Below are 57,671 nucleotides of genomic sequence, written 5' to 3'. Positions count from 1 at the left end.
AAAGGAATAAAAGCAGGAAAAAGTTTTAAAACCGGCATTTTATGGAACGGTATATGCTGTGTATTTTGTGCAGCATTTTTTACAAATGTATGTTGCCTATCTATAAATTAATAAGACAGTAGTATTTGTACTGTTAAAGTAAAATTATTGCACTTTTTTTATAGCTTTGCCTTTGTAAGTTTTTTATAGTCAGTTATTTGCTTAGATGTTGTGAATTTGTTGGTATAATTTAGACTAATTACTATTTAACTTAAAAATGCACCTGGGCAGATTGATTTTAGAAAATGATAATTAAATTTGCATAGCCTTTTTAAACAGGTTAATTGAATTGTAAAGCCGCACCTTATGAAATACATGCTTATATTATGGTTATTAGCTTTTACCCCGCTAATTCAGGACGGTTACGATTTTGAATATAAAACATCATCGGTAGAAATTTACCTTAAGGGATGGGCAAAGAAAAATTCATCTGAAGAAGGTGGCTATGTTTACTACAAGTATGCTGCATTAAAGGATAAAGACAGAAATGTAGAAGTTTTTGATATTCCGTCTGAGCAAAAAGATAAGTTTATGGCTCTTTTTAAAACCCAGTATAAAGAATGGAATACTGCTTATTGCGCCTATAAAAAGAGCAAACATGCCAATGATAAAATTGCATTGATAAAGGTTATTATAAAACACGAAGAAGCCTTTAGAAAACTATTAACCGATGCACAAAAAAAGAAATACCTTACTTATAACCCCGATAGAGGGTTAGACCATAACCTTGCTTTTAAAAGGCATTTTATGAATGATGCACAGCTTGCCTATTATAAAAGGCAGATAGTGATGTAAGCAATGCTTCAATAATAACTAAAAAGCGGTAGCGAATTCCAGGATTCGCTACCGCTTTTTAGTTCATCAATTTCTGTAAAAAATTAGTCGTCTATCCTTAAAAATTTACCACTGTTATCAAACTCCAGCTCTAAATCGTTGGTAAACTCCAGTTTATAGCCCCAGTGTTTTTTCTCAATTTTTTCTACCAGCAGGCCTTTGTAATGGGCAGCATTGTAATCGGCTATGGCTTTGGGTAGTACTGTTGCCGGCATAGTGCTTCGGTTAGCATCTACTTCTTTCCAGTTACCTTTTTCGTCAAATTCCACTTCGGCACCGCCTGTAAATTTAAGCTCGTATTCGGTTTCGGTAAAATCTTTATCTTTTATAATGTATGATGTTGCCTGGTTAGGAAAGTTAGCCTTTACAAAACTTTGTGCAGCAGCAGGCAGTTCGGCTAAAGTAATAGTGGTTTTTTGTGCAGTACAGGCAAAACTTAGTATAGAAGCTACGCCCAGTAAGAGTGTTTTTTGTAATCCGAATTTAGTTGTCATGATTTCTTTGTTTTTAAATTATAGTACAAGTTTATTACCACAATCTGGAAACAAATGGGAATATAAAAAACTTTTTATTTTTTTGTGGGGAAGGTAATAGTAAACGCATGGTTGCCGTTAAAGCTATAGTTTACAGCCAGTTTGTAGCTGTTGGCAATAGACCATACAATAGAAAGCCCCAACCCGGTAGACTGCTCGTTGGTAGAACTTCTGTAAAAACGGTCAAAAACCTTTCTTTCGTCCAATGGGGCATTGGCACCCGTATTTTGTACCGAAAGGCTATTTTGGTTAATAACAATATTTACCACACCACCGGCATGGTTGTGCACCAGTGCATTTTTAAGCAGGTTGGTAACCAGCGTAAGGGCAAGCCCTTTATTCATATTAAAGCTCAAATCGCCCTGCGCTACAACATTAATTTTAATCTCGCGAAATTCTGCCAGGTCTTCAAAATCTTCGGCAAGCTGTGTAATCAGGGTATTAAAGTTTACAGCATCTTCATCGGCATACTGCCTGTTCTCTATTTTAGACAGCAGCAGTAACGATTTATTAAGGCGTACTAAACGGTTTAGCGTATCACTAACCTTGCCAATTTCCATCATCTGCTCGTCGGGCAGGTTATTGTTTTCTGCAAAAAGTTCCAGTTTATTAAGGCTTATGGCAAGCGGGGTTTGCAGCTCGTGCGATGCATTTTCTATAAACTGTTTCTGGCTGGAGTAAATAGCCTCGCTTCGCTTAAGCAAATCTTCCAGTTCGTTGCCCAGCACTTTAAATTCAGACACGGGTGAATCCGGCGCTGTAAAATTTCTTCCCGTACCCAGTTTGTAGCTTTTAAGGTTGCCCAGCAATTCGTAAAACGATTTCCAGACCTTGCGCAAAATATAGCGGTTAAGCAGCGCAATGCTAATAACCAGCATTATATAAAGTGCCACAAGGGCGGTAAGCAGGTCTTCCAGCAGTTCATCTTCCTCTACCATGCTGGCGCGAATGGTAAGCTTGTAAGGGTTGCCCTGCGGGTCGTTAAAAACCGTTTCTAACAGGCGTATGGGCTCATCATCATCGTCATACTCCATAAACTCGAAGGTACTGGTAAACTTATCCGAAAAATCGTAAGTGCCCTTTGGCAACGGCTGTATCTTAAACTGGTTGATGCCAAACTCGGGTGTATTAAACAATTCCGGATGGGCATAAGCCTCGCGCTCAATAAGTATCTTGGAGTTTTTTAGGCCATCGTCTATATTGTCGTACACCTCATCTAAAATAACGGCATAAAACAAGCCTGCCCATACCGCAATAATAACCAGCAGGGCTACAATAAGGTAGCGCAGGGTATAATATTGTAGCGAAACGCTTTTTTTAGATGGTTGTATGCTGCTCATTTTTAAGATGTAGTTAATTTATAGCCCATGCCATACACTGCCTGTATATCGGCTTCGGCACCGGCATCTTTCATTTTTTTGCGAAGGTTTTTTATCTGAGAATACACAAAATCGAGGTTATCGGCCTGGTCGATGTAATCGCCCCAGACCGATTCGGCCAACGCGGTTTTGTTAACCAGCCTGTTAGGGTTTATCATAAAATAATACAACAGGTCAAATTCTTTGCGGTTAAGTGTCAGGTCGGTGCCATTAACAGTTACCGATCGCAGTTCCGGCGAAAGCTTTATATTTTCGAGGGTAACAAAGGTATCGCCATCATGGCTCTTGCGCCGTATGGCCGATTTAATACGGGCATGCAGTTCGGCCAGGTGAAAAGGTTTGGCCAGGTAATCATCAGCACCCAGGTCCAGTCCTTCCACTTTATCATCTACACTGTCTTTAGCCGAAATAATAATCACAGCCTCCTTTTTTTGCAGCTGCTTTAGCTCGCGTACCAGGTTAAGGCCGCTGCCGTTGGGCAGCATTATATCTATCAGGATACAATCGTAATCATAACTGCCAATTTTTTCCAGGCCGGTTATGTAGTCGTGTGCAGTTTCTACAATGTATTTTTCTTTTTCTAACGACTCCCTTATAACCTCCCTAAGGCCCTGCTCATCTTCTACGATAAGAATTTTCATGCTTCTGTTTTTATGCGTATACCAAATATACCAATTAACGCAGCAAGGAACGATTACATTCTGGAAAGATTTGGGAATTTCCGTCGTTTTTTTCGACACGAATTACATCAATTTTAACGAATTTAATTTGTGAAAATTGGTGTAATTCGTGGCAAAATCAATTTTTTTTAACCCGTTTTAAAATCAACGAATTCAATGGGTTTATGCCTAATCCGGTAACATTGTTGCGTGTAAAACGGGCGGCCTTATCATAAAATAACGGAATAACCGGCGCCTCCTGCATAACCAGCTCATCCATTTTTTTGTATAGTTCCTGGCGTTTTTTATCATCGGTCTCTAAAAAAGCCTGCTCGTAAAAGAGGTCGAATTCGGCATTCTTAAAATGCGTATAATTAGGCCCGCCCGGCGAAAAATTCTTGCTGTAAAAAAGCGAAAGGTAGTTTTCGGCATCGGGATAATCGGCAATCCAGGTAGCTTTAAAAAACGACGATTTACCGGTAGAAATAGACTGCGTAAGCGTGGTAGGCGGGTTAACATCTACCTCTACATTCAGCCCGATTTTTTGCCACTCGCGTTGCAGGTATTCGGCAATATCAAGGTACGATGCCGTAGTGCTCATTTGTATTTTTGGGTTGTTGTTGCCCGTTTGCTTTTTATATTCGGCCACCAGTTCGCGGGCTTTGGCAGGGTTAAAAGTATAACCTGTAGCGCCAGATCCTGCAAGCCCGTTGGGTATCATTCCGTTTACGGCACCCGTACCCATGTTGTTTCTCAAAAACAGTATCATCTTATTACGGTCAAAACCATAATTAAGTGCCTGGCGTATGCGTTTGTCTTTAACCGGGGCATCGGCACCATCCAGGCGAAAGCCCATATACTCGGTATTTAAATAAGGCCCGGTAATCATTTTTACGCTGTTGCGATACTTAGGTGCCAATTCGCCTTTTGGCGTAAGAATTTCATCTTTATACGATGGGTCAAGACCCGAAACAAAATCCAGCTTGCCCTGTACAAACTGCAAAAAGCCGCTTTGCTTATCGGGCAAAAAGGTAATGGCAACAGCTTCAAGGTAGGGTAGTTGCACGCCTTTATCGTCACGCTCATAGTACAATGGATTTTTACGCAGCACCAGCTTTACATTCTCTTCCCAGATTTTAAACTGAAAAGGGCCAGTGCCAATGGGCGCCGACCTAAAGTCGTACCCCGGTTTATCAAATGCCTCATGCGGCACTACCGATGCGTATTTCATGGTAAGCAATCCTAAAAAGGCAGGAAAGGTTTTATTGAGCTGTATCTGGAAAACCGTATCGTTAACGGCTTTAAAGCTTTCTACATTTTGCAGTATCCAACGGCCGGGCGCGGCAACCTTCTCGTCTAAAAGTCGGTTAAGGCTATAGGTAAAGTCGGCAGCGGTAACCGTGCGGGTACTATCGGCACCAAAAAGGCTGCTTTTATGAAAACGCACATCCTTCCTCAGTACAAACGTATAGGTTTTACCATCAGCAGAGAGTGTCCACGATTTAGCAATATCAGGCTTAATATTAAGGCTATCGTCTAACTGTACCAAGCCGTTATACAGTTGGTTACATACCCATATCGAAGGTCGGATCTTGGCAAATGCAGGGTCTAATGAGTTTACCGCAGCATTTTCGTTATAACGAAAAACAAGGTTGTCGTTAGTTTCAATGTTATTTTTTCCGCATGCTGCAAATAATAACAAAAAGGCTATAAAAGATAAATATTTAAAAATTTGACGCATGTACTAACTATAATATAACGTTTGGTGGTTTTTGGCTACTTTAAAAATGAATATTATTTATAATTAATCTGTATTAGCTGCATTAAATGGCTTGTTTTCGGCTTTTTAGCTTTTAAAGTAATGTAGTATTAACAAATTATATATAAATTTTTCATAATTTAACCGCCCGCTTTTATAAGCATGTTTATGGGGCGGCAACAAGCCATAAAGATATTGTATTTGGCGTAAATGTAATGTAGCAATGAAAAATTTAATGGAGAACGAACAGAAAGGGCTTTACAACCCCGACCATGAGCACGATGCCTGCGGTATAGGTTTTGTAGCCAGTATAAACGGACGAAAAATGCATCAGCACATTGCCGATGCCCTAACTATATTAGAGAATTTAGAGCACCGGGGCGCATGTGGCTGCGAAGACAACACGGGCGACGGAGCGGGTATATCGTTCCAGGTGCCGCACGGCTTTTTTGTAAGCGAATGCGTTAAGCTGGGCATCAAACTGCCCGAAGCCGGGCAGTATGGGGTAGGTATGGTTTTCTTTCCTAAAGACGAACATCTTATAGAAGATTGCAAAGACCTGTTTGCCGCTGCCGCAGAACAGCTGGGCCTTGAGGTTATGGGCTACCGACAGGTACCTGTAAACCGCGATGGCATTGGAGATACTGCCTTGAGCGTAGAACCCCACATTGAGCAGGTTTTTATACGCAGGCCGCTTAACCTTAAAACGGATATTGAGTTTGAACGCAAGCTTTTTGTGCTTCGCAACTATGCATCGCACACTATAAACAGTACCATCCGTAAAACAGAGACGGGCTTTTATATTGCATCGCTGTCGGCGGCTACCATAATATATAAGGGGCAGCTAACCAGCAGCCAGGTGCGCCACTATTTCCCGGATCTTCAAAACAAGATACTTACAAGCGCTTATGCTTTGGTGCATTCGCGCTTTGCAACCAATACCTTCCCCTCATGGGCACTGGCACAGCCGTTTAGGTACATTGCCCACAATGGCGAAATAAACACGCTGCAGGGCAACCTTAACTGGCTGCGCACAAACGAAAAGAATTTTGCATCGCCACACTTTACTAAAGAGGATTTTAACATGCTCCTGCCATTGGTGCCGGGCAAACAGTCTGACTCTGCCAGTTTAGATAATATGGTTGAGATGCTGATGCTTAGCGGCCGATCGTTACCCCACGTATTAATGATGCTGATTCCCGAGGCATGGGATGAGAATGAGGCGTTAGACCCGCTACAAAAGGCATTTTACGAATACCACTCCTGCCTAATGGAGCCGTGGGATGGACCCGCTGCCGTTTGCTTTAGCGATGGTAAAATGATTGGTGCTACGTTAGACCGTAATGGCCTGAGGCCTATCCGTTACAGTATAACAGCCGATGGGCGCATTATTATGGCATCCGAAACCGGTGTGCTTGGCCTGCACGCATCAGAAGTAGTTAAGAAAGGAAGGCTTCGTCCCGGTAAAATGCTGGTGGTAGATTTAGAAAAAGGCGAGATCTTGTTTAACGATCCGCTTAAAAAGAACATCTGCCTGCAACAGCCGTATGATGAGTGGCTGGAGAAATACAAAATTACCATGGGCAAAATTGCCGAGCCGCGTGTAACCTTTACGCCGCTGGCACACCCGCAGGTTTTTAGGTACCAAAAGGCTTTTGGTTACACTACAGAGGCTATAGAAGATATTGTTATGCCTATGGCACTTACCGGTAAAGAACCCGTTGGCTCCATGGGTACAGATACCCCTTTGGCCGTGCTAAGCAAAGAGCCGCAGCATTTAACAAGCTATTTTAAGCAATTGTTTGCCCAGGTTACCAATCCGCCAATCGACCCGATACGCGAAAAACTGGTAATGTCGCTGGCAAGTTTTGCAGGCACAAGCGGCAATATTTTAGAAGAAGACCCAATGGCGGCGCATACCATAGTATTGCGCCATCCCATATTAGATAATTATTATTTAGAGAAGATACGCAGTATCGATACCGGAACCTTTCAGAGTAAAACCATACAATGCTATTTTAGGGCCGATGGCAGTGCCGATGCGCTTAAAAAAGCGCTGGACCGTATCTGCCGTTATGCTGTAGATGCTGTGGAAGACGGTTACCGAATGATCATCTTGCAGGACAGGGCTATAGATTCCCGCCATGCACCTATACCGTCGTTACTGTCGGCTGCGGCAGTGCACCACCACCTTATCCGTAAAGGTTTAAGGGGCGAGGTGGGCATTATTGTAGAGGCCGGCGATGTTTGGGAGGTGCAGCATGCGGCCTGCCTTATTGCGTATGGGGCTACGGCCATCAATCCGTACATGGCGTTTGCTACCATCCGCGACCGCGTTGCCGAAGGCTTGTGCGATACTACCGTACCGTTTGAAGACCTTCGCGAAAATTATATTGCAGCCATGAACGGCGGCCTGTTAAAGGTATTCTCTAAAATGGGAATCTCAACATTCCAGTCGTACCAGGGTGCGCAAATTTTTGAGATTTTAGGACTGAGTTCAGAAGTAGTCAGCCAGTATTTTACAGGATCGACATCAAACATAGAAGGCCTTGGGCTTGATGATATTGCCGAAGAGGCGCTTATTAAGCACCGCTTTGCCTTTAGCAACAAGCAAATTCCGGCCGACAGGCTACCTGTGGGAGGCGAGCTGCAATGGAAACGTAAAGGAGAGTTTCACCTTTTCAATCCACAAACCATTCACTTGTTGCAGTTGTCTACACGTACCGATGATTATTCGCTATTCAAAAAATACTCAAAACTTGTTAACGAGCAGGGCGAAAAAGCCTGTACGCTCCGCAGCCTTCTAACCTTCGATAAAAAGCAGAAATCCATCTCTATTGATGAGGTAGAGCCTGCCGAGAACATATACAGGCGTTTTTCTACGGGGGCTATGAGTTTTGGCTCTATTTCGTGGGAGGCGCACACTACGCTTGCGCTTGCCATGAACAAACTGGGTGCTAAAAGCAACACCGGCGAGGGTGGCGAAGACGAAGCCCGCTACGAAATTGCCGAAGACGGCAGCAGCATGCGTAGTGCCATTAAGCAGGTGGCCAGCGGCCGTTTTGGCGTAACCAGCCGTTACCTTACCGAGGCTACAGAGCTTCAGATAAAAATGGCGCAGGGTGCCAAACCGGGAGAGGGCGGGCAGCTGCCCGGCGAAAAAGTAGACGAGTGGATTGGCCGTACACGCCACGCCACGCCGGGGGTGGGGTTAATTTCGCCACCGCCGCACCACGATATTTATTCTATCGAAGATTTGGCACAGCTTATATTCGACCTTAAAAATGCCAATCGCGAAGCCCGCATCAGCGTTAAGCTGGTAAGCAAGGCCGGGGTGGGTACTATAGCATCGGGGGTTACAAAGGCTAAGGCCGATGTAGTTTTGGTGTCGGGTTTTGATGGGGGCACGGGGGCATCGCCGCTTAGCTCTATTAAGCATGCCGGGCTTCCGTGGGAGTTAGGCTTGGCCGAAACGCACCAGACCCTTATGAAAAATAAACTGCGCAGCCGTGTGGTTGTACAGGCCGATGGGCAAATGAAAACCGGCCGCGATATTGCTATTGCCGCCCTTTTAGGTGCCGAAGAATGGGGCGTTGCCACCGCAGCACTTGTTGTAGAGGGCTGCGTGCTAATGCGCAAATGCCACTTAAATACCTGCCCAGTAGGTGTTGCCACGCAGGATAAAGAACTGCGCAGCCGCTTTACCGGCGAGGTAGACCATGTGGTTAACCTCTTTAAATTTATTACCGAGGAGCTTCGCGAAATTATGGCCGAACTGGGCTTTAGGACTATCGACGAAATGATAGGGCAAAGCGATAACCTGAAACAAAGGGAAGATATCGAATTCTGGAAACATAAAAATATCGACCTGTCGCGTATTCTGTACAAAGAGCCTAACCCGGATAATATTAGCCTGTACTGTACCGAAAAGCAGGATCATGGCCTTGAAGATATATTGGACTGGCAACTGTTGGAAGCAGCACAGCCCGCCCTTAAAAATGGCGAAAGGGTAGCGGCTTCCTTTAAAATAAAAAATACCCGCAGGGCAGTGGGTACTTTGCTTAGTAACGAAATTTCTAAACAATTTAAGAGCGAAGGCCTGCCCCACGACACGCTTAACTTTCAGTTTTACGGGGCAGCGGGCCAGAGTTTCGGTGCCTTTGCTGCCAAAGGCTTAACCATGCGCGTAGAAGGCGATGCCAACGATTATTTTGGCAAGGGCCTTAGCGGTGCCAAGCTGATTATTTGCCCCCCGCCCAATGCAGGCTTTACACCCGAGGCTAACAGCGTTGTGGGCAACGTGGTGCTGTACGGTGCTACCAGTGGCGAGGCTTATATTTATGGCCGTGCCGGCGAGCGTTTTGCGGTGCGCAACAGTGGCGCTAAGGTGGTGGTAGAGGGTATTGGCGACCACGGTTGCGAGTACATGACCGGCGGAAGGGTAGTGGTACTGGGCAAAATTGGGCGCAACTTTGGCGCGGGTATGAGTGGTGGTATTGCCTATGTTTACGATGTGTACAAGGATTTTGCCGACCGCTGCAACCCAGAGATGATTGACCTGGAGCAATGCAATGAAGCCGACCGCGATGAGCTGTTTGCCATGCTGCAAAAACATCTGGAATATACGGGCAGTGCCACGGCCAATTTTATTTTAAAAGATTTTGATAACCAACTGGGCAGCTTTGTAAAAGTTTTCCCTAAAGACTATAAAAAGGCGCTGCTTAAGCAGGAAGAAGCCGGTAAAGTGGTTAAATAATTATAAGAGCGAGCATGATGAAGCAGGATAAAATAACAGGATTTAAGCAATACGAACGCGAGCTGCCGGCGGTTGAGCCTGTAGCCAAAAGGATAAAACATTATAGCGAGTTTACGCATGCCTACCCACCGGAGAAACTGCATCAGCAGTCAGCGCGATGTATGGATTGCGGTGTGCCGTTTTGCCATAGCGGCTGCCCGTTAGGCAATGTTATACCAGAATTTAACGACGCTGTTTTTAACGAGCAGTGGGCAGAGGCGTACGAAATTTTAGCATCTACCAATAACTTTCCGGAATTTACCGGCAGGATATGCCCGGCCCCGTGCGAGTCGGCTTGTGTGTTGAATATCAACCGCCCCGCTGTAGCCATAGAGGCTATCGAGAAACATATTATAGAGATCGCTTTTCAGCAGGGATTGGTTAAGCCGTTTTTGCCCGAAGACCGTACCGGTAAAAAGGTAGCCGTTGTGGGCAGTGGGCCTGCGGGCATGGCTGCCGCCGAGCAGTTAAATGCTGCCGGGCACTGGGTTACTATTTACGAAAAAGACGATGCCGCAGGTGGTTTACTGCGCTACGGCATACCCGATTTTAAACTGGAAAAAAGCGTTATAGACAGGCGTGTTGCCCTTATGGAGCAATCGGGTATTGTGTTTAAATACCATGCCCATGTGGGTATTAATGTGTTTTTAAGCGATATTTTGCACGAGTACGATGCTGTGGTTATGGCTGGTGGTGCTATGGTGCCACGCGACCTTGCGTTGCCGGGGCGTGAGCTTAAGGGTATTCATTACGCAATGGATTTTTTAAAGCAGCAAAACAAGCGTGTGGCTAAAAAAGACCCGTTGGCTTTTGCCGAAATAGAAAGCAATATTATTGAGCAGGAAGTTACCGCCAAAGGAAAAGATGTTGTTATTGTGGGTAGTGGCGATACCGGATCGGATTGTATGGGTACGAGCATTCGCCAGGGGGCTAAATCAGTCACACAGCTGGCATTAATGTTTCAGCCGGGAACTAACAGGCCGATGCATACGCCGTGGCCGCAGTATCCGTCCATTCACCGTACATCGTCGTCTCAGGAAGAGGGTGCCGAGCGCCTTTTTGCCACCGTTACCAAAGAGTTTATTGGCGATGGTAACGGCAACCTGGCCGCACTCAGGGTAGCCGACCTGCAATGGGAGTTTGCCCCCAACGGTAAGGCTATAGGCTCGACCGAAAGGGAGGGTTCTGAGCGTATTATTCCGTGCGACCTGGCGCTTATTGCTATTGGTTTTTCTAAACCGGAGCAATTGCTGTTAGACCGTTATGATATTGATAAGGATACCCGCGGCAACATTTTGGCCGATGAGGTTACCTATAAAACTTCGTACCCAAAAATATTTGCCTGTGGCGATATGCGCAGGGGCCAGAGCCTCGTGGTTTGGGCTATTAGCGAAGGCCGCGAATGTGCCCGTAACGTTGATGCGTTTTTGAGCAAGCAAACATCGGTACTGGAAAACAGGGATGCGAGTTTAGAGACGGAAGCTTTTGGTGCTTTTTAATATAGCAATGGATTAATTATTTAATGTAGCAATTTCAATGCAATGATAAATTAATTTATTAATGTAGCAATTGTTGGAACGCGGATAAAGCGGATTTACGAGCGCGGATTTTTATTTGCACATACATCAACCTGCAAGGTTTCTAAAACCTTGTAGGTTTTATTTTTAATAGCCATATTATTATATACCTACAAGGTTTTGAAAACCTTGCAGGAAACTAAAAATCAATCTCTACACAAATACCAATATGGTCGCTTAGTTTTTTGCCTTCGTTAAATACAGAAGTCAGGATTTTTGCAGAGCCTAAGTAATCAATACTTAAAATTATATGATCAACATTATCAGCTATAGGAGCCGTAATGTTGGTCATTTTTTTTTTATCAAAATAATCAATTAAAGTATTCCGTGCTGCATGGCTGGGGTAGGTATAACCCGAAAATGTAGTATTTAAGTCGCCGATAATACAGGTGGGGCAATCGTATAGTAACGTTTTAAAATCTGACATTTGACCCAATATATCCTGTTTAAAACGTTCTCCTATACCGCCAAATACTCCGGTTATGGTTGCATAAATCCTTAACGGGCCTAATGTTGTTGCTACGTCTGCACAAACACTGGTATAATCATCATACGTTTTGTGGGTTTGAATAATAGGATATTTAGAAAACAAGGTAACCCTGTTTTCTCCCTCTTTATATTTAATACCATCGTGAAACGAGGACAGGGCAAAGGTCTGTACAGAATTGTAACTATTTCCCGGATTAATTTGTGCTGAGGTTTCAGTCAAAACAATAATATCGGCATCATAACTATCAATAATAGCAAGCACTGCCTCTTTAAAGGCAGGGCGTTTAAGGCGTTCTATATTCCAGTTAAGTATCTTCATAAAATAAGAAATCCCCGAATTATAAGTTCGGGGATTTAGTTATGTAATCAGCCGGATATTACTCGTTAGTAATAATCCATTCGCCGGTTAATAAAAGGGCTTCGGCTTTTTTAAATTTCATGGTTTCGGTTTTGCCGCTCATTACATGCTTAAGCGTAACATTATCGTTACGGTTAATTTTTGGTGCATCTCTTGTAATGGTCTCGGTTACCTGTGGGCGTGACTGACTTTGTTGCGATACCTCACGGGCTTTGGCAGCCATTTCATCGGTATTCATAACTTCGTCTTTAATCTCAATGTATTCTTCCTGCTGACGGATTGGCTGTCTTGCCTCCTGTATGTTGTTAGAGTTTTGAGAAGGAAGATCGGCCTTGAAAAGGAACGATATTACATCTTTATTAATGCTGTCTATTGTTTTCTTAAACAGGTTAAAGGCTTCGAACTTATAAATAAGCAGCGGGTCTTTTTGCTCGTGAACGGCTAACTGAACCGATTGCTTAAGCTCGTCCATTTTGCGAAGGTGCTTTTTCCAGGCCTCATCGATAATAGAAAGCGTAATGTTTTTCTCGAAATCAGTTATTAACGATTTACCTTCGGTTTCATACGCCTTATCAAGGTTGGTTACCACATTAAGGGTTTTAATGCCATCGGTAAACGGAACCACGATGCGCTCGTACTGGCCGTTGTTGTTTTCGTAAACATTTTTAATTACCACAAAAGCTTCGGTAGCGTTGCGCTCGTTACGCTCTGTATAAGCATCAAGTACCGCTTTGTAAACTTTACCTGTAAGCTCCCTGTCGGTTAGCCTTGTAAAATCAGACTCGCTAATTGGAGAGCTGATAGAGAAGATGCGTATAAGGTCGAACTCAAAGTTTTTAAAGTCGTTTGTAGGCTTGTTAACTTCGATAATAAGCTCGGCAGTATCGTACATCATGTTGGCTAAGTCTACTTTAAGGCGCTCGCCATGCAAAGCATGCTTACGGCGTTTGTAAACCACCTCGCGTTGCGAGTTCATAATATCGTCGTACTCAAGCAAACGCTTACGAACACCAAAGTTGTTCTCTTCTACTTTTTTCTGTGCACGCTCTATAGATTTTGTCATCATAGAGTGCTGTATAACTTCGCCTTCTTTAAGGCCCATACGGTCCATTATTTTGGCAACCCTTTCAGAGCCAAATAAACGCATTAGGTTATCTTCAAGAGAAACGTAGAACTGAGAGCTTCCCGGATCTCCCTGACGACCGGCACGGCCTCGCAGCTGCCTGTCTACACGCCTTGAATCATGGCGCTCTGTACCAATAATTGCCAAACCACCTGCGGCCTTAACCTCTGGGGTAAGCTTAATATCGGTACCACGGCCTGCCATGTTGGTAGCAATGGTTACCACACCCGGCTTACCGGCTTCGGCAACAATATCGGCCTCTTTTTTGTGCAATTTAGCATTTAGTACATTGTGTGCAACATTACGCATTTTAAGCATACGGCTTAAAAGCTCTGATATCTCTACCGATGTTGTACCAATAAGTACCGGCCTTCCGGCTGCCGAAAGTTCGCTAACGTCTTCTATAACGGCATTGAACTTTTCGCGCATTGTTTTGTATATAAGGTCGTGCTGGTCTTTACGGGCCATACCTCTGTTTGTAGGTATCTCTACCACATCCAGTTTGTATATTTCCCAGAACTCGCCCGCCTCTGTAACCGCAGTACCCGTCATACCGGCAAGTTTGCTGTACATCCTGAAATAGTTTTGCAGGGTAATGGTAGCAAACGTTTGGGTAGCAGCCTCAATTTTTACATTTTCTTTAGCCTCAATAGCCTGGTGTAGTCCGTCTGAGTAACGACGGCCATCCATAATACGGCCTGTTTGCTCATCTACTATCATGATTTTGTTTTCCATGATAACATACTCCACATCTTTTTCAAAAAGCGTGTAGGCTTTTAAAAGCTGTGTAAGTGTGTGGATGCGCTCGCTTTTAATAGAAAAGTCTTTAAACAGTTCTTCTTTAGCTTCGGTCTCAACTTCTTTATCCAGTTTTTTCTTTTCGATGTTGGCAATCTCGGTACCAATATCCGGAAGAACGAAAAAGTCGTTATCGGTATCCTGAGAAAGGAATTTGATACCGTTATCTGTAAGTTCTACCTGGTTGTTTTTTTCTTCGATTACAAAGTAAAGGGCTTCGTCAACCTTGTGCATGTCGCGGTTGTTATCGGCCATATAGGTGTTTTCGGTTTTTTGAAGCAATTGCTTGTTACCGTCTTCACTCAATACTTTAATAAGCGCTTTATTTTTAGGAAGTCCGCGGTGTACCCTTAGTAAAAGAAAACCGGCTTCTTTAGTTTTGCCCTCTTTAAGCAGTTTTTTAGCCTCGGCTAAAACACCGTTAAGCAATGTACGCTGCAGGTTAACAAGGTGGTCTACCTTTGGCTTAAGCTCGTTAAACTCGTGGCGGTCGCCCTGCGGAACCGGACCCGAGATAATTAGAGGCGTACGGGCATCATCTACTAATACTGAATCGACCTCATCTACAATTGCGTAGTTGTGCTTGCGCTGAACTAAGTCGTTTGGCGAATGTGCCATGTTATCCCTAAGGTAGTCAAAACCAAATTCGTTATTGGTACCGTAAGTAATATCTGCTGCGTAAGCTTTACGGCGCGCATCAGAGTTTGGCTGGTGGTTATCGATACAGTCTACTGTAATACCGTGAAATTCGAACAATGGCGCTTTCCAGGTACTATCCCTTTTTGCAAGGTAGTCATTCACGGTTACAAGGTGTACACCGTTGCCTGTAAGTGCGTTTAGGTAAAGCGGCAGGGTAGCCACAAGGGTTTTACCTTCACCGGTTTGCATTTCAGATATTTTACCCTGGTGCAAAACAATACCGCCAATAAGCTGTACGTCGTAGTGTATCATGTCCCAGGTCATTTCTTTACCTGCGGCATTCCATGTGTTGGCCCATGTAGAGGTGTTGCCGTTAATACTAATGTATGGCTTGGTAGCCGATAGCTCCATATCTTTTTCTGTAGCGGTAACCGTTATAGACGTGTTTTCTTTAAAACGGCGTGCGGTTTCTTTAACCACAGCAAAAGCTTCCGGAAGTATTTGCAATAATGCTTTTTCAGAAAGGTCGTAAGCTTCTTTTTCAAGAGCATCTATAGAAGCATAGATATCCTCACGTGCATCAATATCGGCTGTTTTTTCTACCTCTTCAAGGTAAGAAGCAATTTTAGCGTCTTTTTCGGCACGGGCTTTACGAATGGTATCTTTAAAATAGATAGTCTTTGCCCTTAGGTCATCATGCGATAGCTGTGTTAAGGCCCCCTCGAACGACTTTATTTTGTCTACGAGTGGCTGTATGGCCTTTACGTCTTTTTGCGACTTATCGCCCACAAAGGCTTTAAGTATGCTGTTTATTAAACTCATTATATTTGTAATTACGTATATTTAAACTATATAGGTGCAAATTTAACCAAAAAAAAAGCCTCCTGAAAGAAGACTTTTCAATTGATTCTATTTTTGCTTAGTATTCATCCTCGTTCCAAAGATAATCTTCGTCTGTTGGATAATCTGGCCAAATTTCTTCCATAGACTCGTAGATCTCTCCCTCGTCTTCAATGGATTGCAGGTTTTCTACGACCTCAAGCGGAGCCCCAGTCCTGATGGCGTAATCAATTAGCTCATCTTTGGTAGCCGGCCACGGTGCATCACTTAAATAAGATGCTAATTCTAATGTCCAATACATCTTCTAAACGATTAAAGTTTATGCAAAAATAAATTTTCTACTGAAATTGTCAAGTAAAAAGTTGTTTATTTTCAATAAAAAAATTAAGAACGTGTTTTTTTGAGTTTTCAGTCGCAGTCGCAGTTATCAGTTTAGAAGCTGTAAACGCATTAGTTGCAACTCATTTACTACTGCCAACTGAGACTGGATACTGTAAACTAATACTTTTTCGGTATCCATTTTACTTCATCGGCATGCAGATCATGTGACAACTTTCGTGCCAACACAAAAAGATAGTCAGAAAGGCGGTTTAGGTAGGTTAAAACCAGCTCATCGGTAGGTTCTAACTCGTGTAAATGTACCGAAAGGCGCTCTGCACGGCGGCAAACACAGCGCGCTATATGACAGTATGACACCGTTGTGTGCCCGCCGGGCAGTACAAAATGTGTCATAGGTTCCAGCTCGCTTTCCATAGTGTCTATCTCGTTTTCAAGAAGTTCGACATCGGCATCGGTAATTTTTGGTATGTTTAGGCGCTCTTTGCCGTTTTTAAGTATAGTCTTTTCGGGGTCTGTTGCCAATATGGCACCTAAAGTAAAGAGCCTGTCCTGCACGCGCTCCAGTATTTTCTTATAATTGGGGTTGATATCCTGGTCGCGAATAAGCCCAATATGCGAATTTAGCTCGTCTACCGTGCCGTAGCTCTCTATACGTATGTGGTGTTTGGGCACGCGGGTGCCACCAAAAAGGGCAGTAGTGCCTTTATCGCCGGTTTTAGTGTATACTTTCATGTTGGATTTCAGATTTTAGATTTCAGAATTCAGATTGAGCTGCCGATGAGGGTAATCTGAAATTTGAATGTTACTATGTTTTGATATTCAGATTTTAGACTTTAGAATAGGAGTGAAGCTCAATCTGAATTCTGAAATCTAAAATCTGAAATCTAATATTATTTATGCGGATTAGGATTTACATTGTCGCTTTCTATAATGCCATCTCTAAGGCGGATAACGCGGTGGGCGTAGGCGGCAATGTCTTCTTCGTGGGTTACTAAAATAACGGTGTTGCCATTGGCGTGTATGTCGTTAAACAGGGCCATGATCTCTACCGATGTTTTACTGTCCAGGTTACCTGTAGGCTCATCGGCAAGGATGATGGACGGGCGGTTAACCAGTGCGCGTGCCACAGCAACCCTTTGGCGCTGGCCACCCGAAAGCTGGTTGGGCTTGTGGTCCATACGGTCGGCCAGGCTTACCTGTTTTAAAACTTCGGTAGCGCGGGCCTCTCGCTCGGGTTTTTTGTAGCCGGCATATACCATAGGCAGGGCAACATTGTCTAAAGCCGTGGTTCTTGGCAGCAGGTTAAAAGTCTGGAAAACAAAGCCAATTTCTTTATTACGAATTTCGGCCAACTCATCGTCGCTCATTTTACTAACGTCTTTACCGTTTAGTATATAATGGCCCGATGTTGGGGTGTCCAGGCAGCCCAGTAAATTCATAAGTGTACTCTTGCCGGAACCCGAAGGCCCCATAAGCGCCACATACTCGCCTTTATTAATAGTAAGGTTTATGCCCTTAAGTACCTTTACAATCTCGCTGCCCAGCGGAAAATCGCGGGTTATGCCTTTTATATCTATTATAGCCTGTGCCATGCCTGTTTTATTTTGAGGCTTAAAAGTAAACAATTTTTTTAAGTGGTGATAAGTTCAGGGTTTAGTGTTTGGGTTTTCGGGTTAAACTTACTCATAACTCTTAACTCAAAACTCAAAACCCGTAACTCTTAAACATAGCTTAGCCACCATTTTTTATTGTTGCTCTTGTAGTTATTATACCATCGGCTGGGGTAGTAGCAAATAACCAGTACCAGCAGCCATAGCAGGTATATAATGCCCAGCGAGTAGCCAAAATTTTCTCGTGGCCTAAAGCCAAAAGCCATTTGTAACTTAAAGTTATCGGCAAATTCGTAGCCTTCGGCATAAAATACCACTACGCATAAAAGGTGAATTACATATACATGCAGCAGATAGTAGAAAAAGGGTACACGGCCAAAAACATTCATTATGCCGGTAAATTTATTCTGAATGTTTTCTAACGCTGCGAGTGCCAGTAGGGCCGGGCCAAGCGTCATGCAGGCATACATTAATGATGGCGGATATTTGGTAACGTTTAAAAACGAGAGTACTGTGTAAACCGGAATCGCCTGCGCCGACCACGGTTGTAAGTCGCCATAATTATTAATAAATCGTAATACTATAAAGAGTGCAATTAAGGATAATCCGAATGTGACTAAAGCTTTTTTACGTTGCTGTGCAGTATAAACTGCTGTGTTGTACCACTTGCCAATGGCAAAGCCGAGGAGCATAATTCCCGTCCACGGTAAAACGGCATAAGCGCTTATAAAGTTAAACGGCCCTACAGTGTAGGGGGCAAAGTTGGTTACTATAAGCAGGTTGGCGGCAGCATCTAAATCAGGGTCGGCAATGGTGGCGTGGTCCATAAGGTTATGGAAGAGCGTAATAATAATGCCCAATGCAGCCAGCACCCGGTAATTGAAGAATATAAGGCCGGATAAAATTACCATACTGCACCCAATGGCCCAGATTACCTGTAAAAAGAACAGCCTGAAAAAATAATCAAAACTCCACCCAAAGCCCACAAGGGTAAGTTCGGCAATAATAAGCCAGAGGCCACGGGTAAATAAAAACCACGCCAGCTCTTTTTTAGTCTTCCTGATGCTTTGCAGGTAAATGGATGCACCCGACAGAAACACAAACGTAGGTGCACAAAAATGGGTTATCCACCGGGTAAAAAATAAAAAGGGTGTGGTGGTAGCCATGCTGGTAGGGTCCTCGGTCATGGCATCTATGTGTAAAAAGTCGCGGGTATGGTCTAAAGCCATCAGCGCCATAATAATGCCCCTAAGCACGTCTATACTTTGTATGCGTTTGGTAATGGTATTCATAAGTGTTTGGTTTGCAGTGGTAAATATAATTCAAACAATGTAATTTATGATATCAATTGTTAAAATTATCCTATCAAACTTTACACTTGTCTGTAGGGTAAAATTACAAAAATGACAAAAAGTCATTAAAAGCGACATTTTGTCATTAAAAAATACTTTGGAATGTAAATTGACTATAACCTATCAAATCGAAAATAATATTTCAAACTAAAACATAATAAAAATGAACTTAGTAAAACGTCATTACAGCAACACAGATCAATTATTTAAAGACTTATTAGGTGGTACACAATACATACAAAAAACAGTACCGGCCGTAAATATTAAAGAAACCGAGCAGTTTTTTGCCTTAGAGCTTGTGGCTCCCGGATTTAAAAAAGAAGATTTTAATATAGAGGTAGATGATAAACTGCTTACTATATCATCTGAAGTTAAAAAAGAAACTACCGAAGCCGAGGCCGAAGTTAAGTTTACTAAAAGGGAATTTGTAAAGGCTTCATTTAAAAGGTCGTTTACATTGCCCGATACCATTAACGAGCAGGAAATTAATGCTGCTTACCAGGATGGTATCTTAAAAGTTACGCTGCCTAAAAAAGAGGTATCGCAACAAAATACAAAAAGGTTAATAGAGATTTCATAATTATTGGTTTGGTTGGTTAAAGGGCGTTCCTGCTGCGGCAGGGGCGCTTTTTTTTATTTTATAAACCTTGCAGGAAAATACACTATTAAATAAAAAAAGAAATACATTATTGCCTTATTTTACTGCATAATATTTAGCAAATTGGCACTTTTTTTTATTTTAAAGCATATCCTTTCCAATTGCGGTATGGTTAAAATTAGCAAATTACTATCTTTGCCAAATGCAGTTATCTATAATTATCCTTAACTACAACGTCCGCTACTTTTTAGAGCTCTGTGTACTTAGTGTACAACAGGCTATTAAAGGTATTGATGCAGAGATAATTGTGGTGGATAATAATTCGCCCGACAATAGTTGCGCGATGATGAAAGAGCGCTTTCCGGAAATTACGCTGATAGAAAATAACGAGAATTCCGGCTTCCCGAAAGGTAATAATATTGGTGTTGCTACCGCAAAAGGCAAATATATTTGCATATTAAACCCCGATACGGTGGTTGCCGAAGATACTTTTTCTAAAATTTTGGCTTTTGCCGAAAGCCAGAAAGATTTTGGTATTGCCGGCGCCAAACTGGTAGACGGCCGCGGCCATTTTTTACCCGAAAGCAAACGCGGGGTGCCAACGCCCTGGGTGGCCTTTACTAAAATTGGCAGCCTGTACAAACTTTTGCCCAAGCAGCAAATTTTTAACCGTTATTATGCACAGCACCTTCAGGAAAACCAAACCGGCAAGGTAGATATACTGGTGGGCTGCTTTATGGTAATGCGCCGCGAACTGTATTTAGAAGTTGGTGGTTTTGATGAAGACTGTTTTATGTACAGCGATGATATAGACCTGTCGTACACCATACTTAAAAAAGGGCTGCGCAATTACTATTTTGCCGATACGGCCATAATTCACTACAAAGGCGAAAGCACTGTAAAAGACGGAACCTACATGAAGCGTTTTAGGGAGGCTATGCAGTTTTTCTATCAAAAACACTTTAGGAGGTCGCCACAGTTTGATTTGCTAATGCGCGTGGGCACGCTGTTTTTTGCCATGGCAAAGAAAAACAAGAAGTCGCACCAGTACATTCCGCAGCATTATATATTAATATCCGAAGACGAATTTTTAAGGCAGTCGCTACAGGGGCAGCTTAATAAAAATGTAATACTTACCGACCTGGTTGCCCAGGAAGCCTTATTTTTACGTAACAATAAAACCGAAATTATTTTTGATAATGATTTTGTGAGCTTTTCGCAGATGATTGCCTTTATGGAAAAATACAGAGACCTGAATTTTACCTATAAGATAAAACCTGCCGGATCTGCCTTTATTATTGGCAGTAACAGCAGCAGCGACAGGGGCGATGTGCTTTTATTGCAGGGAATTGACGTAAAAAGCGTCAAAAATTATTGACAAAAAAGTATTAAGTCGATTTTTTTATTAATTTCGCAAGTATAAATACCAAATTTACCTTTAGGTTATTGATATGGCAAAATTTGAACTGAAATTACCCAAAATGGGCGAAAGCGTTGCAGAGGCAACCATTACCAACTGGCTAAAAAAGGTGGGCGACCACATTGCGGCCGATGAGGCTGTACTGGAAATTGCTACAGATAAGGTAGACTCAGAGGTGCCATCGGAGGTATCGGGTATCTTGTCTGAAATACTTTTTAAAGAGAATGATGTGGTTTTGGTAGGGCAAACCATTGCCTATATAGAAACCGAAGGCGGCGTGGTGGTAGATGCACCAAGCGAGGCTACTACGGCTGCAAACGTTGATATTACTGCCGTAGAAAAAACTTTTGAAGCAGCTAAACAACTGGTAGCAACACCCGAAGATTTTTCGGCTTCAGAAAAATTTTATTCGCCACTGGTAAAAAACATAGCTAAAGAAGAAGGTATCTCTTTTGCCGAACTGGAAGCCCTAACCGGCACCGGTAAAGACGGCAGGGTTACTAAAACAGATATATTGGAGTACGTTTCTAAAAAACAAGATCCAAATTTCAAAACACAAACAGCTGCTCAACCAACAACCAACAGCCAACAACCGGCAACTAATAGCCAACAACCAGCAACTGCTCAAAAAGCTGCACCGGTATCGGTTAACGGCCAGGACGAGGTGGTAGAGATGGATCGTATGCGTAAGCTAATCTCCGGCTACATGGTGCAGAGTGTGCAAACATCGGCACACGTACAGTCGTTTATAGAGGTAGATGTGACTAATATTGTAAAATGGAGGGATAAGGTTAAAACGGCTTTCGAAAAACGCGAAGGCGAAAAACTAACCTATACCCCGATATTTATGGAAGCGGTAGCCAAAGCGCTTAAAGACTTTCCGGGTATGAACATCTCTGTAGATGGCGATTACATTATTAAAAAGAAAAATATAAACCTGGGTATGGCTGCGGCCCTGCCTAATGGCAACCTTATTGTTCCGGTTATTAAAAATGCCGATCAGCTAAACCTTGTAGGTATGGCAAAAGCGGTTAACGACCTTGGTAACCGCGCAAAAGCAGGTAAGCTTAAACCGGATGATACACAAGGTGGTACCTATACCGTAACCAACGTGGGTACGTTTGGCAGTGTGTTTGGTACGCCAATTATAAACCAGCCGCAGGTGGGCATCCTTGCATTAGGGGCCATACGTAAAGTGCCTGCTGTTATAGAAACCCCTGAGGGCGATTTTATAGGCATCCGCCAGAAAATGTTCCTTTCGCACAGTTACGACCACAGGGTGGTAGATGGTGCTCTGGGAGGATCGTTCGTAAAACGCGTTGCCGAATACCTGGAGGCTTTTGATGCCAACAGAGATTACTAAAAATCAGCAAAATAAATATACCTGAAGTCCCGCCATTGGCGGGACTTTTTTTGTACTATTGCAGCATAAACTCCCTCATTTTATGAAATGTACAATTACCACGTTGCTTACAGCAGTAATATTGATGTTTTCTTTAATAGCCACTGCTCAGGACGGTAGTGTAGATGCAACTTTTAATCCTACAGATTCAGGCTCTTTTAACGGTGTTTCAACGGGTATAGGTGCAATGGCGTTACAACCCGATGGTAAACTTATTGTCACTGCGGGAAGCGAGGTTTACCTTGGGGCTTTTAATGTAATAATTAAACGCATTAATGCAGATGAATCTGTTGATTTAAGCTTTAATTCTGGGGTTGGTGTTAATGGCTCAATAGCCAGCCTGGTACTATTGCCTGAAGGGAAAATATTAATTGCAGGAAGCTTTACAACCTATAATAATATACCCTGCGGAAGGATAGCCCGTTTAAATTCTGACGGAAGCCTTGATACTACATTTAATCAGGGCGGTTTAGGTGCTAACGAATTTATAAATGCTACTGCTGTTTCTCCAGATGGTAAAATTATTATAGCCGGATATTTTACACAATATAATGGCCTTCCGTATATTACTATTGCGCGATTAAATAGCGATGGTACGGCTGATACCACTTTTAATCCGGGTACGGCAGCAGGATCAGGCAATCCTTTGTTGGATGTTGCCGTTCAGGCCGATGGCAAGATCGTGACGGTAGGAAATTTTATTTCTTTTGGTGGGTTTACTACAAAAGGTTTGGTAAGGCTAAACCAGGATGGTAGTGTTGATACTGGCTTTGTGCATAATTATCCTGGCACAGGTTTGTATAAAGTGGTTGTACAAAATGATGGAAAGATAGTAGTTGTAGGTTTTTCCGGAACAGAAAGTGAACCGGCAGACCAAATTTACCGTTACCATGCCAATGGTAATCAGGATACTTCTTTTGTACTTACTAATAATTTAAGCATTAACTCGATTACTGAATTAAAACTTCAGCCGGATAATAAAATACTATTGTCAGTTAACAATAATTCAAATGAAAGTAACACGGTTATCAGGCTAAATGAAAACGGCAGTTCAGATACTTCTTATGCTATATCCTATATAAATGGTGACGTTTTTTGTATTGAACTTACGCCACAAGGCAGCATTTTTCTTGCTGGCTCATTTAATGCATATAACGGTATAGCCGATAATAATTTGATGCTGCTTAACCCTGATGGTAGTAAGGATAATAGTTTTGATACAGGTGCATCGGCACTTACCGGCGCTGATGGGCTTGTTTATCGTGTTGTTAAACAAAATGACGATAAACTTATAATTGTAGGCGATTTTTATACGTATAACGGCGTGTCAAGGCGCGGTATAGTAAGATTGCTTGAAGATGGGGCTATAGATACCGGATTTAATCCCGGTAGCGGTGTTAATGGCAGGATAGAGCAAATAAAATTAACCCAGGATGGTAAAATTGTAATTGCGGGTAATTTTACTTCATATAATAATGTACCGGTTAATAATATGGCGCGTATAAATGCCGACGGTAGCCTTGATGTAAGTTTTACAGCAGCAGTGTTCGAAAATATCTATTATCCTCAATATTCAATTTCGGCACTTAATGTACTGCCTGATGGAAGTATTTTAGTTGGCGGCCCTTTTTTATCGTATGGAGGTGTGCCCTGTGGTAAAATGGTAAAACTTACTAACACTGGTGCGTTAGATGGTACTTTTAATTCTGATTTTTTTACAGGTTCTTCAGATAAATTAATTAGTGAAATAGTAGTTCTTCCTAATGAGAACAGAATTCTGGTAGCGGGTAGTAATTCGTCCGTAGCACTTCAAAACACGATAGTTAAAATTGATTACAATGGCATTGTAGATGCATCGTTTACGCCAATAACCAGTCAGTGGGTAAGAGATATTCAAAAAGTAAGCCTTCAGGCAGATGGTAAAATTTTAGTTTTTGGCTTGTATTTAAACGAGTCTGAAACCTTTAATACCCGTTTTATGAGGTTTAATGCCAATGGTACACCAGACATAGTTATATACAGCGAAAGTATTTTTGAATCGCCGTTTTTAGATTGTATTCTTGCCCAGCCCGATGGTAAAATACTTGTTAGCGGTGGGTTTGGCCCTGATTTTGCTCCACTGCCCGGCATAAGAATTATACGTTTAAATAATGATGGGAGTCCGGATGAAACGTTCGACACCGGTACTTCAACCTATTCTTACATAGGTGATATGGTGCTACAAGGGGATAAAGTGGTAATTGTGGGAAGCTTTGTGAATTTTGATGGTGTTGGCCGTAACAGGATAGCCCGTTTGTTTAGTAGCGGTGCGTTAAGCATTAATGCGCAACTGGCTGCCCCTAAAAACAACCTTGCAGTTTACACTCAGGACAATGTTTTAAACATTCAATCGTCTCAAAAAGTAATTGCATCGATTAGTGTGTTCGATTTGCAGGGCAGGCTGGTAGCAAGTCAAAATAATGTAAAGAGTAGTTTTACAGGTATTAAAAACATTAGTGCAGCGGCTAAAATACTAATAGTAAAAGTGCAGTACGCGGATAATACATCTCAAACTAAAAAAATCTATTACTAATAATTAGATAAGTATATGTAGAAAGTCCCGCCATTGGCGGGACTTTTTTGTGATATGAAAGTATGCTGTTAATTCTGTTTCTTCCCAACAACCTCTTCCTCATATTGTACACTTGCCCTTTTAAGCCGCTTTTGTATAAAGCTTTTAAGGTTGCGGGGTGCTAATACCTTTACGCATTCGCCAAAGCCTAAAATTTCTTTTTCCAGCTCAAAGTTAAGTACTACATCTATACGTATGGTAATGCCATTTTCGTTTTCGCTGAGCAGTTGCTGCGAGTGGTGCAGGGGCTTTGTAAGCACGTAGGGCGCGTTGGTTTTATCAAACTGGAGCACTACTTTTTGTGCCCTGTCTTTTTGCGATTTGGTAATGCCAATAAGGTCGTTAAAATACCGGTCGAAATCTACGCCGTTGTATTCTACAAAAAGCTCTTTAGTAAGTACATGAAATTCTACCATGCGGTCTAACGCCAGCGTTATTAAATACGGACTCTTTTTGCACTGCGCCACTAAGAACCAACGGTTGCGGTGCTCTTTAAGCAGGTAGGGGTAGTAAATTTCTTTACTTGGCTTTAATGCCCTGAACGACTGGTACTCTATAAGCAGCGGTGTTTTGCTAAGTATGGCCTGGTACAGCGGGTTAATGTGCTCTATGCCCTTAAGGTTCTTGTTATCTTCAAACTGAATGTAGTTTTTACTCTTATGCGCTGTTTTGTTTACGTTGTTTTCCAACTTGGCAATAAGGTCGCTCATCTCATCAAAGTAATTAAAACCGTTAAGCTGCTTAAGTACGCTTACAATTTCGCGCATCTTATCCATATCGGCTGTATTAACCGGCGATTTTGTAATGCTGTAGGCAGGGTCTTCGTAACTGTAAAATTTACGGTCGGTTACCATAATGGGGGCATTGTAGCCCAGGCGGTCGCTGCGCATAATTTGCAGGTCGGCCTGTATGGTGCGGCGGCTTACCCCGGTAGTAATACCCTCGTATTCGTAAAGCGCATCGGCTACTTTTTCTATAAGGTCTTCCAGGCTCCATTTTCTAAATCGGTTTTTAAGGCAGTCGTCTATGGTTTTATAGCGTAGCAGGGCAAGCTTATTTGTAGCCATTAGTGTAATAATTTGTGTTTAGGTGCTTTTGGTGCGCATCAAAAATAGCAAAATTTGCTTTTACTGCGCACTGTAGCTGCGCACTTACATTATTTAAAATTTTAAATGATGAATTTTAAATTTTAAATTATTGTAAATCAATGCAAAGTGAAATATTTTGAATTTTATTTTTACTGCGCAATTGTGTTGCGTAGTAGTGCGGCCATCTTTGCAATGTCAGGATGAGACAACAATTACTCTCCTGTAAAACAAGTACTAATAATAAACATTTGTAGTATGAAATTCAATTTTTTAAGCAAACTAAACAATGCAACGGTAAATTACCAGGGGGCTAAAGCTTATAAAATAACTCCCGAAACAGAATTGTATACCGCAGTGGTTACAACGGGTTTAAATGATTCATTTTACGAATTGGGAGACAACAGGCTGGAGCGTATTAAAAAGCTTATAAGCCAGTGCGACCCGGAGTTTGTTGCCAGGCTTGCCGTGTATGCCCGTACACAAATGCACCTTCGCTCTGTGCCAATGGTATTGGCGGTAGAGCTGGCCAAAGCGGCATCGGGCACATCGGCGGTAAGCAAAACGGTTAGTAATGTTGTACAGCGCGCCGACGAAATATGCGAACTTTTGGCCTACTACCAACTGGCTAATGCCAGAACGGGTACCAAAAAGCTAAACAGGCTATCTAAGCAGGTACAAAAAGGCTTAGCGGTATCATTCAATAAGTTTGATGAGTACCAGTTTGCCAAATACAACAGGAGTACCGATGTTAAGCTTAGGGATGCGCTGTTTTTGGTACACCCAAGGGCTAAAGACGATAATCAGCAGGCAGTGTTTAATAAAATAGCTGCCGATGCCCTTGCCACGCCGTACACCTGGGAGACGGAGCTGTCTGCCCTGGGCCAGCAAAGGTTTGAAAGCCCTGCGGCAAAAGCAGCTGCCTTTAAAACTAAATGGGAAGAATTAATAGCCAGTAAAAAAATGGGCTACATGGCGCTAATGCGCAACCTCCGCAATATACTGGATGCCGGGGTATCTGTAGCCCACCTGCAAATGGTTTGCAACTATCTGGCCAGCCCAACGGCGGTGGCAACATCTAAGCAACTGCCTTTTAGATTTCTTTCGGCTTACCGCGAGCTTAAAGGCCATAATTCGAACTTTACGTCGATGGTGCTGGATGCGCTGGAAGATGCCGTTATGCACAGCGCAAAAAACATACGGGGTTTTGGTTACAATACATCTGTAGTAATAGCGTGCGATGTTTCGGGCTCTATGCAGCAGCCGGTTTCTAAAAAAAGTACCGTTCAGTTGTACGATATTGGCCTTATGCTGGGCATGCTTATGCAAAGCCGATGCAAAAATGTGGTTAGCGGTATGTTTGGCAACACATGGAAAATAATAAATATGCCTAAGCGCAATGTACTGGCTAACGTTATGGAATACTATAAACGGGAGGGCGAAGTGGGTTATGCCACCAACGGCTATCTTGTTATAGACGACCTTATACGCCGAAAACTAATTGTAGATAAAGTAATGCTGTTTACCGATTTGCAACTGTATAACAGCAATATGAGCGGTTATAGCTTTGAGGTGTACTGGAAACGTTACAAAGCCATAGCACCCAATGCCAAACTGTATTTGTTTGACCTTGCCGGCCACGGTGCAACACCATTAGATATACGCCAGAACGATGTGTATTTAATAGCCGGCTGGAGCGATAAGATATTCGATATACTCGACTCTGTAGGTAATGCAGGTTCGGCAGTAGAGAAGATAAAAGCTTTAGAGTTGCAGTGATCAGTTTACAGTATTCAGTTTACAGTTTACAGTGGTCAGTTTAGAGTGATCAGTTAACAGTTTCAGTATTCAGTCCGTACGGCACTGCCTACTGCGACTGAATACTGAAAAATATAACAATGGGTTTGCTCCCGTGGCCGCTTGGATGTTGCGGGAGCCATCGCCTAAGGGCTGCAGGTTTGCAGTATTCAGTTAACAGTGATCAGTTTACGGTATTCAGTTTATAGTCTCAGTATTCAGTCCGTATGGCACTGCCTACTGCGACTGAATACTGAAAACTTAAAGAAAGCATGTAAGATTCCTCCTGCGTCGGAATGGAAAACTGTAAGCGTATCGCTGTCAATTTATAACTAAAAAAGGATGCCGTAGGTGTGGGTTACTTCGTTATCACAATAGGGGAGGAATAGCGCAGTCGTAAACCCGGCAAGGCTATCCGGTTCGATTCCGGCGCCAACACGCCCCACTATGTCCCATGCCGCATTTTGCTCCTTTAATATAATTTGCTCCCCTCTCTTTTGGAGAGGGATTGGGGGTAAGGACTCCCAAAATAAAAAAACAAAAAAATAAGATGCCGTTTGTTAAGCGTTACTTCGTCCGGATGAATATTACGGGCTAACCCCCGGATATGCAGGTTCGAATCCTGCAAGTACCCAAGCGCTTACGCCTATTGCTCTTATAACAAGAGTGCCGTTTGTGGTGTGTTACTTCGTCTCCCAATGAAAATTATTGCACACTACGCCCATTGCCTCTTTTTAAAAATTAATTAACTATCAAAAAAATATAAAACTGTAACTTGTTACATAATACATAAATACAATGGAAAAGCCAATAACAGGAACCGACCTTTTAGCCTTAGGATATACCGAGAGTACTATACTGGGCATTGCCCTTAAAATAGCCAATTCGGCATACAGTGCACAGGCCAAAGATGTGGTGCTGCCACTTTTTAAGAAGGTGAAAGACTACCCTGAGAATTTTTTAGACGATGAAGTGCTGGAGCCCCTGGCAACGGCCATGATAGAGGAGGCCAATGCGCCGAAAGATGAGATCATCCCACTGATAGAAAATGCGCAGCCGTATTCAATTTTCGGCGAAAGCCATATAGAACCGGGCGCTAAAGCCCAGATGGATATAGCCATGAAACTGCCCGTAACCGTAGCAGGGGCGCTAATGCCCGATGCCCACCAGGGCTACGGCCTGCCAATTGGCGGGGTGCTGGCTACCAAAAATGCCATTATACCGTATGGTGTAGGGGTAGATATTGGCTGCCGTATGGCGCTGTCGGTATACGATATTCCGGAGCATCATTTTTATGAGAATGAGGCCAAGTATAAGAGAGAGCTTATTGCCCATACCAAATTTGGCGCGGGGCATGGCTACCACGGTCAGCATAAGGCCGATCATGGCGTGCTGGACAGCCCTGATTTTAACCTGAATCGTTTTGTAAAGAACCTGCACGATAAGGCATGGTCGCAACTGGGTACATCGGGCGGGGGTAACCACTTTGTAGAATTCGGTATTATCGAATTCGAACAGGCCGATGAGGTGCTTGGTATCCAAAAAGGGCGTTACCTGGCATTGCTAACCCACTCCGGCTCACGTGGTTTTGGGGCCACCATTGCAGGGCATTACACCCGCCTGGCAAAAGACCTTTGCAAGCTGCCTAAAGAGGCCGCCAACCTTGCCTATCTGGATTTAAACAGCCAGGAAGGGCAGGAGTACTGGATAGCCATGAACCTTGCCGGCGATTATGCTTCGGCGTGCCACCAGGTAATTCACGATAAAATGGCAAAAGCAATTGGCGCACAGGTGCTTGCTAAGGTAGAGAACCATCATAACTTTGCCTGGAAAGAAATTTTAAACGGCGAAGAGGTTATTGTGCACCGTAAAGGTGCCACCCCTGCCGGTAAAGGCGTTATGGGCATAATTCCCGGTAGTATGACGGCCCCCGGGTTCTTAGTAAGGGGCAGGGGAGAGGCCTCGGCTATTAACAGCGCGTCGCACGGGGCAGGCAGGCAAATGAGCCGTACACAGGCCATTAAAAGCATTACCAAAGCCGATATGAGGCAGGTGCTTAAAGATCACGGTGTGAGCCTTATTGGTGCCGGCCGCGACGAAGCGCCTATGGCCTACAAAGATATTGATATGGTTATGGCGGCCCAAACCGGACTGGTTGATGTGGTTGCTAAATTTACTCCTAAAATTGTGCGTATGGCCGATGATGGCAGCAGGGAAGATTAGAAAACTACAAATTTTGTAGAGCCGGAACCTTTAACATTTTTTAGATAAAATAGTGATACTATTCAGAAAATGGAGTTTGAGATAAAGTAAAAAAAGTACTACATTTTTAGATATTTAAAGCACCAGTTTTTTGGTGCTTTTTTGCTTTTAATATTTCACTTTTTGTATAATCGGTATTTCTAAAAAGGCTTAATATTTCACTTTCGGACTTTAGAATCGCGTTTTGATGATTTGTTATAAGTCTGTACTTTAGTGGTTTATATTTTGTGCCTTACTTTATATTTCTTTTATCCTAAAAAAAGAGCCAGATTTTCTAAAAAACAAAATAGTGGTGTGAAATATCAAAATTTATATAGCCTCCAATTTTTACTGAAAGACCTGCTTCAGTACTTTGGTTTAAAACTTGTGGTAACTTTGCAGTGCTGATATTTCTTTTAGAGTACCTTTAATTGGCATACTATATTATTAGCGTTGCCTGATGCAATATTTTGTTACTTTTAGCACTATAAACTTTCTATTATGAAAAAGATTTACTTTTCTTTTATCGCGTTTTTAATTTTAACAGCAGCAAGTGCGCAAACCGCTGCTCAAAAAGCCCTTGTGGGCACGTGGAACATTACATCTATAGGGATGGAGGGCAATACTATTGATCTTAGCACCTACAAGGTAACGTTTACTGATGAGACATTAAAACAGGCAAAAAAAGAAAACATTAATATAAAAGAAGCCGAAGCCAATTTTAAAGCACTGGGGCTAAGCTACAAAAATATAAGCCTTAGCCTTAATGCCGATAGCACCATGCAAATGAAAATACAAAACACTATTGTAAACGACGATACGTATAAGATTGTCGATAAGGATGGCAAGCATTATATTTTTGGCGGCAATGGTGCCGAAACAGAATATATCCTTCAGGATAATGTGCTAACACTAATGCTTAACAAAGGCGGCGATATAATACATATGTATTTTAAAAAAGAATAAATCAAAAAATCACGGCTTACGCTTATTGCCGCGCAGGCATATTACCAGATTGTGGCCCAAAGCGGACTGGTTGATGTGGTTGCTAAATTTATTCCTAAAATTGTGCGTATGGCAGTAGGGAGGATAGATCTCTTTATAATAATAATTATTTATTTTATATATTTTGGTTGGAATATCAAAAAGGCATCCTTTTTTTGGTGATTTAATTACTTGAGGTCGTAATTGTTATTTCCTGTCAGATTTACCAAACGTGAACATATTTTTATACTAAATTAGGAGTGCGAGAAAGAGAAAGGTTCGAATCTTTGGCTTTATCACATAAAAAAAACGATTTAATCACTGATTAAATCTAATAATATATGAATATTATTGAATTCAAATATATTTGCTTTATACTTATTTAATTTCAAAACATCTAAAGTACTATCTTAGCTTTTAAAGTTAGACTATTAGTATGGAATTCAAAACTCGAACACTCAATCAGATTGCAAAAATGATTTGTGGAGATATCAAGGATAATTTAAAATCGTATTTTATTTATCGTAGTAGCTTTTACTTAACAGAATTTTTTGCGGATGCTGAAACAGAATTCACTCATGATGGATCAACGAGACCTAAATGGGTCTCTGAAACATTATCAGAAATACTTAAGGAGCCTGGAAACATTGACGATATGCCATCCGATACCTTTTGTCGCGTAATTCAAAACCTCATGGATCAGTCAGATGCATTTAATGAAAGTAAGGATAGAACAAATGCATTATTAGAATTAAATACCGCTTTATCCAGGGAAAATTTTGAAGCTTTTTATGCTGAAGATAACAAATGCTATCTAAAATATATTCCAACTCAAAAAGTATTGAAAGCGTCTACAAATCCTCACAGACCTTTTTCTGTAATTGAAGCGCAAAAGCGAGAAATACTTATTGGATATTTAGATAAATGTTCAGAGGATGATTTAATTGAAGAGATTTTAATCCCTCTGTTTAGGCAATTGGGATTTCACAAGATTTCGGTAGCTGGGCATAAAGATAAATCTTTAGAATATGGAAAAGATATTTGGATGAAATTGATTCTCCCAACTCAACATTGGCTATATTTCGGTATACAGGTAAAGAAAGGAAAGCTTGATGCTGCAGGGATGACAAAAGGGAGTAATTCTAACATTAGTGAGATTCATAATCAAGTTTTAATGATGTTGGGGCATGAAATCTTCGATCCAGAAATAGGAAAAAAAGTATTAGTTGATCATGCCTTTATAGTTGCTGGTGGTGAAATAACAAAGGCCGCTAAAAACTGGTTGGGCGGTAAATTAGATACATCAAAGCGTAGTCAAATATTGTTTATGGATAGAGATGATATACTAAATCAATTTATAGTGAATAATCTGCCACTTCCAGATTCGGCTGTTCTGAAAAGAACTTTTGGTAATTTTAAAGATTTATCATTTTAATTTATTCATGAGACTCATATACTATTTCGCATTCTTCAACCTGTTTTTTTTCGACACGCTTTGCGCGCAAACGGCTGTAAATGCTGATTATGTGCCGGCCGAATGGGCAGAGGTTAATTTTGATTCGCTTGCTATTGTTAACCGTATGGCGTACGCCGATACAACCAACTTTATGCACGAAAAGATATACCCCTGTGCGCGGTGTTTTCTTCGCCCCGAAGTTGCCGAAGCGTTGCTGGAAGCTAACCAAATTGCTAAATATAAAGGGGTTACGCTTGTTGTTTATGATTGCTACCGCCCGTACAGCTATCAGTACAAAATGTATCAAATTGTTAATAATCCCACCTATGTAGCCAAGCCCGGCAAGGGCTCTAACCATAACCGTGGTGCCGCTATAGACCTTTCTCTTATGGACCAGAACGGGCAGCTGCTGGATATGGGGGGCGCCTTTGATGATTTCTCGGCCATCTCCAATTATAATGCCGAAGGGCTTAGTAAAGAGGCGCGTAGAAACCGCAGGCTGCTGCGCCGTATAATGACACGGGCCGGCTTTAAACCGTACGATGGCGAGTGGTGGCATTTTGATTACAGGCAAAAGCGGTTTGAAACATCCGACTTTAAATGGGATTGTAACCTGTAAATAATCTGCATATTGCAAATTTGAGCGTCAATTAACCGTGCTTAAATAGCCGTTTTTAACCAATGTGGCTTATATTTGTAATAACAGAAACACGATTATGGAACTTAAACTGCACAGGCCTATTTGCTTTTTCGACCTCGAAACCACGGGTACAGACATCTGTAAAGACCGTATTGTAGAGATTTCTATCTTAAAAGTTTTTCCTAACGGCAATAAAGAAAGCAAGACATGGCTTGTAAACCCGGAACGGCCTATACCGCCGCAAACCACGGTTTTTCATGGCATTACAGACGATAAAGTAGCTAACGAACCTACGTTTAAGCAACTGTCTCATCAAATATACAACCTTATTAAAGACGCCGACCTGGGGGGGTATAACTCCGACAGGTTTGATATTCCGCTATTGGCCGAAGAGCTGTTGCGTGCCGGCCTGGACTTTGATATGAAAAACCGCGTATCGGTAGATGTGCAGACTATTTTTCATAAAAAAGAAGAGCGCACCCTTAGCGCTGCCTACAAGTTTTACTGTGGCCAGGTGCTGGAAAATGCCCATACCGCCGCTGCCGATACCAATGCCACGTACGAGATACTTAAGTCGCAATTAGATCGTTACGAAGATTTAGAGAACGATATGAAATCGCTTTCTGAATTCACTACCCGTAAAAAAGCAATAGATTTTGCCGGCTTTATTGCACTCGATGAAAATGGCGAAGAAATATTTACGTTTGGCAAACACAAAGGTGTTAAGGTAGAAAAGGTACTGGAGCAGGAGCCGGGCTACTATGGCTGGATACAAAATGCTGATTTTCCGCTTTATACTAAAAAAGTGCTAACAGCCATTAAACTCAGGAAATTAAATAATAAATTGGTATAATATTCCAATAGCTACGTATGAAGATTATTTGCATAGGCAGAAATTATGTTGACCATATAGCAGAACTGCAAAACGAAAGGCCCGATGAGCCGGTTATTTTCCTAAAGCCCGATACGGCCCTTTTGCAAAAGCAGTTTCCGTTTGTAATTCCGGAGTTTAGTACCGATGTGCACCACGAAATAGAAATTGTGGTTAAAATAAACAAGGTAGGCAAGTACATAGATGCCAAGTTTGCCCATAAATATTATGATGAGGTTACCGTAGGCATCGATTTTACAGCCCGCGACCTGCAGGCAAAGCTTAAAGAAAAAGGCCTGCCGTGGGAAAAAGCCAAAGCATTTGATGGGTCGGCCATAGTGGGCGATTTCATTCCAAAAACAGAATTTGCATCGTTAGACAATCTAAATTTTGAGCTTACTAATGATGGGGTTGCTGTGCAAACGGGCAACACAGAGCAAATGATCTGGAAGATAGACGAACTTATAGCATCTATATCGCAATATTTTACGCTTAAAACCGGCGATGTTATTTTTACAGGTACGCCCAAGGGTGTTGCAAAGGTTAGCCCCGGCAATGTGCTGGAGGGCTTTTTAGAAGGTAAGAAACTATTTAAAGTACAGGTAAAATAATGGCGCTACACTACAATTTATCTAAAGTATATGCAATATCTGAGAACGATGTGGACTTTGCCCGCCAAATAGTGGTGCTTTTTACAGAGGAGGTTCCGCCCGAGATAAAAAACATTCGCGAAGGCCTTAAAGCTAAAGACCATAACATGGTATACCATGCTGCGCATAAAATAAAGCCAACGCTTGATTTGCTGGGCATGGACCTGGCTTATGATGATGTTATTGCTGTAGAAACCTGGAGCAGGGCAGAAGGCAAAAAGAAAGAAATTAAAGATGTGGTTAAAAGCCTCAGAAATCTTGTTAAGCTAACGCTTAAAGAACTTAAAAAAGACTATCAATTATAGCAATATGAAAGCAGCCATTGTTACCGTAGGCGACGAAATACTTATTGGGCAGATAACCGATACCAACTCCGGGTATATTGCCAAAGCGCTGGATAAAATTGGCATTGGCGTTTTCGAAATGCTATCTGTAAGCGATGACAGGCTGCATATACTAAACACATTGGCCTTTTTGCAAAACAGGGTAGATGTGGTTATTATTACCGGCGGCCTGGGCCCAACTAAAGACGATATTACTAAAACAAGCCTTTGCGAATATTTTGACGATCATTTAGTGGTTAATGATGAGGTGCTGGCGCATGTTATAGAAATTATAGAAAAAGCATTGCAGCGGCCGGCATCGCAATTAAATAAAGACCAGGCACTTGTGCCTTCTAAGGCTAAGGTGTTGCACAATGCTGTGGGCACTGCCCCCGGCATGTGGATGAAACGTGCTGATACGGTGTTTATATCGCTGCCGGGCGTGCCGTATGAAATGAAATATATTATTGATAACCAGGTAGTGCCAAAACTGGTTGCCGAGTTTGAGAGGCCGTATATTATTCATAAAACTATAATCACGTACGGGCAGGGCGAGAGCCTGGTTGCCGAGCGTATAGAAGACTGGGAAAACAATTTGCCCGACTTTATTAAGCTGGCCTATTTGCCAAGCCCGGGTAAAGTTAGGCTGCGTTTAAGTGCCCGCGGCACCGATGAAGCACTTTTAAGGGCAGGAATTGAAGCCGAAACCGAAAAATTAAAAAATATTATTGCCGATATTATAGTGGGTTATGATGAAGGCGAAACCATGGAGGTGATGCTTGGACGGCTACTTGCCAAAAAAGGAAAAACCATTGCTGCAGCAGAGAGCTGCACCGGCGGAAAAATTGCCCAGATGATAACCAGCGTGCCGGGCTCTTCGGCGTATTTTAAGGGCAGTGCGGTAACGTATGCTACCAGTGCCAAGATAAATATTTTAAAGGTAAACCCGCAGCTTATAGACGTTTACAGCGTGGTAAGTGCCAAGGTTGCCGAGAGTATGGCTAAAAATGCCAAAGAACTTTTTGGTACAGATTATGCCGTTGCCACCACCGGAAATGCCGGCCCGTACAAAGGAGATTCGGCGGTAGAAGTGGGTACGGTTTACATTGGATTTGCCACTCCAAACGGAGTTTATAGTGCCAAATTTGAGTTTGGCCAACCCCGCGAAAAGGTAATTGACAGGGCATCAGGCAAGGCGCTGGAAATAATTTATCAGGAAATTTTAAAAAACTAACAGATTGTGTTTGCATGATACTTTTATTTTTTGTTTCTTTGCACCCTGATTTTGAATAACGATATAAAAGCGAGAAATAATGTCAAGAGTTTGTGCCCTTACCGGTAAAAAAGCGATGGTTGGAAATAATGTTTCCCACGCAATGAACAAAACTAAACGTAAGTTTAGTGTAAACTTAGTGAAGAAGCGTTTTTATCTTCCTGAAGAAGACAGGTGGATCACTCTTAGGGTAGCGGCTTCTACTATCAAGACAATTAACAAAAATGGTATAGCAGCTGTTTTAAAACAGGCTAAAGCTAACGGATTTATTAAATAATCCTTACCAAATAAATATATAGCACAATGGCAAAAAAAGGCAATAGAATCCAGGTAATTTTAGAGTGTACTGAGCATAAAGCTTCTGGCGTAGCCGGAACTTCAAGGTACATTACTACTAAGAACAAAAAAAACACTCCTGATAGGTTAGAGATTAAGAAATTTAATCCTGTACTTAAGAGAGTGACTGTACATAAAGAAATTAAATAATAAAGAGTCATGGCAAAGAAAACCGTAGCATCGTTACAAACGTCTTCAAAGAGGTTAACTAAAGCAATCAAAATGGTAAAATCGCCTAAAACAGGTGCCTATACTTTTATTGAAAGCGTTATGACTCCAGAAGAAGTGGATACTTTTCTTAAAAAGAAATAATTATCCCCACAATATATAAAAAAGCTACTTTCAGATAAAGAAAGTAGCTTTTTTATTTTCTACATTTACCATCGGGAAAAAACAAAGACTATTTAATACCTATGAATTTCTTTAAAAAAATATTTTCTTCCGAAAAGAAAGAAACCCTTGATAAAGGACTTGAGAAAACTAAGACCTCTTTTTTTTCTAAACTATCTAAAGCCGTTGCCGGAAAGTCTAAAGTAGACGACGAGGTTCTTGATAACCTTGAAGAAATACTTGTAGCATCAGACGTTGGCGTAAACACTACCCTTAAAATTATTGAGCGTATAGAGGCACGCGTGGCGCAGGACAAGTACCTGGGCACCGACGAGCTTAACCAGATTTTGCGCGACGAAATTGCAGGCCTGTTATCTGAAACCCACTCGGGCGAGGCTACAGAGTTTGATGTTCCGGCCAATAAAAAACCATACGTTTTAATGGTGGTGGGTGTTAATGGTGTGGGCAAAACCACTACTATTGGCAAACTGGCGTACCAGTTTAAAAAAGCGGGTTACAACGTAGTGCTTGGCGCGGCAGATACCTTTAGGGCTGCAGCTATAGACCAACTACAAATTTGGGCCGACAGGGTAGGTGTGCCTATTGTAAGGCAGCAAATGGGCAGCGACCCGGCATCTGTAGCGTTCGATACGCTGCAAAGCGCCGTAAGCCAAAATGCCGATGTGGTTATTATAGATACCGCAGGCCGACTGCACAACAAAGTAAATTTAATGAACGAGCTTACTAAAGTTAAGCGCGTTATGCAAAAAGTTATAGAAGATGCCCCGCACGATGTATTACTTGTGCTGGACGGCTCTACCGGCCAAAATGCTTTTGAGCAGGCCAAACAATTTACCGCCGCTACAGAGGTTAGCTGCCTTGCTGTTACAAAATTAGATGGTACTGCAAAGGGCGGCGTGGTAATAGGCATATCAGACCAGTTCCAGATTCCGGTTAAATACATAGGTGTAGGCGAAGGCATAGAAGACCTTCAGGTATTTAACAAGTACGAATTTGTAGACTCTTTTTTTAAGTAAATTCTTTCTATTACAAGCCATGTAACTTAATTTCCCCAACCATATTCATGAAAAAAATTACCTTACTATTTTGTTTATTATTAGCTTCTGTAGGTTTTGCACAGCAAAGCGGTTATTATGTAACCACAGGAGGCCAGCGTGTAGATGGGCAGTTTATGGAAACTGACTTTTTAAACGCCAATACATTAAAATTTAAATCGGGTTCAGCCGGCGATTTTACGCTTCTGGATACCAAAGATGTTAAGGAATATGGTGTTGGCACCGATTATAAATCGGTTAAATACACCGTACAGATAGATGTAACCGATGCTGCACAAGGCCAGTTGAGTGCCAATAAAGATGCTACATGGCAAAAACAAACCCTGTTTTTAAATGTTTTGGTAGAAGGAGATGCCACTTTATATTCGTACACTACAGATAAAGGCACTAAATTCTTTTACAAAATAGAGTCGAAACAATTAGAGCCGCAACAACTTTTGTACAGGCAATATACTTCGGGATCTTTAACCAGTGCAGAAAATAATAAATTCAGGCAGCAGCTGTATACAGACCTTAACTGCAACGACTCTAATAAAATGGATAAGTTTATTGACTTAGACTATCGTAAAGCCGAGCTTGTTACTTTGTTTGAAGAGTACAATACTTGTAAAAATTCTCAAAACGTTGTTTATAAAAACAATACAGGTAAAAAAACGCATGTTTTATACAGTGTTTTTGCAGGTCTTTATAACGGTAAATTTAATATAGAGGGTATTAACCCGGAAGTAGCCGATGATAAATATCTTTCGTTTGCAGCTGGTGCAGAGATAGCAATGATGTTTCCATCAGATAAGTTTGCATTATTTTTTAGGGCAGAGTATGAGAGCATGAAATCTGAACTTGTAAATGTGTATACAACTCCTTATGGCAGCACTATAACCCAAAATAATTTTAAACTAAAAGGCGGCTTGTTCAACTTATATTTTGGTCCGCGTTATTATTTTAATTTAAACGATAAGAACAGGCTTTTTATTGATGGTGCCGTAGTTGCTGCATTCCCTACAGGAGATTTAACGCAAAGCACAACAATTAATTACGATTCTGGTACTACTATAGATAATGTAACGGTAAATAAACTGGATATTGGTAATGCTGTTTATTTTAATTTTGCCGTTGGTTACACATTTATCAATAAATTTACTGCCGAAGTGCGTTTAGATACTAACAGAGACTTTTTAGGCCACGTATCTGGAGGTAGTAATAAAGTAATATCATCAAGGATTGGGCTTAATTTAAGATACACTCTAAACTAATAAGCAATGGAAAAAAAGGGTAAAGCATTATTTGCTATACTGATGATTGTTTTTTGTGGAGTGCAAATTGTTATACTTGTAGCAAATTACATAAACAGTAGTGCAAGTATAGGTGCAAACCCTTTAATACCTCAATCGCTTTTAGATTATGTAAGAAACTTTACCATTTTTATGGCCGGTGTTTATCTGGTAATAATCACGTTAAATATTTTTTATATAGTTAAAAAACAATATTTTATCCCGGTTTGCAGTATATCTGTAGCCGGGATTTTTTTACTTCGTTTTTTTATTGAAGATATAAGCCAGTTGTTTATACCTAATTAATTACGGCCGATATCTTCTCCCACAAATCTTCATCAAAGCCTGATAGTGCCCAGTTTTCTTCGTCGGCGGCTTCGCCCATGCGTATTACAACCATATTTTTAGAGGGTATAACATAAATTTTCTGGTCGTTTTTGCCCAGCGCCATAAATATATCTGCCGGGGCAGTAGGTATAAGGCTACCTGCAAATTGTATCTGGGTTTGAGGCATGTGGTAACTTTCTTTACCGTTTAGCCACCACAAATACCCATACGATTTATTTATATTTTGCGATGTTGTTGCCATATCGTTAAAATAGACCTCATTTACTATTTGTAAACCGTTCCAATTACCATTATTAAGTGCCAACAGGCCAAAGCGCGCCATGCTCCGGGTAGTGCTCCAGTATACGCTAAGGTCGTCTCCCGTGCCGGTATTTGTCCACGCTCCGGTCATCCCAATTTTATTTTTAAGGCTGCTGTTAAAATAGCCCTCCCACGTTTGCCCGGTAGCCTGCGCAATAACATCCTGCATTTTTACATATACATTATGGTAAGCCCATCGGGTGCCGGCGTCGGCTACATATTGCAGGTTGGTGGCAGAAACATCATCGCCTAAAGCATCATTAAGTCCGCTAGTCATTGTAAGCAGGTGCCGACAGGTAATAAGGTTTTCTTTAGCCAGGGGAGCGCTCGTCCAACCCGTGCCAAGATAATCAGACACTTTATCGTTGATATTTAAAAAGCCATCTTGCTGGGCAATTCCTGTAACTGTGGCGGTAAGGGTTTTACCTGCGCTTGCCCAATACCACGGCGTGTTTGCAGCATGGCCGTTAAAGTATTCTTCTACCACAATGCGGCCGTTAACCAGTATAATAAACGATTTGGAATGCTTTAGTTCTAAATAACTAAGCAATGGAGCTACGGCAGCAGTGTTCCATCCTAAAGAATCAATGCTCTTTGTTTGCCAGGTATTAGAGCCATTATCCGGAAAATATATGGCCTCTTCGACAGGTGGGGTGGTGCTGGCCGGCGCATCGTTATCAGACGAACAGGCACTTAGCACGAGCATTAAAACTACGGGCAGCCAGATATTTTTCATGGTCGAAAATTTTATAGGTTAAAGTTAGTAAAATGTTTTAGCGGCGTTGTAAATTTGCCCCGTTTTTAATGCCTAAATTTGCCCTCTGATTAAAGTATACATGAAAAATTTTGTCCTTTTATTGTTCGCATCGTTTATAATGATGTCGTGCAACACCAAGATTAGTACAGCCGACCTGGCCAAAATAAATGGCTATTGGGAGATAGAAAAAGTTGAAATGCCCGATGGTACCGAAAAAGACTATAAGGTTAACCCAACGGTTGATTTTTTTGAAGTGAAGGGCACCAAAGGCTTTCGGAAGAAGGTAATGCCGCAGTTTGACGGTACGTATAGGGTTAACGACCTTTCTGAAGATTTTACAATTACCGATAAAGACGGCAAGACTTTTGTAAATTATACCACTACATACGCCAAATGGCAGGAAGAGCTTGTAAAGCTGGATGATGATGTATTGGTGGTTAAAAACCAGCACGGCATAGAGTATCACTACAAAAGACCAATACCTTTTACAATAAAATAATGGCAAAGCGATTAAACGATAATAACTCTTTAAGCGATGTGCTTAAGCACATTATGCAGACTAACAACCTGCAAAAGGGCATGGATAAGATTGATGTGCGCGATGCCTGGGCAAACCTTATGGGCAACGGCGTAAATAACTACACGCGTGAGATTATGCTTAAAAACAGTACGTTGTATGTAGAGCTTACATCGGCCGTATTGCGGGAAGAACTAAGCTACGGCAAAGATAAAATAATCAAGATGCTTAACGAAGAGCTTGGCCGCGAAGTAGTTACCAACCTTGTGTTACGATAAACAAAAATGCCGCTGTTAAGCGGCATTTTTTATATAATCTTTTTTGGAGATTCTTAGAACTGCTCTCTGCCAGAAAAATGGAAAGCACCTTCTATAGCTGCATTCTCATCACTGTCAGATCCATGAACGGCGTTTTCGCCCATTGATGTAGCATATTTTTTACGGATAGTGCCTTCGGCAGCATCAGCAGGGTTTGTAGCGCCAATTAGTTTCCTAAAGTCTTCTACAGCGTTATCTTTTTCTAAGATAGCGGCAACGATAGGTCCGCGTGACATAAATTCTACAAGTTCGCCATAAAAAGGCCTTTCGCTGTGTACAGCATAAAATGCTTTAGCGTCAGCTACAGTAAGTTGCGTTAATTTTAAAGATACGATCCTGAAACCAGCATCGGTAATCATTGCTAAAATTCCACCGATATGCCCTTTTTCAACTGCATCCGGCTTAATCATGGTAAATGTCCTGTTTGTTGCCATTGTAATTTTAAATTTTTTGCAAAAGTAATGGTTTTTAATCAATTATTGCGAATTCTATAATAGAAGCTATCAATTTCATACCTAAAAATAATAATTATTTTTTAAGGTAGCATTTAATATTTTTAAAGCACAATAACGTTAAATTCCTGATTTAAAGGCTTTAACTGGTTAAATAGCTCCTGTAGAAGCCTGCCATCAAAATCCAGGTAGAACTCAGAAAAGTTAGCCTTGCGCTCCTGCAGGCTCAACCCGGGGAATAACTCATTTTGCAGCAGTGCTATACGCTCTAACTGGCTGTCGTGGTTGCGTTTTTCGGCGCGAAGCAGCTTCTTTTCAAGGTTCTCCAGACCTTTTAACTGCTTGGTTTGTTGTGCTTTAACTGCTCCGGTAAACGATGCATCGGTCTTAGTGGCAATGGCCTCCAGGGTTTCGAACTGCCGCTTTAAAAACTCCTTCTGCTCTGTAAAATCAAGCTTGAATTCAGAGAATTCCTGAACCTTTTTGTTGAGCAAATTTTGCTGCTTAGAAAACACATCTGCCCAGCTAAGTTGCAGTTTATCAAGCTTTTCGGCTTGTTTTTGGGTAGCCAATAGTACCGAGTTGCGCAACAGCAATATAGGGAAAGTTACGTTAGCCGACCCAAAGAACGACCGGAGTTCCAGCCAGTAAGCCAGCTCGCCACCGCCGCCAATGTAGCAAAGGTTTGGCAGTATAACTTCCTGGTACAGCGGCCTCATAATTACGTTAGGGCTAAACCGCTCCGGATGGGCCTCTAAAAGGCTTAATATTTCACTTTTGGAGTACGACATTGCCGTATTGTTGACTTTATAAACGCCGTCTTCAAAAATAATGCGCTCCCTTATCGAATCTTCAATATAAAACAGGTTTATTTCGCGCGGGTTAACCTGAATGTTGTACTCTTTTAAAAGTTCGGTAGCCTCGGCCACTTTTTGATGCGATGTCTGGTTGATCAGCTCTTCTTTAACATACGGCACAAAAAGTTGCTTAAGGCTGGCATCGTCGCCATCAACAATTACCAATCCCTGCTTACCGAAAATCTTGTTGGCCAAAAATCGGGTAGCATCGGCAAGGTTGTCGTGCTTAAGGTAGGCCGCTTCAAATAGGTCGGTCAGCCATTTGGCGTTGTTACCCTGACCAAGCTCCTTGCTAAAAGCACTTAGCACGGCATCGAGGCCCTCGTTGCTAAGCCTGCCCACAGGGCCAGTGCTTTCGCGGGGCCATTTTATTTTCTTGTTTTTAAAGTTAAAATAGTTAATCTCTTCAAAATCGTGGTCTTCGGTAGCCATCCAGTAAATGGGCACAAAGTTATAATCGGGGTAGGCGGCCTTAAGTTCTTTGGTAAGGTTTATTACCGATACTATTTTATACAAAAAGTATAGCGGACCCGTAAACAAATTTAACTGGTGGCCCGTAGTAATGGTAAAGGTGTTGGGCTGCTTAAGCAGGCCTATATTTTGTTGGGTAATTATGTACGGCTCAAGGCTTTTGTACTGCTGCTCAAGGGCGTTGGCAAGCACGGTGCGCGAGCCTAATGGGTAGTTTTGCTGCTTTTCCTCCAGTTGAAGCTTAAAATTCTCCAGTGTAGGAAACCTGTGGTACAGCGGTTTCAGCGTATCTTTTTGGTTAAGGTAATCTGTTATAAGTGGGGTAAAATATCCTGAACCCTGGTACGTGATACAGTCTGATGGCATTGTAATTTATTTTGCGTAAAATTACGGAAAAAACACATTAGAACTATTTTACAGCCGCATATTATGACAACTTAGGCTTAGCACGTATTAGATCGAGCATTTATCAGAACATAGCATTTATAAGGTATGAAGCGAATGCTTTGGTAATCTATTCGACTGGACTTCCATTTTTGTAGATTATAGTGTTTATAGTTTTGTTAGTTTTCAGATCTATTATCGTAGTTTTCCCGTTGCGCAACCCCTTTTTTATCTTTCTTTTTTCTATTGTGGAATTTTTTTCATCGGTATATACAAAAGTTCCGTCGAAGTAATCATTATCCTTCAAACTGTAATATGTTTCATCAGATTTAACTCCTGAGAAAAACATTGATTCAATTCTAATTTTCTCATCATAATGATAAAACTTCCAAAGACCAATTTGCTTTTCTTTATTAAATTCTCCAGTAGTTAATAATTTGTTTTCAGAATCAAATAAATTATACTGTCCATCTTTAAAACCTTTATCTGAATTTGCATAAATAAAAAAATATAAATCGAAGATATTAAAATTAAAATCAACATCTTTTGTGAACTTGTATTCTTGTGTGCTATAAAAATTATTGTCTAATTTAGAAGTTACTTTTACTCTAAGTGAGTTTAGTTTTATATCATATAGATCAAAAGTTTTATTTTCTTTTCCAATTTCATCAAATAAAATCAATTTTAACAAACTGTTATCTGAGTAAATTTTCTTTTTGATTAGAATTTTATCTTTGTACTCAAAGCATTCTCCGTCCAATTTACCATTCAAATATTGATTAACTCTTACTTTATTCCCTTGTTTATCAATATCATGCCATTCTCCTACTTTTAGATTATTCAAGTAATTGCCAGCACTTGCATATTCACTATTATATTCATCTCGCTCACTCCAAAAACCTTGTTTTAAATCTTTGCGATAGAGCCCATTAACAATCACATTATTTATTGAATCTCTAATTTCATAATTTCCATCTAATTGATTTTTAATGTAGGATGCTCTTTCTGAAATTTTGTGATAAATAGGTTTAGTGCAATTTTGATCCTGTTTGTCTGAACATTCAATATTTCGATTTTCAATGTAAGAAAGTCTTAATGATTCACCTTCTAATTCTCCCTTTGAATAATTTTCAATTAAATATAATTCTTTTGAATAATTTAGTTCAACGAAATTTTCATCTAAATATTTTTGATAATAATATTTCCATGTACCAGCTTCTAAATTATTTTCATAATTTCCTTCCTTAATTAATTCTTGATTCATTCCGTAAAATTTCCAGTAGCCTATTCTTTTTCCACTTAAGTAATTTCCTTCTAATTGAATTTTTAAATTTTTAATATCTGTATCAATAACACCTCCTACCAATAGAGCCTTTGTATCTCTATAAACTTTATATTCGCCATCTAATAAGCCATTTTTATATCTACCAATTATTAAACTATCGCTTTTTACTTCTTGAAAAGGACCTTCTGGAATTCCATTAACGAATTGACTTATGTCTAATATTTTTTCTCTGTCTTTTTCTATAAAACATAATTTCCATATTCCATTTTTTTTATCATCTAAATATTCTCCATAGTTTTTTAAATTTAGATTACCGTTTTCATCATAATAGTATGCTATATGTGTACCATTTTTTTTATCAGACTTAAAATTAGTTGTATACGATATCTTGTCATCTTCATAAAAGTTTAGCGTTCCGTTTTTTTGGTTATTTAATACTATATAATCCGCGGTTTTATTACCATCTTCATCAAATTCTATAAATTTACCATTAGCTATACCATTGGAATAATTACTAAGTAATTTTAATTTTCCATTATTGTAGTATGACTTAACTTGACCATTCAATTTTCCATTTACTAAGGTATATTCAGCTTTAATATTATTATCGTCATAATATTCTGTTTTGCGACCATTTTTAGAATCAAAAATTCCTGCTTTTTTTATGAGTGTAATATTATATGCTGTAACACTGCCGTCAGACCAATCATCATTTTTTCTCTTTTCATTTTTGATTTTTAAAATATATCCAGCATTTGCATAAGTGGATATTATCTCATTGTTTTCTATCTCACTGTCAATTAATTTAAAACCTGCGCTATTAATTGAATTTTGAATTAAGGTGTATGATTCTTTATTAAAGATGGAATAAGATATTTTGTTAGGAAAATCTTCATAGGTGTGCAGGTAAAACCAACCTTGAGCTTTGTCATTGCTATAATCCTTGTTAAATGACCAAGTAATCGTATTATATTTATATGTATCTCCCTTTTCTGAATCATAGTAAGTCCAACCCTTAGATAACAAAGCTTGATTTACATCCTCCCAATTCTTTCTATTACATAGATTAGTAATATCATTGAGGCTTAGTTTCTGCCCTGATACATCAGAGATTATAAAAATTAAAAAAAGAAGAGTAATTATTCTTTGCATAAATTCTAAAGTTTTAATCTTTTAAAAATGTTAAAATTATATAAAAAAAATCACTATTTTAATTAATCTATTTTAAAAAATAAAATAATTATTGCTTGTTTTTGTATGCTAATTTTTGAAAAATTCATCGACAGAAACTATTATTTCTTCAACTGCATTTTAGACCAGTTAGTAATTTCGTGGTCTATACCATAATCATATTTGCCCATTGTTGTACTGTATTGCTCAATGTTTACAGCATTGTTTGTTCTAACCGCATATATAAAAGGGTTAATTTCGTTAAGTTTAACCATGCCCAGGCTCGTTATTAGCCAGTGACCGGTATCGGTACGCTCCGACCCAAAATTTATAAGCCGTATAAAATAGTTTTGCAGCTTTTCTATACCGCCCTTGGTTGTATATTTTTCGGCTATGCATATCGTAGCCAAAAATCCGGGCTTGCCCACTATGTGAGCATACCTGCCCTGTAGCTGTATTTTGGTAGTTGTAGCATCTATAGGCTCCAGCGTATAGGTGCACACATCAAAATGTACACTGCCCCGTTGCGATATAAAATATAGGTCGGCAGTAGTAATATCTATATCGGCAAGGGTAAAGGTAATATCATATTGTAAATCGTCTGATGCCTGCGCAAACACAGCACCCCGGCACAGCAGCAACAGTACAAATAAGAACTTTTTCATGGCGGTATGTTTTAGTAAATATACTCCAAATTACCAACTCTATGTAAATACCAAAAATATCGCGTATTTTTGCAGGCTAAATATCCCAACGTTTTGAGCACCCCGGTACTAATTATTACCCCGCCTTTTACACAGCTAAACACGCCGTACCCGGCATCGGCCTACATAAAAGGATTTTTAAATACCAAAGGCATTGCATCGGTACAGGCCGATATGGGTATAGAGGTAATACTTAAACTGTTCTCTAAAACAGGGCTAACGGATTTATTTAGCCGAATAGAACAGCAACAAGCAATTGGCAATGTGCAACAAGCAATTGGCAATGAGCAATATGCAATGGGTAATGGGCAACAGGCAATAGGCAACAAGCAATTGGCAAATCTGACAACCGGCAACCAACAACCGGCAACTAATTCGCGACCGGCAACTAACTCCCAACAACCAACAACCGACAACCAACAACTGTCAGCTAACGCCCAGCGCATCATCGCCCTAAAAAACGACTATCTAAAAACCATAGATGCCGTAATGTTGTTTTTGCAGGGCAAGAACCCAACGCTGAGCCATGTAATTTGCCGCGAAGATTTTTTGCCCGAAGCATCGCGTTTTGCACAACTCGAAGAGCTGGACTGGGCCTTTGGTACCATGGGGTTGCAGGACCGCGCCAAGCATCTGGCCACGCTGTACCTCGAAGATATATCAGATTTGATAGTAGAGTGCATCGACCCGCATTTTGGCTTTAGCCGATATGCCGAACGCCTGGGCAGGAGTGCCAACTCGTTCGACGAGCTGTACAACAGCCTGCAACAGCCCTTTACGTATATCGACGAAATTTTGGTGGACATACTGCACGAGCGCATACAGGCGGTTAACCCGCAGCTGGTGTGCTTTTCGGTACCGTTTCCGGGCAATTTGTATGCCGCTTTTAGGAGCGCGCAGTACATAAAGCAGCACTTTCCGGGGGTTAAGATAGCCATGGGAGGCGGTTTCCCGAATACCGAACTGCGATCGCTTGCCGATGCCCGTGTAATGGAATTTTTTGATTTTATTACCCTTGATGATGGCGAAGCACCCGTAGAATGCCTTGTAGAGCACGTTCAGGGCCGTAGGGATATTAGCCAGCTTAAGCGCACGTTTGCCCTTGTAGACGGCGCGGTTAAGTACATAGACAATTCCGGCTGCCGCGATTACAAGCAAAGCGAAACGGGTACGCCCGATTATTCAGACTTGCTTTTAGACAGTTATATATCGGTTATCGAAATTGTGAACCCCATGCACCGCATGTGGAGCGATGGCCGCTGGAACAAGCTCACGATGGCGCACGGCTGCTATTGGGGCAAGTGCACGTTTTGCGATATATCTTTAGATTACATTAAAATATACGAACCCGTTGCTGCCAAACTATTGGTAGACAGGATGGAAGAGCTTATTGTACAAACGGGCCAGAATGGCTTTCATTTTGTAGATGAGGCTGCTCCGCCTGCGCTAATGCGCGAAGTAGCCTTAGAGATACTGCGCCGCAACCTTGCCGTAACGTGGTGGACCAACATTCGCTTCGAAAAAAGCTTTAGCGCCGACTTGTGCCGTGTGCTTAAGGCATCGGGCTGTATAGCGGTTTCGGGTGGGTTAGAGGTAGCTTCGGACAGGTTGCTGGAGCTGATACAAAAGGGCGTAACCGTTGCCCAGGTGGCGCGTGTTACCAACAACTTTACACAGGCCGGCATTATGGTGCATGCCTATTTAATGTATGGTTTCCCAACGCAAACGGCGCAGGAAACTATAGATTCGCTCGAAATGGTACGCCAGATGTTCGAGGCCGGTATATTGCAGAGTGGCTTTTGGCACCAGTTTGCCATGACGGCGCACAGCCCCGTAGGCATGTACCCCGAGCAGTTTGGCGTGCTAAAAGAAACCGAAGCCATTGGCAGCTTTGCCAATAACGATATTGTTCATATCGATAAAAACGGGGCCATACACGATAAGTTTAGCTTTGGGCTCAAAAAGTCGCTGTTTAATTATATGCACGGTATATGTTTTGACTTTCAGTTGCAGGACTGGTTCGAATTCAAGGTGCCACGCACCAAGGTGCCGCACGATTATATTCAGAATGTTTTGCTGGAAGAAGATACCTTTACAACCAAACCCACCGCAAAAGTGGTGTGGACGGGCGGTAAGCCATCGGTATCGTATTTTACGAAAAACAAAAAGGGACGTACGTTCGAAACAGCTGCATTAACCTTTCATGATAAAAAAGAAAGTTTTACCATACAGGTAGATAAACAGCAAGGGGAGTGGCTGGCTGCTTTTTTAGAAAAAGCGGCAGTTGCCAACAAAGGCATTACCACATTTTTGCAGGCCAAACAAAGTTATGAAGAAGCCGGCCAGGAAGATTTCGAACTGCTTTGGTACAGCAAGCCCGTTAACACACTTCGCGAATTTGGGTTGCTGGTGTTATGATTGCGATTTCTTTCTTTTTTCCTGGATAGCCAGGTACTTTTTTAACTGCTCTGCGGAAAGTAACGGCTTTATACCCGAGTCTATTTTCTCGTTAATTATATTAGCCTTGTCTTTCTTTTCGGCCATAGTCATATTCTGGTCGGCATCAAGGGTATTGATAGCATATTTTTGCTCTTCAAGCACCTCTCTAACAGCCGCTACCTGAAAATCGTCCAGGCTTAACTCTTTGGTATAGTAGTCTACCGTAACGTCTACAAAATCTTTTGGTTTACCTTTTTTATTTTTTGGGCGCTTATACTGCGATGCACCCACACTGCGGTCCATCATTTGGGCGGTAACCGTTGTTGTGCCAAAAATAAAAATAAATAAAAAGGCTATATAAACTACTTTAGATTTCATTGCTGCAAAAATTTACTATATCAAACGTAATAAAAAAAAGCTAAAGATTAATAACCTTTAGCCTTATATTTTAATTTTCAGATACTACTGCCGGTATGCCATAAAGGTCAAACTCGGTAGCATCGGTAATGGTAATGTTTACAAACTCGCCGGTTTTAAGGTAGGCAATGCTGGCATCAATAAGTACCTCGTTATCAACATCGGGGCTGTCAAACTCGGTACGGCCTACAAAATGGCTGCCCTCTTTACGGTCGATAATGCAACGGAAAGTCTTACCTATCTTCTCCTGGTTCAGTTCCCACGAAATTTGCGACTGTATCTCCATGATCTCGTTAGCACGCTGCTGCTTAACATCGGCAGGCACATCGTCTTCTAACAGGTAAGCGTGGGTGTTTTCTTCATGCGAATAGGTAAAGCAGCCAAGGCGCTCAAAACGCATTTCCTGCACCCAGTCTTTCATAATCTGGAAATCTTCTTCGGTCTCGCCCGGGTAGCCTGTAATCAGGGTAGTACGTATGGTCATGCCCGGTACGGCCTCACGAAACTCTTTTAAAAGCTTGGTGGTTTTAGCCTGTGTAGTACCACGGCGCATCGATTTTAATATTTTATCAGATATATGCTGTAGCGGAATATCAAGGTAGTTGCAAATTTTAGGTTCGCGCCTCATTAATTCCAGCACATCCATCGGGAAACCGGTAGGAAACGCATAGTGAAGGCGAATCCACTCTATGCCTTCTACGGCAGCAAGGCCCTCCAACAACTCTGCAAGGTTGCGTTTTTTATACAGGTCTAAGCCATAATAGGTAAGGTCCTGAGCAATAAGTATAAGCTCTTTAACGCCGTTTTTAGCAAGGCCCTGTGCTTCTTTAACCAGTTTTTCTATAGGCTGAGAAACGTGTTTGCCACGCATAAGCGGTATGGCGCAAAAACTGCATGGGCGGTCGCAGCCTTCGGCAATTTTAAGGTAGGCAAAGTTTTTAGGGGTAGTGGTAAGGCGTTCGCCCAAAAGCTCGTGCCTGTAATCGGCCCCAAGGGCTTTTAAAAGGCCCGGCAGCTCTGTAGTACCAAAATACTGGTCTACGTTAGGAATTTCTTTCTGAAGGTCCGGTTTGTAACGCTCAGATAAACATCCGGTAACAAAAACCTTGTCTACAAGGCCCTGTTCTTTCTTGTCTACATAATTAAGTATCATGTTAACCGACTCTTCCTTGGCATTGTCAATAAATCCGCAGGTATTAATAACAATAATGTTTCCTTCTTCGTGCGCAGGAGCCTCGTGGGCAACATCTTTACCGCTTGCGCGGAGCTGGCCCATAAGCACTTCGCTGTCGTACACGTTCTTAGAACATCCCAGCGTAATTACATTGATCTTATTTTTCTTTATCGATTTGGTTCTCATGTAGTTGAAAATTGGAGTGCAAAATTAAGCATTTATTAACAGTTATAGCGCACTTGGTAGTTAAAATATGTACCGTTGCCGGTTTAGGGTTTAAAGTTTACGGTTTTGAGTTGAATTAGATAGGTTTTTTGCTGTACGTTACTTTCTTCACGTACCGTCTTTGCGAGGAGGCACGACGAAGCAATCTATTTTTGTTGAATTAGGTAGTAGATAAGTTGGTGCAACAGATTGCTTCATCGTGCCTCCCTTTAAAGACGTACACGAGATATAGTGCGTGCTTCTTTTTCACGCAACGTCTTTGCGAGGGAGGCACGACCGCGGCAATCCCACTGGAAATTTTAAAATGACTAAGATTATTGTATTACGCAAAAATAAACAGGTATTGTATGTCCCCTCTTCACATACCGTCTTTGCGAGGAGGCACGACGAAGCAATCTATTTTTGTTGAAATTTACGTAGTAGATAAGTAGGTGTAACAGATTGCTTCGTCGTGCCTCCTCGCAAAGACGGTATGTTAATGTTATGTCTTTTCAGTGTCTGTTATCTCACGTCTATTATCTCACGTCTATCATCTATTATCTCACATCTATAATCTCACATCTATAATCTGCTTAAACAGAAAAAACAATGTAGGCAAAACGGTAGAGAGCGTTATACTGCAAGAGTAAGCACAGCGGAGTGAAGCTAAGGCCTTAAACGCCGTTGCGTTAAACAAAATATAAGCCGAGGCGTTAAAAACGATTTGGTGTTTGAGCGGCAGCGAGTTCAAATCGTTTAGCCGGCGTTTATATTTTGTAGCATAAGGGGTTTGGAGCCTTGAATTTTTGATTCTTTTGTTTCAAGACAAAAGAATAGAGATAAACAGAAAAAGCCACCCGGTGTGTAACAGGATGGCTCTTCCACTTAAATATAGCAAGATGAAAACTATAAATCCAAAGTATAAGATAACGTAAGGTTATTGTTGGTGCTTTTTACCCTTGCGGCATCGGTAAGGCCGGGGGTAACAAGGGCAACATCGGCCTTGCGCTGGTACCATGCGTAGGCAAGGTCTATTCTTGATCCTCCAAAATTAATGCCAAACCCGCCCGAAAACCCGTTAAGGTTGCCAATAGTGGTCTCATTTTTATACGGACTCTGCTCGTAGCGGTAACCGCCCCTTAAGCTAAATTGTTTAATACGGTATTCGCCACCAATACGCACCTCGCTGGCCGTTTGCATAGTGCTTTTAAGCTCGGCATTAAGCGCACTGTATTTAGAGCCGGTGTATTGGGTGTTGGTATAATCTTTAACAGCGTAGTCTACACTTAAAAGGCCGTGTTTGCCAAATACATAGGCAAGGCTGCCCGTCCATTTAGAAGGCGATTTAATAGTGTAATCGTCAAAAGTAAAGGTAATGCCCGGGTCGGTTACAAACGTGCCGCCACCGTTGTTGGCAATAACGCGTTGGGTAACATCGTCCTGTAGCCTTAGCCACGTTGGGCTTTGGTAAGCAAGGCCGGCCCTAAACTGCTCTGTAACCTTTACAATAGCACCTAAATCGAACGATACGCCACCGCCGTAGGTATACCTTTCGGTATCAAACTGTAAAGAGCGCAGCCCTTCGGCACCATTGTTATTCGTGTCTTCGTAAAAGCTGGTGTTGTTTACGTAATCTGTAAAATGCACATTAATATTAGCACCCAAATACAGCCTTTTTACAAGCTGGGCAGCAAAGTTAAGGGCAATTTTACCGTTATAGCCCGATGTATTTATGTAGCTGTCCTGGTAATAGTTACCGTTAGACGGCACGTTAGATACATAGGTTGTTTGCCCGTTAGATGTAGACGGGTTAAAAACATAAGCATTGTAGCCCAGGTAGGCCTGTTGGTCTATATAATTCAAATCGCCAAAATAGCCATTTTGCAACGTGCCTAAAGGTATAGCGCCCTCGTTGCCAATGCCGTTGGCATAGCGTAAAAAGTATTTATCGATCGAATTGTTAGGGTTAACGCCCGCAATGCGGATGTTATTATCAAAACTACTGGTGTTTTCATAATTAAAGCCAAGGGTAAATTTTTGCATCGTAGCATCTTCCCTCGCATTATTAAAAACAAAAACAGCCCCCAGTTGGTTAAGGTCGAAAGAGTTGTCGTTCTTTTTAACCCCTGTTCCAAAATAGTTGGCACTGTTGCTGGTATTATAGCTGGTTGCAGAAGCCGTACCCGAGTTATATACAAATATTGCCGACCCGGCAGGGTTTACCATCATGGCAGATGGGTCTCCGCCCACGGCGCCAAACGCCCCGGCCATAGCCCTAAAGCGCGCAGTACCGGTAATGTTTCCCATAGAATACCTAACAGCATCGGCAGCCGTATTAATATCCTGCTGTGCGTAGGTTGTGGCTGCTGCCAGAACTGCGGCAGCGGTAAATAAATATTTTTTCATAGGTTATTTATTGTAGTGTAAAAAAAAGGTTCCATGCTGTTATGTTTAATAATAACATGGAACCGGTATATTTATTATCCTCTGCGTCCGCCGCCTCCGCCGCCGCCACGAGAACCACCGCCCCCGCCGCCGCCGGAAGACCTGCCTCCGCCAAAGCTTCCGCCGCTGCTACTGCTTCTTGATGGTGCGCTGTAGCTTGGGCTGCTGCTTCTTGAAGGAGAGCTTGATGGCGTGTAGCTTCTTGAAGGTGCACTGCCAGAGTTGCTTCTTGATGAGTTGCTGTACGAGCTTCTGGTAGAGCCACTGTTATTATATTGTGGCGCATTGCCCCTTGTTCTAACCGTGTTTACACTACGTCCATTGTTGTTGTAGTTGTTTCGGCTGCTGTTAAAGCGTGCAGTGCTAACTGTAGCACGGCCGGTGCTGTATCGTCCGTTAGCGTTTCTGCCGCCGGTAGCATACCTTCCGTTATTAACGTTGGCATTTCTGCCGGTGTTGCTGCCCCTGCCGCCGTTATAGTAGGTGCCAGAACGTCTTGGGTAGTTGTTGGCATAATGGTTGCCGCCGTAGTAGCCTCCGCCATAATAACCTCCACCGTAGTAGCCACCCCAGCCATAACCGCCACCCCAACCGTAACCGCCGCCCCAGCCCCAGCCAAGACCTAAGCCCCAGCCGCCGCCCCAACCCCAGCCGCCATAGTAGCCGCCGTAATAAGGGTAACCGCCCCAGCCATAACCGTAGTAAGGGTAGCCCCAGCCACCCCAGCCGCCGTAACCATAGCCGGCATAGTTGCCGCCATAAATGTTTACGTTAACGTCGTCAGTCTGTTCGCCCCAGCCGCCGTAAGATGTTACGCCCTGCCTGTCGGTTCCATTGTAAACACTATCGTTAGAGGTATAATTATCTACATCGGTAACCACCGGAGGGTACTGGTCCTGCAACGACTCAAAATAAGTGGCATAGCCGTTATTTTGGCCCGTTACTTCGCCATCTTTATATTGAGATACGTTACCGTCGTTATAATTATATACAGGCTGGTTATTAGCATCTCTCGGCACAGTGCCGTATATGCCATCGGTATCGTTAGCCGACGTATTTTGGTAAGAACTGCACGATGCAGCTACCATGCCAAGTAACCCCAAAAGAGAAAAGAAGGAAACCCGGCGCATATTTAAGTATTCAGTTTTCATATCTCTGCATTTTTTTATTGTTCAACATACAAAAATAGTTAGTTTTGCTAAACTATTTATACAAATAAAGTTAAACAATTTTTGTGCCAATAATTTACAATGAGTAAGAATTTAACAAAGCGATCTGAAGATTATTCCAAGTGGTATAATGAACTGGTTGTAAAAGCAGATTTAGCCGAAAATTCGGCCGTTAAAGGGTGTATGGTTATCAAACCGTACGGCTACGCAATATGGGAAAAAATGCAGGCAGAATTAGACAGGATGTTTAAAGAAACCGGCCACCAAAATGCTTATTTTCCGCTGTTTATACCCAAGTCTTTTTTTAGCAAAGAGGCCAGCCACGTAGATGGCTTTGCTAAAGAGTGTGCCGTGGTTACTCATTACAGGCTGCGCACCGCTGCCGATGGCAAGACCATTGAGGTAGACCCGGATGCCAAACTGGAAGAAGAGCTTATAGTGCGTCCAACATCTGAAACGATTATATGGAATACCTATAAAGGCTGGATACAAAGCTACCGCGACCTGCCGTTGCTTATTAACCAATGGGCTAACGTAGTGCGCTGGGAGATGCGTACCAGGCTGTTTTTGCGTACTGCCGAGTTTTTATGGCAGGAGGGGCACACCGCCCACGCCACGCAAACCGAGGCTATTGCCGAGGCAGAACAAATGGTGAACGTGTATGCCGAGTTTGCCGAGAACTTTATGGCTATACCGGTTATAAAAGGTATTAAAACCGAGAACGAGCGTTTTGCCGGTGCGGTAGAAACCTATTGTATCGAGGCGCTAATGCAGGACGGTAAAGCCCTGCAGGCGGGTACATCGCACTTTTTGGGTCAGAATTTTGCCAAGGCGTTCGATGTTAAGTTTGCTAATAAAGAGGGTAAGCAGGATTACGTTTGGGCAACCTCGTGGGGTGTATCTACCCGACTGATGGGTGCGCTGGTAATGACGCACTCTGACGATAACGGCCTTGTGCTGCCGCCAAACCTGGCGCCAATACAGGTGGTTATTGTGCCTATTTATAAAGGCGACGAGCAGTTTGATGCCATATCTGTAGAAGCCAAGCAGCTAATGGCCCGTTTAAGAAAGCTGGGCATAAGCGTTAAGTATGATGATAGGGATACGCACAAACCGGGCTTTAAATTTAACGAATACGAGCTTAAAGGCGTGCCTTTGCGTGTGGCTATAGGGCCAAACGACCTTGCTAATGGTACTTTTGAGGTGGCAAGGCGCGATACCCTTACCAAAGAAACCGTAATTAGTGCCGATATTGTTACCTACATACAGGATATGCTGGAGCAAATACAGCAAAATTTGTTTACCAAGGCGCTCGATTTTAGAAATTCGCACATTACAGAGGTAAATACCTTCGAAGAATTTAAAGACGTTTTAAGCAATAAAACCGGCTTTGTATCAGCCCATTGGGATGGCACAACAGCCACCGAAGAAAAGATTAAAGAGCTTACAAAAGCAACCATTAGGTGCATTGCTTTAGACAGGGTAGAAGAGGCCGGAACCTGTGTATTTACTGGTGCTCCAAGCCAGGGCAGGGTACTGTTTGCTAAGGCATATTAATTTTTTTTAAAAAATTTTGTTTGGGCTATTGCAGAAGTAAAAAACAGTTGTATATTTGCATCCGCATTAGAGAAACAAAATGGCCCGTTCGTCTATCGGTTAGGACGCCAGGTTTTCATCCTGGTAAGGGGGGTTCGATTCCCCCACGGGCTACAAAAGCAGGAATGGTAATTCCGGTTACTGCGCTAAAGAGCAATCGGTCCGTTCGTCTAGGGGTTAGGACGCCAGGTTTTCATCCTGGTAACAGGGGTTCGATTCCCCTACGGACTACAATTAAAACATTAACAAAGTTATTTAAGTTAAGAAAAAATGGCAAATCACAAGTCAGCTTTAAAGAGAATAAGAACAAGCGAAAAGAAAAGGGTTTTAAACAGATACCAACATAAAACTACCCGTAATGCAATTAAAGCTATACGTGTGGCTACTGTTAAATCTGAAGCTTCAGAAAAATTATCATCAGTAATTTCTATGATCGATAAATTAGCTAAGAAAAACATCATTCACGCTAATAAGGCTTCAAACCTTAAATCAAAACTTACAAGGCACGTAGCATCTCTTAACTAATCCAAGAGATACACGAAGTACAATATTTGAAAGCTCCCATTACGGGAGCTTTTTTTGTTTATATTGGTTGTGTGAATTATGATGAGATAAGGTTGCTATAGGCTATATGGGTTATTGTGGCGTGGCTTGATTAGGAGGAGCGACATATCTATACATACTATAACGTAATAAACTTCGGAGAAGCGGCATGTTAATTTATATGCCGCTTCTCCTAAGCTCAAAAAATACCTTCAAAATCATTTGGCTATAGATATGCCGTCCCTCCGGGACTCATGTGCGTCTTCTGCGATAGCGCAGATTTGTAATCCGTGCCTTTAAACTTTTAGCGCATCTATATTAATTCCCTACGGGAAATCTATCTTATCGTGTAAATTTTTTCTACCGAAATGTAATCCCTACGGGATATAGTAGAGGTTTAGCTTTCCTGTTAGGGAAATAATTTCAATGCGATAATACATTGTTTAAGCTTATATTTATGAAAATAATTTGATGCAAAAGTGAGGGATATTGCTTGATTTATCCCGGAGGGATTAAATTTCGGTAGAAAAAGAGAAGGCTTGGTTTTAATTTTCCCGTAGGGAATTAATACTAACTGCTGCGATAGCGCAGATTTGTAATCCGTGCCTTTAAACTTTTAGCGCATCTATATTAAT

General features: G+C 41.8%; 47 protein-coding genes and 2 tRNA genes (1 of these 49 cut by a window edge). 29 read left to right on the top strand and 20 right to left on the bottom strand.

Translation table 11 applies throughout. The features are described 5' to 3' along the window. Positions 1–29, top strand: the 3' portion of a protein-coding gene (locus G509_RS22585; protein WP_081663352.1) for a thermonuclease family protein. 592 nt of this gene lie to the left of the window's left edge; only the last 29 of its 621 coding nucleotides appear in the window; its start codon lies off the left edge, out of view; its stop codon occupies positions 27–29. Between the two features lie 316 nt (positions 30–345). Then, positions 346–834 carry a hypothetical protein gene (locus tag G509_RS0119465; RefSeq protein ID WP_026993066.1) on the top strand — a complete coding sequence of 163 codons (489 nt, stop codon included), beginning with the start codon at positions 346–348 and terminating at the stop codon, positions 832–834. Positions 835–917: 83 nt separating this feature from the next. Here G509_RS0119465 and G509_RS0119460 read toward each other — a convergent pair whose 3' ends face one another. From G509_RS0119460 to G509_RS0119445, 4 genes are all read right to left on the bottom strand, one after another. Next, positions 918–1,367, bottom strand: a complete 450-nt coding sequence (locus tag G509_RS0119460; protein ID WP_026993065.1) for a PepSY-like domain-containing protein — start codon at positions 1,365–1,367, stop codon at positions 918–920. A gap of 74 nt (positions 1,368–1,441) precedes the next feature. Beyond that, positions 1,442–2,746, bottom strand: a complete 1,305-nt coding sequence (locus tag G509_RS0119455) for a sensor histidine kinase (RefSeq protein ID WP_026993064.1) — start codon at positions 2,744–2,746, stop codon at positions 1,442–1,444. A gap of 2 nt (positions 2,747–2,748) precedes the next feature. Beyond that, on the bottom strand, positions 2,749–3,426 hold the full coding sequence (locus G509_RS0119450) for a response regulator transcription factor (protein ID WP_026993063.1): 678 nt from the start codon (positions 3,424–3,426) through the stop codon (positions 2,749–2,751). Positions 3,427–3,583: 157 nt separating this feature from the next. Continuing rightward, complete coding sequence (locus G509_RS0119445; protein WP_026993062.1) at positions 3,584–5,185, bottom strand: ABC transporter substrate-binding protein; 1,602 nt, start codon at positions 5,183–5,185, stop codon at positions 3,584–3,586. Between the two features lie 241 nt (positions 5,186–5,426). Between G509_RS0119445 and gltB the strand changes: the two genes are divergently transcribed. Continuing rightward, entirely contained in the window at positions 5,427–9,959 is a 4,533-nt protein-coding gene (gene gltB / locus G509_RS0119440; protein WP_026993061.1) for a glutamate synthase large subunit, read from the top strand. 17 nt (positions 9,960–9,976) lie between these two features. Then, the gene (locus tag G509_RS0119435) at positions 9,977–11,497 is read left to right on the top strand and encodes a glutamate synthase subunit beta (protein WP_026993060.1); all 1,521 of its coding nucleotides are present in this window, start codon (positions 9,977–9,979) and stop codon (positions 11,495–11,497) included. Between the two features lie 217 nt (positions 11,498–11,714). On the opposite strand, the gene G509_RS0119425 is transcribed toward G509_RS0119435, so the two are convergent. From G509_RS0119425 to G509_RS0119400, 6 genes are all read right to left on the bottom strand, one after another. Continuing rightward, on the bottom strand, positions 11,715–12,383 hold the full coding sequence (locus G509_RS0119425) for an endonuclease/exonuclease/phosphatase family protein (protein WP_026993059.1): 669 nt from the start codon (positions 12,381–12,383) through the stop codon (positions 11,715–11,717). A gap of 58 nt (positions 12,384–12,441) precedes the next feature. Beyond that, positions 12,442–15,804, bottom strand: a complete 3,363-nt coding sequence (gene secA, locus G509_RS0119420) for a preprotein translocase subunit SecA (protein WP_026993058.1) — start codon at positions 15,802–15,804, stop codon at positions 12,442–12,444. Between the two features lie 97 nt (positions 15,805–15,901). Beyond that, the gene (locus G509_RS0119415; RefSeq protein WP_002986941.1) at positions 15,902–16,123 is read right to left on the bottom strand and encodes a DUF2795 domain-containing protein; all 222 of its coding nucleotides are present in this window, start codon (positions 16,121–16,123) and stop codon (positions 15,902–15,904) included. A gap of 197 nt (positions 16,124–16,320) precedes the next feature. Continuing rightward, the gene (locus G509_RS0119410) at positions 16,321–16,893 is read right to left on the bottom strand and encodes a cob(I)yrinic acid a,c-diamide adenosyltransferase (RefSeq protein WP_026993057.1); all 573 of its coding nucleotides are present in this window, start codon (positions 16,891–16,893) and stop codon (positions 16,321–16,323) included. A 158-nt stretch (positions 16,894–17,051) separates the two neighbouring features. Then, on the bottom strand, positions 17,052–17,753 hold the full coding sequence (locus G509_RS0119405) for an ABC transporter ATP-binding protein (RefSeq protein ID WP_026993056.1): 702 nt from the start codon (positions 17,751–17,753) through the stop codon (positions 17,052–17,054). A gap of 128 nt (positions 17,754–17,881) precedes the next feature. Further along, positions 17,882–19,063: an acetyltransferase domain-containing protein gene (locus tag G509_RS0119400; RefSeq protein ID WP_026993055.1), complete on the bottom strand. Its 1,182-nt coding sequence runs from the start codon at positions 19,061–19,063 to the stop codon at positions 17,882–17,884. 223 nt (positions 19,064–19,286) lie between these two features. Between G509_RS0119400 and G509_RS0119395 the strand changes: the two genes are divergently transcribed. From G509_RS0119395 to G509_RS0119380, 4 genes are all read left to right on the top strand, one after another. Next, positions 19,287–19,703, top strand: a complete 417-nt coding sequence (locus G509_RS0119395; RefSeq protein WP_026993054.1) for an Hsp20/alpha crystallin family protein — start codon at positions 19,287–19,289, stop codon at positions 19,701–19,703. A gap of 220 nt (positions 19,704–19,923) precedes the next feature. After that, positions 19,924–21,099, top strand: coding sequence for a glycosyltransferase family 2 protein (locus G509_RS0119390; protein ID WP_026993053.1), 1,176 nt, complete (start codon positions 19,924–19,926; stop codon positions 21,097–21,099). Positions 21,100–21,172: 73 nt separating this feature from the next. Further along, complete coding sequence (locus G509_RS0119385) at positions 21,173–22,504, top strand: dihydrolipoamide acetyltransferase family protein (RefSeq protein WP_026993052.1); 1,332 nt, start codon at positions 21,173–21,175, stop codon at positions 22,502–22,504. A gap of 82 nt (positions 22,505–22,586) precedes the next feature. After that, positions 22,587–25,115, top strand: a complete 2,529-nt coding sequence (locus G509_RS0119380; RefSeq protein WP_026993051.1) for a hypothetical protein — start codon at positions 22,587–22,589, stop codon at positions 25,113–25,115. Between the two features lie 68 nt (positions 25,116–25,183). Here the strand turns inward: G509_RS0119380 and G509_RS0119375 are convergent, their stop codons facing one another. Beyond that, on the bottom strand, positions 25,184–26,221 hold the full coding sequence (locus tag G509_RS0119375) for a helix-turn-helix transcriptional regulator (RefSeq protein ID WP_026993050.1): 1,038 nt from the start codon (positions 26,219–26,221) through the stop codon (positions 25,184–25,186). Between the two features lie 276 nt (positions 26,222–26,497). Between G509_RS0119375 and G509_RS0119370 the strand changes: the two genes are divergently transcribed. From G509_RS0119370 to G509_RS0119300, 14 genes are all read left to right on the top strand, one after another. Beyond that, positions 26,498–28,018, top strand: a complete 1,521-nt coding sequence (locus G509_RS0119370; RefSeq protein WP_026993049.1) for a TROVE domain-containing protein — start codon at positions 26,498–26,500, stop codon at positions 28,016–28,018. Positions 28,019–28,834: 816 nt separating this feature from the next. Next, a complete protein-coding gene (locus tag G509_RS0119365; protein ID WP_026993048.1) occupies positions 28,835–30,259 on the top strand; it encodes an RtcB family protein in 1,425 nt (474 codons plus the stop codon). 519 nt (positions 30,260–30,778) lie between these two features. Continuing rightward, the gene (locus tag G509_RS0119360; RefSeq protein WP_026993047.1) at positions 30,779–31,243 is read left to right on the top strand and encodes a hypothetical protein; all 465 of its coding nucleotides are present in this window, start codon (positions 30,779–30,781) and stop codon (positions 31,241–31,243) included. A gap of 454 nt (positions 31,244–31,697) precedes the next feature. After that, positions 31,698–32,696 (top strand): hypothetical protein, encoded by a 999-nt coding sequence (locus G509_RS0119350; protein ID WP_026993046.1) that lies wholly within the window; start codon positions 31,698–31,700, stop codon positions 32,694–32,696. Positions 32,697–32,703: 7 nt separating this feature from the next. Then, positions 32,704–33,336 carry a M15 family metallopeptidase gene (locus G509_RS22580; RefSeq protein ID WP_051200386.1) on the top strand — a complete coding sequence of 211 codons (633 nt, stop codon included), beginning with the start codon at positions 32,704–32,706 and terminating at the stop codon, positions 33,334–33,336. A gap of 97 nt (positions 33,337–33,433) precedes the next feature. Further along, positions 33,434–34,210, top strand: coding sequence for a 3'-5' exonuclease (locus tag G509_RS0119340; protein WP_026993045.1), 777 nt, complete (start codon positions 33,434–33,436; stop codon positions 34,208–34,210). Between the two features lie 17 nt (positions 34,211–34,227). After that, positions 34,228–34,839 (top strand): fumarylacetoacetate hydrolase family protein, encoded by a 612-nt coding sequence (locus G509_RS0119335; RefSeq protein WP_026993044.1) that lies wholly within the window; start codon positions 34,228–34,230, stop codon positions 34,837–34,839. After that, positions 34,839–35,183 carry an Hpt domain-containing protein gene (locus G509_RS0119330; protein WP_026993043.1) on the top strand — a complete coding sequence of 115 codons (345 nt, stop codon included), beginning with the start codon at positions 34,839–34,841 and terminating at the stop codon, positions 35,181–35,183. The genes G509_RS0119335 and G509_RS0119330 overlap by 1 nt, the downstream gene beginning before the upstream one ends. A gap of 4 nt (positions 35,184–35,187) precedes the next feature. After that, positions 35,188–36,435, top strand: a complete 1,248-nt coding sequence (locus tag G509_RS0119325; protein WP_026993042.1) for a CinA family nicotinamide mononucleotide deamidase-related protein — start codon at positions 35,188–35,190, stop codon at positions 36,433–36,435. 79 nt (positions 36,436–36,514) lie between these two features. Then, a complete protein-coding gene (rpmB, locus tag G509_RS0119320; RefSeq protein ID WP_026993041.1) occupies positions 36,515–36,751 on the top strand; it encodes a 50S ribosomal protein L28 in 237 nt (78 codons plus the stop codon). A gap of 26 nt (positions 36,752–36,777) precedes the next feature. Beyond that, entirely contained in the window at positions 36,778–36,960 is a 183-nt protein-coding gene (gene rpmG / locus G509_RS0119315) for a 50S ribosomal protein L33 (protein ID WP_011963553.1), read from the top strand. A 9-nt stretch (positions 36,961–36,969) separates the two neighbouring features. Continuing rightward, entirely contained in the window at positions 36,970–37,122 is a 153-nt protein-coding gene (locus G509_RS23200; RefSeq protein WP_081663351.1) for a DUF4295 domain-containing protein, read from the top strand. 101 nt (positions 37,123–37,223) lie between these two features. Continuing rightward, positions 37,224–38,177: a signal recognition particle-docking protein FtsY gene (gene ftsY, locus G509_RS0119305; RefSeq protein ID WP_026993040.1), complete on the top strand. Its 954-nt coding sequence runs from the start codon at positions 37,224–37,226 to the stop codon at positions 38,175–38,177. Positions 38,178–38,224: 47 nt separating this feature from the next. Next, entirely contained in the window at positions 38,225–39,469 is a 1,245-nt protein-coding gene (locus G509_RS0119300) for a hypothetical protein (RefSeq protein ID WP_026993039.1), read from the top strand. Between the two features lie 316 nt (positions 39,470–39,785). Here G509_RS0119300 and G509_RS0119290 read toward each other — a convergent pair whose 3' ends face one another. Beyond that, positions 39,786–40,871: a serine hydrolase domain-containing protein gene (locus tag G509_RS0119290; protein ID WP_026993037.1), complete on the bottom strand. Its 1,086-nt coding sequence runs from the start codon at positions 40,869–40,871 to the stop codon at positions 39,786–39,788. 100 nt (positions 40,872–40,971) lie between these two features. Here G509_RS0119290 and G509_RS0119285 point away from each other — a divergent pair, with 100 nt between their 5' ends. Together G509_RS0119285 and G509_RS0119280 are read left to right on the top strand one after the other, a co-directional pair. Beyond that, a complete protein-coding gene (locus G509_RS0119285; protein WP_035739350.1) occupies positions 40,972–41,391 on the top strand; it encodes a hypothetical protein in 420 nt (139 codons plus the stop codon). Then, entirely contained in the window at positions 41,391–41,687 is a 297-nt protein-coding gene (locus G509_RS0119280; RefSeq protein WP_026993035.1) for a DciA family protein, read from the top strand. Before G509_RS0119285 ends, G509_RS0119280 begins: the two co-directional genes overlap by 1 nt. Before the next feature lie 53 nt (positions 41,688–41,740). Here the strand turns inward: G509_RS0119280 and G509_RS0119275 are convergent, their stop codons facing one another. From G509_RS0119275 to G509_RS0119260, 4 genes are all read right to left on the bottom strand, one after another. Continuing rightward, on the bottom strand, positions 41,741–42,160 hold the full coding sequence (locus G509_RS0119275) for a nucleoside-diphosphate kinase (protein WP_026993034.1): 420 nt from the start codon (positions 42,158–42,160) through the stop codon (positions 41,741–41,743). A 122-nt stretch (positions 42,161–42,282) separates the two neighbouring features. Next, positions 42,283–43,872 (bottom strand): bacillithiol biosynthesis cysteine-adding enzyme BshC, encoded by a 1,590-nt coding sequence (gene bshC / locus G509_RS0119270; RefSeq protein ID WP_026993033.1) that lies wholly within the window; start codon positions 43,870–43,872, stop codon positions 42,283–42,285. 148 nt (positions 43,873–44,020) lie between these two features. Next, positions 44,021–46,327, bottom strand: coding sequence for a toxin-antitoxin system YwqK family antitoxin (locus G509_RS0119265; RefSeq protein WP_026993032.1), 2,307 nt, complete (start codon positions 46,325–46,327; stop codon positions 44,021–44,023). 140 nt (positions 46,328–46,467) lie between these two features. Then, a complete protein-coding gene (locus tag G509_RS0119260; protein WP_026993031.1) occupies positions 46,468–47,010 on the bottom strand; it encodes a hypothetical protein in 543 nt (180 codons plus the stop codon). 93 nt (positions 47,011–47,103) lie between these two features. On the opposite strand from G509_RS0119260, the gene G509_RS0119255 reads away from it, so the two are divergent. Next, the gene (locus tag G509_RS0119255) at positions 47,104–49,467 is read left to right on the top strand and encodes a B12-binding domain-containing radical SAM protein (RefSeq protein ID WP_026993030.1); all 2,364 of its coding nucleotides are present in this window, start codon (positions 47,104–47,106) and stop codon (positions 49,465–49,467) included. On the opposite strand, the gene G509_RS0119250 is transcribed toward G509_RS0119255, so the two are convergent. The 4 genes from G509_RS0119250 to G509_RS23665 all read right to left on the bottom strand — a co-directional run bounded on the left by G509_RS0119250 (position 49,462) and on the right by G509_RS23665 (position 54,879). Beyond that, on the bottom strand, positions 49,462–49,866 hold the full coding sequence (locus G509_RS0119250; protein ID WP_026993029.1) for a hypothetical protein: 405 nt from the start codon (positions 49,864–49,866) through the stop codon (positions 49,462–49,464). The genes G509_RS0119255 and G509_RS0119250 overlap by 6 nt on opposite strands. Before the next feature lie 70 nt (positions 49,867–49,936). Beyond that, on the bottom strand, positions 49,937–51,265 hold the full coding sequence (gene rimO, locus G509_RS0119245; RefSeq protein WP_026993028.1) for a 30S ribosomal protein S12 methylthiotransferase RimO: 1,329 nt from the start codon (positions 51,263–51,265) through the stop codon (positions 49,937–49,939). Between the two features lie 924 nt (positions 51,266–52,189). After that, entirely contained in the window at positions 52,190–53,689 is a 1,500-nt protein-coding gene (locus G509_RS0119240; protein ID WP_026993027.1) for an OmpP1/FadL family transporter, read from the bottom strand. Between the two features lie 74 nt (positions 53,690–53,763). Continuing rightward, positions 53,764–54,879 carry a hypothetical protein gene (locus G509_RS23665; protein WP_026993026.1) on the bottom strand — a complete coding sequence of 372 codons (1,116 nt, stop codon included), beginning with the start codon at positions 54,877–54,879 and terminating at the stop codon, positions 53,764–53,766. Positions 54,880–54,978: 99 nt separating this feature from the next. On the opposite strand from G509_RS23665, the gene proS reads away from it, so the two are divergent. From proS to rpsT, 4 genes are all read left to right on the top strand, one after another. Continuing rightward, positions 54,979–56,454: a proline--tRNA ligase gene (gene proS / locus G509_RS0119230; protein ID WP_026993025.1), complete on the top strand. Its 1,476-nt coding sequence runs from the start codon at positions 54,979–54,981 to the stop codon at positions 56,452–56,454. 81 nt (positions 56,455–56,535) lie between these two features. Next, positions 56,536–56,607 (top strand) — tRNA-Glu (locus tag G509_RS0119225). 45 nt (positions 56,608–56,652) lie between these two features. Continuing rightward, a tRNA-Glu gene (locus G509_RS0119220) sits at positions 56,653–56,724 on the top strand. 39 nt (positions 56,725–56,763) lie between these two features. Next, positions 56,764–57,018 (top strand): 30S ribosomal protein S20, encoded by a 255-nt coding sequence (rpsT, locus tag G509_RS0119215; protein ID WP_026993024.1) that lies wholly within the window; start codon positions 56,764–56,766, stop codon positions 57,016–57,018. Positions 57,019–57,671 lie beyond the last annotated feature (653 nt).

It is taken from the genome of Flavobacterium subsaxonicum WB 4.1-42 = DSM 21790, from assembly GCF_000422725.1.
Classification (GTDB): Bacteria; Bacteroidota; Bacteroidia; order Flavobacteriales; family Flavobacteriaceae; genus Flavobacterium; species Flavobacterium subsaxonicum.
This window is presented reverse-complemented; position numbering and strand designations above follow the sequence as displayed.

Bases quoted from the DNA above. Each gene is read 5' to 3' on its own strand.
- G509_RS0119465 (WP_026993066.1), top strand. From the start codon at position 346: ATGAAATACATGCTTATATTATGGTTATTAGCTTTTACCCCGCTAATT.
- G509_RS0119460 (WP_026993065.1), bottom strand. From the start codon at position 1,367: ATGACAACTAAATTCGGATTACAAAAAACACTCTTACTGGGCGTAGCT.
- G509_RS0119455 (WP_026993064.1), bottom strand. From the start codon at position 2,746: ATGAGCAGCATACAACCATCTAAAAAAAGCGTTTCGCTACAATATTAT.
- G509_RS0119450 (WP_026993063.1), bottom strand. From the start codon at position 3,426: ATGAAAATTCTTATCGTAGAAGATGAGCAGGGCCTTAGGGAGGTTATA.
- G509_RS0119445 (WP_026993062.1), bottom strand. From the start codon at position 5,185: ATGCGTCAAATTTTTAAATATTTATCTTTTATAGCCTTTTTGTTATTA.
- gltB (WP_026993061.1), top strand. From the start codon at position 5,427: ATGAAAAATTTAATGGAGAACGAACAGAAAGGGCTTTACAACCCCGAC.
- G509_RS0119435 (WP_026993060.1), top strand. From the start codon at position 9,977: ATGAAGCAGGATAAAATAACAGGATTTAAGCAATACGAACGCGAGCTG.
- G509_RS0119425 (WP_026993059.1), bottom strand. From the start codon at position 12,383: ATGAAGATACTTAACTGGAATATAGAACGCCTTAAACGCCCTGCCTTT.
- secA (WP_026993058.1), bottom strand. From the start codon at position 15,804: ATGAGTTTAATAAACAGCATACTTAAAGCCTTTGTGGGCGATAAGTCG.
- G509_RS0119415 (WP_002986941.1), bottom strand. From the start codon at position 16,123: ATGTATTGGACATTAGAATTAGCATCTTATTTAAGTGATGCACCGTGG.
- G509_RS0119410 (WP_026993057.1), bottom strand. From the start codon at position 16,893: ATGAAAGTATACACTAAAACCGGCGATAAAGGCACTACTGCCCTTTTT.
- G509_RS0119405 (WP_026993056.1), bottom strand. From the start codon at position 17,753: ATGGCACAGGCTATAATAGATATAAAAGGCATAACCCGCGATTTTCCG.
- G509_RS0119400 (WP_026993055.1), bottom strand. From the start codon at position 19,063: ATGAATACCATTACCAAACGCATACAAAGTATAGACGTGCTTAGGGGC.
- G509_RS0119395 (WP_026993054.1), top strand. From the start codon at position 19,287: ATGAACTTAGTAAAACGTCATTACAGCAACACAGATCAATTATTTAAA.
- G509_RS0119390 (WP_026993053.1), top strand. From the start codon at position 19,924: ATGCAGTTATCTATAATTATCCTTAACTACAACGTCCGCTACTTTTTA.
- G509_RS0119385 (WP_026993052.1), top strand. From the start codon at position 21,173: ATGGCAAAATTTGAACTGAAATTACCCAAAATGGGCGAAAGCGTTGCA.
- G509_RS0119380 (WP_026993051.1), top strand. From the start codon at position 22,587: ATGAAATGTACAATTACCACGTTGCTTACAGCAGTAATATTGATGTTT.
- G509_RS0119375 (WP_026993050.1), bottom strand. From the start codon at position 26,221: ATGGCTACAAATAAGCTTGCCCTGCTACGCTATAAAACCATAGACGAC.
- G509_RS0119370 (WP_026993049.1), top strand. From the start codon at position 26,498: ATGAAATTCAATTTTTTAAGCAAACTAAACAATGCAACGGTAAATTAC.
- G509_RS0119365 (WP_026993048.1), top strand. From the start codon at position 28,835: ATGGAAAAGCCAATAACAGGAACCGACCTTTTAGCCTTAGGATATACC.
- G509_RS0119360 (WP_026993047.1), top strand. From the start codon at position 30,779: ATGAAAAAGATTTACTTTTCTTTTATCGCGTTTTTAATTTTAACAGCA.
- G509_RS0119350 (WP_026993046.1), top strand. From the start codon at position 31,698: ATGGAATTCAAAACTCGAACACTCAATCAGATTGCAAAAATGATTTGT.
- G509_RS22580 (WP_051200386.1), top strand. From the start codon at position 32,704: ATGAGACTCATATACTATTTCGCATTCTTCAACCTGTTTTTTTTCGAC.
- G509_RS0119340 (WP_026993045.1), top strand. From the start codon at position 33,434: ATGGAACTTAAACTGCACAGGCCTATTTGCTTTTTCGACCTCGAAACC.
- G509_RS0119335 (WP_026993044.1), top strand. From the start codon at position 34,228: ATGAAGATTATTTGCATAGGCAGAAATTATGTTGACCATATAGCAGAA.
- G509_RS0119330 (WP_026993043.1), top strand. From the start codon at position 34,839: ATGGCGCTACACTACAATTTATCTAAAGTATATGCAATATCTGAGAAC.
- G509_RS0119325 (WP_026993042.1), top strand. From the start codon at position 35,188: ATGAAAGCAGCCATTGTTACCGTAGGCGACGAAATACTTATTGGGCAG.
- rpmB (WP_026993041.1), top strand. From the start codon at position 36,515: ATGTCAAGAGTTTGTGCCCTTACCGGTAAAAAAGCGATGGTTGGAAAT.
- rpmG (WP_011963553.1), top strand. From the start codon at position 36,778: ATGGCAAAAAAAGGCAATAGAATCCAGGTAATTTTAGAGTGTACTGAG.
- G509_RS23200 (WP_081663351.1), top strand. From the start codon at position 36,970: ATGGCAAAGAAAACCGTAGCATCGTTACAAACGTCTTCAAAGAGGTTA.
- ftsY (WP_026993040.1), top strand. From the start codon at position 37,224: ATGAATTTCTTTAAAAAAATATTTTCTTCCGAAAAGAAAGAAACCCTT.
- G509_RS0119300 (WP_026993039.1), top strand. From the start codon at position 38,225: ATGAAAAAAATTACCTTACTATTTTGTTTATTATTAGCTTCTGTAGGT.
- G509_RS0119290 (WP_026993037.1), bottom strand. From the start codon at position 40,871: ATGAAAAATATCTGGCTGCCCGTAGTTTTAATGCTCGTGCTAAGTGCC.
- G509_RS0119285 (WP_035739350.1), top strand. From the start codon at position 40,972: ATGAAAAATTTTGTCCTTTTATTGTTCGCATCGTTTATAATGATGTCG.
- G509_RS0119280 (WP_026993035.1), top strand. From the start codon at position 41,391: ATGGCAAAGCGATTAAACGATAATAACTCTTTAAGCGATGTGCTTAAG.
- G509_RS0119275 (WP_026993034.1), bottom strand. From the start codon at position 42,160: ATGGCAACAAACAGGACATTTACCATGATTAAGCCGGATGCAGTTGAA.
- bshC (WP_026993033.1), bottom strand. From the start codon at position 43,872: ATGCCATCAGACTGTATCACGTACCAGGGTTCAGGATATTTTACCCCA.
- G509_RS0119265 (WP_026993032.1), bottom strand. From the start codon at position 46,327: ATGCAAAGAATAATTACTCTTCTTTTTTTAATTTTTATAATCTCTGAT.
- G509_RS0119260 (WP_026993031.1), bottom strand. From the start codon at position 47,010: ATGAAAAAGTTCTTATTTGTACTGTTGCTGCTGTGCCGGGGTGCTGTG.
- G509_RS0119250 (WP_026993029.1), bottom strand. From the start codon at position 49,866: ATGAAATCTAAAGTAGTTTATATAGCCTTTTTATTTATTTTTATTTTT.
- rimO (WP_026993028.1), bottom strand. From the start codon at position 51,265: ATGAGAACCAAATCGATAAAGAAAAATAAGATCAATGTAATTACGCTG.
- G509_RS0119240 (WP_026993027.1), bottom strand. From the start codon at position 53,689: ATGAAAAAATATTTATTTACCGCTGCCGCAGTTCTGGCAGCAGCCACA.
- G509_RS23665 (WP_026993026.1), bottom strand. From the start codon at position 54,879: ATGAAAACTGAATACTTAAATATGCGCCGGGTTTCCTTCTTTTCTCTT.
- proS (WP_026993025.1), top strand. From the start codon at position 54,979: ATGAGTAAGAATTTAACAAAGCGATCTGAAGATTATTCCAAGTGGTAT.
- rpsT (WP_026993024.1), top strand. From the start codon at position 56,764: ATGGCAAATCACAAGTCAGCTTTAAAGAGAATAAGAACAAGCGAAAAG.